This window comes from Companilactobacillus halodurans, from assembly GCF_009600995.1.
Lineage (GTDB): Bacteria > Bacillota > Bacilli > Lactobacillales > Lactobacillaceae > Companilactobacillus > Companilactobacillus halodurans.
Map to the genome: position 1 here is coordinate 1 of NZ_VDFO01000022.1, position 49,297 is coordinate 49,297.

General features: G+C 35.7%; 41 protein-coding genes, 1 CRISPR repeat array and 1 riboswitch. Of the genes, 21 read left to right on the forward strand and 20 right to left on the reverse strand.

Going from position 1 to position 49,297, the window contains the following annotated elements; genetic code table 11:
- Window positions 1-233: 233 nt before the first annotated feature.
- A complete protein-coding gene (locus FHL05_RS06830; RefSeq protein WP_153384657.1) occupies window positions 234-1,718 on the reverse strand; it encodes a MutS-related protein in 1,485 nt (494 codons plus the stop codon).
- Window positions 1,715-3,247, reverse strand: a complete 1,533-nt coding sequence (locus tag FHL05_RS06835) for a MutS-related protein (protein WP_153384658.1) — start codon at window positions 3,245-3,247, stop codon at window positions 1,715-1,717. Before FHL05_RS06835 ends, FHL05_RS06830 begins: the two co-directional genes overlap by 4 nt.
- Window positions 3,248-3,294: 47 nt before the next feature.
- Window positions 3,295-3,358, reverse strand: a riboswitch (Fluoride riboswitch).
- 136 nt (window positions 3,359-3,494) lie between these two features.
- Here FHL05_RS06835 and FHL05_RS06840 point away from each other — a divergent pair.
- The gene (locus tag FHL05_RS06840) at window positions 3,495-4,151 is read left to right on the forward strand and encodes a histidine phosphatase family protein (protein WP_153384659.1); all 657 of its coding nucleotides are present in this window, start codon (window positions 3,495-3,497) and stop codon (window positions 4,149-4,151) included.
- Window positions 4,152-4,206: 55 nt separating this feature from the next.
- Here FHL05_RS06840 and FHL05_RS06845 read toward each other — a convergent pair whose 3' ends face one another.
- From FHL05_RS06845 to FHL05_RS06855, 3 genes are read right to left on the reverse strand one after another with little or no spacing between them, the layout of a single operon-like run.
- Window positions 4,207-5,157, reverse strand: a complete 951-nt coding sequence (locus tag FHL05_RS06845) for a DHH family phosphoesterase (protein ID WP_153384660.1) — start codon at window positions 5,155-5,157, stop codon at window positions 4,207-4,209.
- A gap of 44 nt (window positions 5,158-5,201) precedes the next feature.
- Window positions 5,202-6,053, reverse strand: coding sequence for a metallophosphoesterase family protein (locus FHL05_RS06850; RefSeq protein WP_153384661.1), 852 nt, complete (start codon window positions 6,051-6,053; stop codon window positions 5,202-5,204).
- A 42-nt stretch (window positions 6,054-6,095) separates the two neighbouring features.
- Window positions 6,096-7,541: an APC family permease gene (locus FHL05_RS06855; protein WP_162000242.1), complete on the reverse strand. Its 1,446-nt coding sequence runs from the start codon at window positions 7,539-7,541 to the stop codon at window positions 6,096-6,098.
- Between the two features lie 190 nt (window positions 7,542-7,731).
- Between FHL05_RS06855 and FHL05_RS06860 the strand changes: the two genes are divergently transcribed.
- From FHL05_RS06860 to FHL05_RS06885, 6 genes are all read left to right on the forward strand, one after another.
- Window positions 7,732-8,484, forward strand: a complete 753-nt coding sequence (locus tag FHL05_RS06860) for an ABC transporter ATP-binding protein (RefSeq protein ID WP_153522330.1) — start codon at window positions 7,732-7,734, stop codon at window positions 8,482-8,484.
- A 21-nt stretch (window positions 8,485-8,505) separates the two neighbouring features.
- Window positions 8,506-10,296, forward strand: a complete 1,791-nt coding sequence (locus FHL05_RS06865) for an FtsX-like permease family protein (protein WP_153522331.1) — start codon at window positions 8,506-8,508, stop codon at window positions 10,294-10,296.
- A gap of 452 nt (window positions 10,297-10,748) precedes the next feature.
- On the forward strand, window positions 10,749-11,486 hold the full coding sequence (locus FHL05_RS06870; protein WP_153522332.1) for an amino acid ABC transporter ATP-binding protein: 738 nt from the start codon (window positions 10,749-10,751) through the stop codon (window positions 11,484-11,486).
- 16 nt (window positions 11,487-11,502) lie between these two features.
- On the forward strand, window positions 11,503-12,330 hold the full coding sequence (locus tag FHL05_RS06875; RefSeq protein WP_153384666.1) for a glutamate ABC transporter substrate-binding protein: 828 nt from the start codon (window positions 11,503-11,505) through the stop codon (window positions 12,328-12,330).
- Complete coding sequence (locus FHL05_RS06880) at window positions 12,327-12,965, forward strand: amino acid ABC transporter permease (RefSeq protein WP_153384667.1); 639 nt, start codon at window positions 12,327-12,329, stop codon at window positions 12,963-12,965. Before FHL05_RS06875 ends, FHL05_RS06880 begins: the two co-directional genes overlap by 4 nt.
- 12 nt (window positions 12,966-12,977) lie before the next feature.
- Window positions 12,978-13,631 (forward strand): amino acid ABC transporter permease, encoded by a 654-nt coding sequence (locus FHL05_RS06885; protein WP_153384668.1) that lies wholly within the window; start codon window positions 12,978-12,980, stop codon window positions 13,629-13,631.
- 163 nt (window positions 13,632-13,794) lie between these two features.
- On the opposite strand, the gene FHL05_RS06890 is transcribed toward FHL05_RS06885, so the two are convergent.
- The gene (locus FHL05_RS06890; protein ID WP_153384669.1) at window positions 13,795-16,386 is read right to left on the reverse strand and encodes a hypothetical protein; all 2,592 of its coding nucleotides are present in this window, start codon (window positions 16,384-16,386) and stop codon (window positions 13,795-13,797) included.
- A 502-nt stretch (window positions 16,387-16,888) separates the two neighbouring features.
- Here FHL05_RS06890 and nhaC point away from each other — a divergent pair.
- On the forward strand, window positions 16,889-18,295 hold the full coding sequence (gene nhaC, locus FHL05_RS06895) for a Na+/H+ antiporter NhaC (RefSeq protein ID WP_153522334.1): 1,407 nt from the start codon (window positions 16,889-16,891) through the stop codon (window positions 18,293-18,295).
- Between the two features lie 72 nt (window positions 18,296-18,367).
- Here the strand turns inward: nhaC and FHL05_RS06900 are convergent, their stop codons facing one another.
- Both FHL05_RS06900 and FHL05_RS06905 read right to left on the reverse strand, forming a co-directional pair.
- Window positions 18,368-19,834: a glycoside hydrolase family 1 protein gene (locus FHL05_RS06900; protein ID WP_153522336.1), complete on the reverse strand. Its 1,467-nt coding sequence runs from the start codon at window positions 19,832-19,834 to the stop codon at window positions 18,368-18,370.
- A gap of 18 nt (window positions 19,835-19,852) precedes the next feature.
- On the reverse strand, window positions 19,853-21,703 hold the full coding sequence (locus tag FHL05_RS06905) for a glucose PTS transporter subunit IIA (RefSeq protein ID WP_153384672.1): 1,851 nt from the start codon (window positions 21,701-21,703) through the stop codon (window positions 19,853-19,855).
- A gap of 183 nt (window positions 21,704-21,886) precedes the next feature.
- Between FHL05_RS06905 and FHL05_RS06910 the strand changes: the two genes are divergently transcribed.
- The 4 genes from FHL05_RS06910 (at window position 21,887) to FHL05_RS06925 (ending at window position 25,752) form a co-directional block, all read left to right on the forward strand.
- A complete protein-coding gene (locus tag FHL05_RS06910; protein WP_153384673.1) occupies window positions 21,887-22,639 on the forward strand; it encodes a MurR/RpiR family transcriptional regulator in 753 nt (250 codons plus the stop codon).
- 24 nt (window positions 22,640-22,663) lie between these two features.
- Window positions 22,664-23,149: a prolyl-tRNA synthetase associated domain-containing protein gene (locus FHL05_RS06915; RefSeq protein WP_153522338.1), complete on the forward strand. Its 486-nt coding sequence runs from the start codon at window positions 22,664-22,666 to the stop codon at window positions 23,147-23,149.
- 60 nt (window positions 23,150-23,209) lie between these two features.
- The gene (locus tag FHL05_RS06920) at window positions 23,210-24,901 is read left to right on the forward strand and encodes an FAD-dependent oxidoreductase (RefSeq protein ID WP_153522340.1); all 1,692 of its coding nucleotides are present in this window, start codon (window positions 23,210-23,212) and stop codon (window positions 24,899-24,901) included.
- Window positions 24,902-24,981: 80 nt separating this feature from the next.
- Window positions 24,982-25,752 carry a hypothetical protein gene (locus FHL05_RS06925; RefSeq protein WP_153384676.1) on the forward strand — a complete coding sequence of 257 codons (771 nt, stop codon included), beginning with the start codon at window positions 24,982-24,984 and terminating at the stop codon, window positions 25,750-25,752.
- A 103-nt stretch (window positions 25,753-25,855) separates the two neighbouring features.
- On the opposite strand, the gene FHL05_RS06930 is transcribed toward FHL05_RS06925, so the two are convergent.
- Window positions 25,856-27,550, reverse strand: coding sequence for a phosphoenolpyruvate carboxykinase (locus tag FHL05_RS06930; protein WP_153384677.1), 1,695 nt, complete (start codon window positions 27,548-27,550; stop codon window positions 25,856-25,858).
- 472 nt (window positions 27,551-28,022) lie between these two features.
- On the opposite strand from FHL05_RS06930, the gene FHL05_RS06935 reads away from it, so the two are divergent.
- From FHL05_RS06935 to FHL05_RS06950, 4 genes are all read left to right on the forward strand, one after another.
- Window positions 28,023-28,877 carry a PRD domain-containing protein gene (locus FHL05_RS06935; RefSeq protein ID WP_153384678.1) on the forward strand — a complete coding sequence of 285 codons (855 nt, stop codon included), beginning with the start codon at window positions 28,023-28,025 and terminating at the stop codon, window positions 28,875-28,877.
- Between the two features lie 26 nt (window positions 28,878-28,903).
- Window positions 28,904-29,248: a PTS lactose/cellobiose transporter subunit IIA gene (locus FHL05_RS06940; protein WP_153384679.1), complete on the forward strand. Its 345-nt coding sequence runs from the start codon at window positions 28,904-28,906 to the stop codon at window positions 29,246-29,248.
- 14 nt (window positions 29,249-29,262) lie between these two features.
- The gene (lacG, locus tag FHL05_RS06945) at window positions 29,263-30,693 is read left to right on the forward strand and encodes a 6-phospho-beta-galactosidase (protein WP_153522342.1); all 1,431 of its coding nucleotides are present in this window, start codon (window positions 29,263-29,265) and stop codon (window positions 30,691-30,693) included.
- 140 nt (window positions 30,694-30,833) lie between these two features.
- Window positions 30,834-32,609: a PTS lactose transporter subunit IIBC gene (locus FHL05_RS06950; RefSeq protein WP_153384681.1), complete on the forward strand. Its 1,776-nt coding sequence runs from the start codon at window positions 30,834-30,836 to the stop codon at window positions 32,607-32,609.
- Window positions 32,610-32,670: 61 nt separating this feature from the next.
- Here FHL05_RS06950 and FHL05_RS06955 read toward each other — a convergent pair whose 3' ends face one another.
- The 3 genes from FHL05_RS06955 to FHL05_RS06965 all read right to left on the reverse strand — a co-directional run bounded on the left by FHL05_RS06955 (window position 32,671) and on the right by FHL05_RS06965 (window position 35,408).
- A complete protein-coding gene (locus tag FHL05_RS06955) occupies window positions 32,671-33,810 on the reverse strand; it encodes a trans-sulfuration enzyme family protein (RefSeq protein WP_153384682.1) in 1,140 nt (379 codons plus the stop codon).
- Window positions 33,811-34,051: 241 nt separating this feature from the next.
- Window positions 34,052-34,711, reverse strand: coding sequence for a histidine phosphatase family protein (locus tag FHL05_RS06960; protein ID WP_153522344.1), 660 nt, complete (start codon window positions 34,709-34,711; stop codon window positions 34,052-34,054).
- 46 nt (window positions 34,712-34,757) lie between these two features.
- On the reverse strand, window positions 34,758-35,408 hold the full coding sequence (locus tag FHL05_RS06965; RefSeq protein ID WP_153384684.1) for a histidine phosphatase family protein: 651 nt from the start codon (window positions 35,406-35,408) through the stop codon (window positions 34,758-34,760).
- 113 nt (window positions 35,409-35,521) lie between these two features.
- Between FHL05_RS06965 and FHL05_RS06970 the strand changes: the two genes are divergently transcribed.
- From FHL05_RS06970 to FHL05_RS06985, 4 genes are all read left to right on the forward strand, one after another.
- Complete coding sequence (locus FHL05_RS06970) at window positions 35,522-36,142, forward strand: NAD(P)-dependent oxidoreductase (protein WP_153384685.1); 621 nt, start codon at window positions 35,522-35,524, stop codon at window positions 36,140-36,142.
- 8 nt (window positions 36,143-36,150) lie between these two features.
- Window positions 36,151-36,591, forward strand: coding sequence for a flavodoxin domain-containing protein (locus tag FHL05_RS06975; protein ID WP_153384686.1), 441 nt, complete (start codon window positions 36,151-36,153; stop codon window positions 36,589-36,591).
- Window positions 36,592-36,747: 156 nt separating this feature from the next.
- Window positions 36,748-37,428, forward strand: coding sequence for a sunset domain-containing protein (locus FHL05_RS12435; protein ID WP_153384687.1), 681 nt, complete (start codon window positions 36,748-36,750; stop codon window positions 37,426-37,428).
- Entirely contained in the window at window positions 37,428-38,264 is an 837-nt protein-coding gene (locus FHL05_RS06985; protein WP_153522345.1) for a DNA/RNA non-specific endonuclease, read from the forward strand. The genes FHL05_RS12435 and FHL05_RS06985 overlap by 1 nt, the downstream gene beginning before the upstream one ends.
- A 230-nt stretch (window positions 38,265-38,494) precedes the next feature.
- A CRISPR array of direct repeats spans window positions 38,495-39,124; the repeat unit is 36 nt; unit sequence GGTTCATAAGTAAATAAAATGACATAGTTCTAAAAC.
- A gap of 537 nt (window positions 39,125-39,661) precedes the next feature.
- Here the strand turns inward: FHL05_RS06985 and cas9 (FHL05_RS12720) are convergent.
- From cas9 (FHL05_RS12720) to FHL05_RS07025, 8 genes are all read right to left on the reverse strand, one after another.
- The gene (gene cas9 / locus FHL05_RS12720; protein ID WP_274596049.1) at window positions 39,662-42,583 is read right to left on the reverse strand and encodes a type II CRISPR RNA-guided endonuclease Cas9; all 2,922 of its coding nucleotides are present in this window, start codon (window positions 42,581-42,583) and stop codon (window positions 39,662-39,664) included.
- Window positions 42,564-43,736, reverse strand: coding sequence for a type II CRISPR RNA-guided endonuclease Cas9 (gene cas9, locus FHL05_RS12725; protein ID WP_162000241.1), 1,173 nt, complete (start codon window positions 43,734-43,736; stop codon window positions 42,564-42,566). The genes cas9 (FHL05_RS12720) and cas9 (FHL05_RS12725) overlap by 20 nt, the downstream gene beginning before the upstream one ends.
- A gap of 236 nt (window positions 43,737-43,972) precedes the next feature.
- Window positions 43,973-44,374, reverse strand: a complete 402-nt coding sequence (locus tag FHL05_RS07000) for a MerR family transcriptional regulator (RefSeq protein WP_153384690.1) — start codon at window positions 44,372-44,374, stop codon at window positions 43,973-43,975.
- A gap of 133 nt (window positions 44,375-44,507) precedes the next feature.
- On the reverse strand, window positions 44,508-45,503 hold the full coding sequence (gene lacD / locus FHL05_RS07005; RefSeq protein ID WP_153522351.1) for a tagatose-bisphosphate aldolase: 996 nt from the start codon (window positions 45,501-45,503) through the stop codon (window positions 44,508-44,510).
- 27 nt (window positions 45,504-45,530) lie between these two features.
- Window positions 45,531-46,475, reverse strand: a complete 945-nt coding sequence (locus FHL05_RS07010) for a hexose kinase (RefSeq protein WP_153522352.1) — start codon at window positions 46,473-46,475, stop codon at window positions 45,531-45,533.
- A 532-nt stretch (window positions 46,476-47,007) separates the two neighbouring features.
- Window positions 47,008-47,523 carry a galactose-6-phosphate isomerase subunit LacB gene (gene lacB, locus FHL05_RS07015; protein WP_153384693.1) on the reverse strand — a complete coding sequence of 172 codons (516 nt, stop codon included), beginning with the start codon at window positions 47,521-47,523 and terminating at the stop codon, window positions 47,008-47,010.
- A gap of 17 nt (window positions 47,524-47,540) precedes the next feature.
- Window positions 47,541-47,975 carry a galactose-6-phosphate isomerase subunit LacA gene (gene lacA, locus FHL05_RS07020; protein ID WP_153384694.1) on the reverse strand — a complete coding sequence of 145 codons (435 nt, stop codon included), beginning with the start codon at window positions 47,973-47,975 and terminating at the stop codon, window positions 47,541-47,543.
- Window positions 47,976-47,993: 18 nt separating this feature from the next.
- The gene (locus tag FHL05_RS07025; protein ID WP_153384695.1) at window positions 47,994-48,755 is read right to left on the reverse strand and encodes a DeoR/GlpR family DNA-binding transcription regulator; all 762 of its coding nucleotides are present in this window, start codon (window positions 48,753-48,755) and stop codon (window positions 47,994-47,996) included.
- Window positions 48,756-49,026: 271 nt separating this feature from the next.
- Here FHL05_RS07025 and FHL05_RS07030 point away from each other — a divergent pair, with 271 nt between their 5' ends.
- Window positions 49,027-49,188 carry a hypothetical protein gene (locus tag FHL05_RS07030; RefSeq protein ID WP_193563030.1) on the forward strand — a complete coding sequence of 54 codons (162 nt, stop codon included), beginning with the start codon at window positions 49,027-49,029 and terminating at the stop codon, window positions 49,186-49,188.
- Window positions 49,189-49,297: the final 109 nt, after the last annotated feature.

Genomic DNA, 49,297 nt, shown 5'->3' on the forward strand with positions numbered 1-49,297 from the left:
TCTTGCATCAAGACGAAAAACCTCTTTCATTGTTTGTGGAGAACTCCAATGATACCTGATTTTTTCGTCTTGGTGTTTTTATTTTGGAATTTTATTGAAAGTGGCTAACTTGATTATAAAATTCGCCCAAATTAATGATTTCTAAAATTATTCATCGAAATTATACCGTTATTTAGAAATCTTAGTTGTTTTTGAAAGCAAAAAAAGCTACTAATACAGTAGCTCTTTTAGATTTACTTAGTACCAAAGACACGGTCGTAAATGTCAACGCCAAAGCTGGTTTTCAATGGTGACCCTTTTAATAATTTGAAATTTCGATGACCATTTTCGTCACGTTCTGGCCGTAAGAATATCGGTTCGATGTCAGAATTCAATTGCAGCATCTTGGAAAATTCAAATTGATGAGTGACTGAAATAACTGTCACGCCACTGTTTACCAAACCGGAAACTACTTGAGCGTTGATTTGTGATCCTTCATGTTCATTAGTTGAAGAAAATGATTCATTCATCAGAATCAAAGTTTTGTCGTGAATAGCTTGGACAATGTTAGACATTCGCAAGAGTTCATTGTCTAACTTGCCACTAGTTAAGCCAGTATCTTCTTCACGTTTGAAGTGGGTAAAGATTTCATCGAATAAAGGAGCTTGAAAACTATCGGCAAAGACATACATTCCCGAATCCATCATCAATTGAGCTTGTCCCAAGCTTCTTAAAGTAGTTGTTTTGCCACCTTGATTAGTTCCCGAAATAATAACAAGTTTTAAATCGTTGCCCGACAAATCATTACCGACCACTTTAGTATCATCATCGGCACTGACGAGTAAAACGACATTCTTCAAGCCAGTTACTCGTGTATTTGCGGCAACCTTTGGGTAGGTGAGGTTGATTTTTGAAAGGGATCTTTGCAAACGTACGGTTCCAATTAAAAAGCCAACTTGAAATTTTAATTCGTTAAAAAACTTTTCTAATTCGTATTTTGTATTAACGACTTTAGTAGCTAAATTGAAATCTGCGATATTGTCGTAATGGCCAAGGGCGTTGCTGCTGTCATCGTCACGCTCAGCAATAACGAATTTGGCCTCTCTTTTTTCAAAATGTGTTTTGACAGAATCCATCATGCCACTGAATTTGCCGGTCTTCTTAGTAAAATCTAAATCAGAGACATCGCTGCCAAAGTTTTTATTCAATTTGACTGGGAAGCTATAAGTATTATTAGTGACGATGATATCAATCAATTCGTGCATTTGAGCCAATGATTGTTTAGAAAAGACTTTATCCAAACGTTTGAAAAAATTAATGAAATTGTCTGATTCCCAATCGGTATCATTGAAGGCTTTGACCTCATCGAGATAATTCAAGTAAATGTCGATTTGGCGGGCGAAGCTGTGCAATTTATAAGAAGCAGAACCGGAATCTAAAGTCCAAAATTCACTCCGGACGGTTTTGATAGTCTCAAGGATTAATTGGTACAAGTCGTGAATTTCTTGAGGATGATTTACAGCATCTTGGACAGCAGCCTGGCGATAAACGATATCTGATTCCGTTTTTAAGGGCGTGAACCAAATTTTTAAGATTGTTTGTTTCAGAAATTTATCATGGTCAGACATAGTTTCTAAAATTGGCTGCAATTCTAAGTCTTCAACGACATTCTCTTGTAGATCAGTTAATTTGAATTCCGACAAATCTAAGTCGTCAGGTGAAATCAATGTAGTTTTCATTGTGATAGCTTCCCTTCGATATTATCTTGGCTCAGGTGATATTTATTCAACAAAATATCGGTGTAAGCTTTGCCATTCAGTTCCTCAGGAATGACTTTAAAAGTTCTTTTGGCGTCAGCTGTTACTTGGCTCATCAGGGGTTGAACTTGTGGCAAGGTTCCTAAAGATTCCAAAAAAGTAACATAAATCCCGCTAGCATGTCGTTTATCAAGTTCTTTAACAACTCTGGTACCAAGTTTTGTTGCATCTTCTTCAGAAGTAGAGGAGAACAATTCATTGAGGATAACGAAACTATTCTGGTCGACTTTTTGAATGATCTGGTGGATTCGCTCAACGTCAGTTTCCAAAAGACCGCTGAGTTTGTTGCTGGATTCTTGGCGATCGAAATGGGTGAAGATTGACTGGCGAGTTCTGATTTTGGCCGAGGTTCCAGCAATCGCAATGCCTAATCTAGCTAGGTAAAAAATTTGTCCGACCATGCGGGCGTAAGTAGTTTTACCCCCTTGATTGGGACCAGAAATGACTAAGAAAGGTTTTTTCGGATTGATTTCTACTTGATTAGTAACAATTGTTTGCGTGGAAGTGAATTGCTTGAGCGCTAAACCAAAGTCAAAACTGTTATCGATACGTTTGCTGCCAGATTTAACTAGTATAGGAAGCGTGAAAGCGAGATGGCCAATTTTTTCAACCGTTAGTTCAGCTTTTTGCCAAGCTAAAAAGAAGGTCAGCTCTTTAACGATTTTTTCAATCAATTCATCATGATAAGTAGCATATTTTTGATAGAATTGGTTCATTTCTGCAAATTGGTCAGGATACAACTTGACTAACTCGGTGATGATTGAGACTTGCAGGTTGTTCATATTGTAAGAGCCATAAATGTCGTCCATCTTCACTGGTTTGGTGAGGTCCTTTTGATGATTGAAGATTGGAGTAAAAATCTCTTCAAAACGACTATCCATGCTTTCTTTGGGTTCGGGAGAAGCTTCAACAGTTACATTGCGGCCATTGAGATACAACCGATAATAAATATCGTTGAAATCATGATTGATGTTTTTGATATCTTTTTTGATTGCCAAGATTTTTTCGGAATTTTCATATTCTTCTAGGTAGTCGATAAATTTAACCAGGCCTTTGGAATCAAGCGATAGGTCTTGTAAGTTAAGAATTAAAGAATGAATCGCATTTAATTCGTCATCTAAAATGTTGACTAATTTATGCTCGCGATAAGCTTGAGGATATAGTTTGTGAATTTCTTCGTGTTCTTTCATGGAATAAAGCATTTGTTTCGTGAAGTCTTCAAAATCGTGATAGATATCTTCATTTTGAAAGTCTTTAAAAGTTTCCTGACGGTAACGGATTTCTTCGTCATCGATTAATGGTTGATGATTAAATTCAGAAATATCGAAGCCAGTCAGTTGGTTAACTTGTAAAAAGAGGTCATCGAGGTTCAAATCTTGAAAAATGGGATCATCATTGGGTAATAATTCCGCTGGTTTATTGGTATTCGTAAATAATAAGCTGTTAAACATAAAGCCATACCTCCAAATTTTGGGATAAAAAAAGACGCCTGCCTCAAATAAAGGTAGACGTCGTCAAATTCAAATTGAATTTTTGCGGTGAACGTCATCACCGACTCTCTCTGGAATTATAATATTACTTATTTTGTTTTCCAGCAATAATTTAGGTCTTGTTTTCTAAAAACCTAACAATTGTCTTTTAAGTTGGACAAGCCTACAATTTTACTTATATAGACAGATTCAATGGGAGTTGATAGCTATGAATATTTACTTCATCCGTCATGGAGAAACATATTTTAATCATCTCAGGAAAATGCAGGGATGGTCGGATACTCCATTAACCAAAGCGGGTCATGAAGAGGCCTATCGCATGGGAAGAACCTTGAAAAATTTAGGAGAACTCTCAGATACGATTTATTGCAGCGATATGAACCGGTCCGTCCAGACTGTTACGGAATTGAATAATGGCGCCAAAGCAGCCGGCGGGAAAACTTTTAAAATGGTCACGATGCCTGAATTGCGTGAACAATTCTATGGCAGTTTTGAAGGCCAGTCCAAAAAAGAAACTTATCAAAAAATTATCGGTAAGTCAGTTGAAGAAACTTTTAAGGAATTGTCTGCTAATGAAATTCAAGATAAAATTGCTAAATTAGATCCAGCCAATTTGGCTGAAACTAGCAGCGAGTTTTGGGCACGTTTTGCTAAAGGAATTGAAAAAATCGATCAAGCAGAAAAAAAGCCCGTCATAGTCGTCACGCACAGCGCAATCCTGACCGCTTTAGTCGATACTTATGCTCATGATATGTTGAGTCAAATTGAACCTAATAATTTGTCTTTAACTAAGATTCATCTCGAGGGCGATAAGTTTGAGCCACATGTCGTTTACTACAACCAAAAGGTTGAACAAAACATTTAAATAATACAAAAAATAGGTGATTTCTAAGAAAACATTTCTTGAAATCACCTATTTTTTAATGTGAATTTTCTTTTTCTTTGTTTAAAGCATCCATATCTTTAATCAAAGCTTTGACTTGTTCCATGCTACCAACATAAGCACCGGAGGCTAAAGGATGGCCGCCACCGCCAAATTTTTCAGCAACTCCGTTGATTGAAACGGTCTTGGAACGCAAATTAACTCGAAAACGATTGGTGTCTTCTTCACTTACAACAATCCAGTTGTGGACTTTAGTAATGCGTCCAATCAAAGGCACGACGTGATCTAATTCGCCAGCATCTAAGTGGAAATCTTCCAAGGTATCTTTTCGAATCACGATATATCCAAAACCAGAAGGAGTAATCTTGAGGTTATTTAGGATATAGGCTTCTAGTCGAGCCACTTGAAGAGACATTTCGTCTTCATGCAAGCTGATGTCGGAAATATCGATGCCAGTTTTTGCTAATTGGGCGGCAATCATCAAGGTTCGATAAGTCGTTTCAGCGTATAAGAAACGATTCGTATCGCCGATGACACCAGAATAGAGACTATAAGCACTTTGTTTCGAGATTTTTAGCGGTGCTAATTTATCAGCTAGAGTGTAAATCATTTCAGCACAACTAGAATAGTCTTCATCGACCCAATTCAAATCACCAAAAGGATCAACATTGGGATGATGGTCAATTTTAATCAATTTAGCAGCTTTTTTATAATCGCCATTGTTGTCGATTCGGGGCACGTTGGCAGTGTCTACGGTGATAACGAGTGCATCTTGATAAGCTTGGCTGGGAATCGTCTGCATTTTACCGATCCAATCGAGGACGGGTAAATCAATTCCAGTTATATAGATATTTTTTTGAGGATATGCATCTCTTAAAATCGTGGCCAAACCAGTTTGTGAACCGACAGCATCAGGGTCGGGATTTTGATGTCTGAGAATGATGATGGTCTTATATTTTTCGATATCTTTTAAAATTTCATCAATCATAGGCTTTTCTCCTCAACTTTTTGATATTTTTTTAACATTAACGTTTATTTCTTAGCTAAGTCAATCAAGAAGTCCTTAGCTTTTTGACGATAATTGTTCTCTGAATTGATTTTTTCCAATATGTCTTTGTCGTGAGTTGAAGCATGACCAGTTGTTAGTAGCTTTTGATAAAGCGATGGGTAAGGAAAACCTAATTCATTGGCGTGATTTAATTCGGCTTGAATGTCAAAAGGAATTCTACGAAAGTCGACATCGTCAACTTTGCCATTTTCTAAGGTCAATAACATGTAACTAGCATCACGGTCTTTCATCAAACTAGGCCGACTGTACCAAGGTTGACCAACTGAACCGGGATTCAAAATCATCTGTCCCGAAGTCGTGTAACGCCACAATGGCGTGTGCGTGTGAGCATAAATAGCAACATCCATTTCATTGCCGACATCTAATTGATCAAAGTTAGCTTGTTTTTTATAAGCGAATAATTCATGTCCTTTATTAGACGTTGGTAAATTGTGCGTCAATGAGAAGTTGACATTTTGGATAGTCTTTTGACCGGTCAAAGGAAGATTCTTAATTTGATCAATTCGACCTGGTGTTAAATGTTCCAAATCGTATTGTACTAAGTTAGCAAAGTAGACTTGACTAGGATTATCCAGGTCAACGCTTTGCGTAGCAATAACTGAGAGAAAGGCTGTTTCCCAGTTTCCCATAAGATATTGGGTCGTGTTGACTTCACTTAATAATTGGAAGCATTCTTCAGTCGAAGAACCACCAATTGTAGTATCACCTAGCGACCAAATTTCTTGGGCGTTATTTTTTTGCGCATCTGCTAAAACCGCCTTTAGGGCAGTGACATTGCCGTGGATATCAGAAAGGACTGCAATTTTTTCTTTCAATTTAAATCACTCCTTGGGTACTTTCTGCTAGTTTACATCAAATTAGCTTTGATTGGCGGATTTTGACCTCTGGTATTTAGCAATCAATGGCAAAATAATTCCGATGGCAATCATAATTAATGGTTCAATGATATTTAGGCTTAACACGTGGGTCCAGGCTTTAGTTCCAGGTGTTTCATCAGTTGGGAAGATTCCTAAAGTTGCGGCCCCAAAAGTAATTGCAAAGCACCAGATACCAACAAGGATGGCTAGATACTTGTTCTTGATGTAAACAAAGTCTGATTGGAATCTGTCTTCATGCAATCTAACTAAAATAAAGGAACTAAATAGGAAACAAGTCGTATATGGCGAGACGATTCCGTTAAGGTTCAAGAGTTGATTGAAAATAGAATTCATATTCGGCAAAGTAGTACTTAAAACCATGATAATCGTACAGATAGCTGTCGTTAGCCAGTAACCATTGATTGGTAGTCCACGTTTATCAGTCTTAGTTAGACCCTTAGGCAAATATTCTCTAGCCGTATCAGAGAGGAACATTCTGGTTCCGGCATCCAGTAAGACTGCAAGTTGAGCCATCATATAAAGTGCTTGCGTTAGGGCAAATAAGTAAAGGAAGAATTGACCCATGCCAAATTCTTGACCCATGTATTGGAAAGCATAGTAAGAACCGTTCATCTTCAAATCATTTGGCAAATGGTGAGCATTGAAAAAGACTCCCAAGGCAAATGATCCTAGAACAGTTAAGAATCCAGTCATGATAGCGAGCATCCACATAGCTTTTGGAAAGTCACGTTTACCATTTTTCATTTCAGTAACGTATGGAGCAGCAAATTCTGAACCATTCATCGCAAAAATTACTAGTCCAAAGGTTGATAGATAGTGCATATCAAATTTAGGAATGAAGGATTTGAAAGTAAATGGTTGCGTATGTGGCATGTTTCCTTGTCCCAAGTAAGCAATCGTCATGATGACATACAAAATGGAAACAATGAACATAGCACCACCACCGATGATACTTAAAATCTGTAGTGAATTTTTCAAGTAATGTTGAATAAAAATGAATAGCGTAAAGATTACAGCTGTCAGTAAAGCAAACATCGAATTGCTCATTTTGTCTGACATGGAACTGTCGCCATTAATCAGCCAACCAAATGAAATCAAAGTTGAATTAGCGACATCGACGATATAAGGCAAACTTGAGACCCAAACAGTCCAAGCACAAATGTAACCCCAAAGGTTTCCCCCAGTAGCACGAACCCAAGAAGTTACGCCACCGCCTTCTTCGTCAAACGTTGAACCAAGATGTCCGACCATCATTTCGTAAGGTACAACGAATAAAAACAACATTAGTACCCAAGTGAAAACGATTCCTAAACCTTGGTTATGAAAATTATAGACAATGTCATCGAAACCAATTACGGTAACAAAGTCCATTAAAGCCACGACGGGCCAGCTGATATATGACTTTTTCGAGTCAAGTTCTGGCATTTTTTTCCCCATCGAAAATACACCCCTTTATAAATAATTGTTCGGAAACTTTTGTGTAAAAAAGCCTCTAAAATACTATATCACTATAAATGACAATGACTTACAAAATTGTAAGGAAATGTAAGGTAAATCCAACGACTTCAAGGAGTCTCACCCGTTATGATTGATATATCAAATGGAGGAAGAATAAATGCAAAAAATCGTTGAAGTAGAAAATATTGAAAAAATTTATGGTAAGGCCGGGGAGAAACAATTTAAAGCCTTATCTGACGTTAACTTTGAAGTTAAGTCCGGCGAATTCGTAGGAATTATGGGCGCTTCAGGTTCTGGTAAGACAACCCTTTTGAACATTCTCTCAACTCTTGATACACCGACAAGCGGAAAAGTTGAAATTGCCGGTCAAGATATCACTAAATTGAATAACAATAAAATGGCAGATTTTCGTGCAAATGAAATTGGATTTATTTTCCAGGATTTCAATTTGTTGGAGAATTTAACAGCTTACGAAAATATCGCTTTGCCATTGGCTTTGCAAAATAAGCCAACTAAAGATATTAAACCAAACGTGGAGAGTATCGCTGAAAAACTAGGCTTAACGGAGATTTTGAACCACTATCCAACGGAACTTTCTGGTGGTCAAAAACAACGTGTGGCAGCTGCTCGTGCTTTAGTACATCAACCAGCCATCGTTTTTGGAGATGAACCAACGGGTGCGCTTGATTCCAAGAGTGCTAGAGCTTTGATGGATACGATGACTAAAATCAATCGTGAAGACAACGTTTCGATTCTATTAGTAACCCATGATCCTTTCTCGGCAAGTTTTTGTGACCGCATCCTTTTCATTAAAGATGGTGAAATCGGTCAAGAATTGAAAAAAGAAGATAATTCACGAGCTGAATACTATCAAGAAATCCTTGATTCATTAGGAACATTTACGGAATAAGAGGGGGAAAGGGAAGATAATATGTTAAATAAGTTAGCCTTAAGTGGCATTAGGCATCGCATCCGTGATTACAGCGTCTTATTTTCAGGGTTGATGATTGCCTCAGCAATTTTTTATATGTTCATGTCGTTAGCAACTAATCAGTCATTTTTAAGTTCTAATTCGCCGGCAGCAGCAACTAGTTTTATTTTTGCTTTCGGAATCGTTTTGTTAGCAATTATTACGATTGTTTATATCAATTACGCTAATACATTCCTGTTGAGCATGCGTCAAAAAGAATATGGGATGTTCATGATGCTTGGTGCTAAAAGCAGCAAGATTTCCAAAATGATTTTCGTTGAAACTTTTGCTATCGGAGCAATGTCGACCATCATTGGAAGTATTATCGGAATAATTGCAACTAGTTTCGTTAGTCGATGGATTATCAAAGCTTTAGATATGCAAGTCAAACACTTTAATAGTTTTTATTTACCAGCATTACTTTGGACTTTTGTATTCTTTATCGTTATTTTCTTGCTTTCAGCGATTAAAAATTCGGTATCATTACGTCGCAGCAAGGTTTTAACGTTGTTAAATCGTGACAGTCAACCAGTTAAGATTAAACGTAACGGCGTTTTAAAAGCTATTCAAGCTTTGTTTGGATTAGTTATGTTAATTATTGGCTATTTCACAATGTATTATACCGGTAATAATCCCAGTGCTATTTTTATGGGCATTCCGGTAGCACTAGTAACGATTGTTGGTGGAACTTATTTCACGATCAATTCAGTCGTTACGACTATCATTGCTTTACTAAAGAAAAATACGAAATTTTCTCAAAAAGGTTTGAATAATTTCACGCTTTCTCAATTGAGTTTTAGAATCACTGATTACACTAAGATTCTCTCGATGGTATCGATGATGTTTGCTTTAGCTTTAGGTGCTATTACGGTAGGTTTAGGTTTTAATAGCCAAATCGATAATCTCGTCAATGGACAAAATTATTATGACGTTCAAGTAACCAATCCTAATGCTGCTCAACAAAAGCGTTTGAAAAAATTAACTGTCGATAAAAAAGTCACTTATAATTACAAAACTGATGGTAAAAAAGTTTACTATCAAGCAAGCGAATTTAAAAATCAACCCGTCGGTTACGCCAAAATGAATACCAAAACAATGCAATTTAAATTGAATAGTACCAAGGATCCAGCTAAGAATAGTACTGCCCAATATGAATTGATGGGAACACGTTTGCCCAAAGAACGAATGATGGAAGCTGAATTTGTTAACGATAAAACTTATCAAGCTATTAATTCAAAAGAAATCACGAGTGTCTTAGTTAAAACTGATTCCTTTAAGAAAAATTTACCTGAAATCAAGGCTATTTCAAAAGCTGAAAATAATCGCTATCCAAGTTTAAAAACCACTTCAAGCGACAAATATACTTCTTATACGATAATCAATGGCTTCTTATCAGGCCTGGAATTCATGGGATTCTTCCTTGGAATTGCCTTTCTAGCCATGTTAGCCAGCTGCTTGATGTTTAAAATTCTTTCAGGAGCTAACGGTGACGTTAAGCGTTATAAGATGCTTTCAAAAATTGGTGCTAGACAAAAAGTCTTACGTAAAACCATCAATAAAGAAATTGCCGTCTTATTCTCAGTTCCAGCTGTTCTAGGTATTGTTCATGTATTGTTTGGTCTACAGTTATTCGTCGGAATATTGTACAAACCATATGCCAATATTGAAATACCATTTGCTATCTTTCTTGTCTTGTATCTAGGCTATTATTTCTTAACAAGATACCTTTATAAGAAGATTGTTCTCAAATAAAAGCTAGTTCCCTTTTGGGGGAACTGCGGTCAACGGGTAACTAACTACCTTTTGAGCGCAGCTCCTCAAAAAGAGGAGCCTTCCCCCCATTAATAATTAATTTTCGAGATCCTCAACAAATCTCACTAGATATTCAAAATTTGAATATCAAAAGAATGTTAATTAAAAATAGTATTTATTCATTTGCTTATTGATTAAGTGATTGTTAATAAATACTATTTTTTTGTCCAAAATTTTAAGTTTCGGGATAAAAATTAAAATATTTTTTATTTTTTATTTATAAGCAATATAAGCCTGGAATTATAGCGTTCTTGAGCCATATACGTTAGACGATTTGACAATTTCTTCACTTGCAAAAATATTTTTTTGTTGCTAAATTCTTACAAAGACATTAGAATTTCTTTAATAAAACTTTTTAGGAAAATTATTATGGATTGGAAGGAGAAATAACTATGTCAATGATTGAATTTCGCGACGTACAAAAATATTACGGAAATTTTCATGCTCTAAAAGATATTAATCTGGAGATTGACAAAGGAGAAACTGTCGTTTTAATCGGACCTTCTGGTTCTGGTAAGAGTACTCTGGCTAGAACAGTCAATGGCTTGGAAACCATTCAAGAGGGCCAGTTGATTGTCAACGGACGTGATATCGCTGAAAAATCGACTGATATCAATCGAATTAGACGAGATGTCGGGATGGTGTTCCAGCACTTTAACCTTTACGCAAATAAAGATGTTTTAGAAAATGTTATGTTAGCTCCCAGAATCGTTTTGAAGCTAAGTGAAGAAGAGAATAAAAAAAGGGCAATGGCACTGCTTGATCAAGTTGGATTAGCTGACAAAGCTCACAATATGCCATCGCAGATTTCCGGTGGGCAAGAACAGCGTGTGGCAATTGCTAGATCGTTAGCGATGAAACCACGTTGCATGCTATTTGACGAACCTACCAGTGCTTTGGACCCAGAAATGATTGACGATGTTTTGGGCGTTATCAAATACGTTACTAGTCAAAGCGATATGACTTCTTTGATCGTTACTCACGAAATGGGCTTTGCCGAAGAAGTAGCAAATCGAGTTATTTTCATGGATGACGGACAGATTCTTGAAGATGATGCTACAAGCGTCTTCTTTAAAAATCCTACAAATGATCGTGCTAGAAAGTTCTTGAGCAAGATTATCAAACATTAAAAAGGGGGTAAACGATATGAAACGATTAAAATATTTAGCATTGATTATCACTTCTTTACTCCTAGCTCTTACATTGACTGCCTGTGGTTCCAAGCCGCTCTCTAAGCAAAATGTCTTAACTAACGACCAAAAATCAAAGACTATCACTTGGGGTGTTAAGGCTGATACGAAATTGATTGGTCTGATCGATGTAAAAGATGGTAAGGAAAAAGGATTCGAAGTTGATCTTGCCAAAGCTATCACTAAGAAAATGCTCGGCAAGGATGCTACTGCCAAATTCGTAACCGTTACATCACAATCTCGTATCCCGTTGCTGAAGAATGGTAATATCGATGCCATTATCGCTACAATGACCATAACGCCGGAACGAAAAAAGACGATTGATTTTTCCAAGTCATACTTTGACGCTGGACAATCAATTTTGGTCAAGGATAATTCATCAATTAAAAAAGTTCAGGATTTAAATAATAAGACAATCATCGGTGTTGTCGGCTCCAACTCAGTTGAAAATGTTAAAAAATTTGCTCCAAAAGCTAGCGTTTTGCAATTACCCGATTATGCTCAGGCGTTGACTGCTTTGAAATCAGGTCAAGGAGATGCTTTGACGACAGATAATGTTATTTTAGCTGGTATGGCCGTCAATAATCCCGGTTACAAACTTCAGGGAAAAGCCTTTACGGTCGAACCTTACGGTATTGGAGTCAATAAAGGACAAGATGACTTCAGAAAGGCTATCAATAAGGCACTCAATGAACTAGAAGCAGACGGAACTTACAACAAGTTAGTTGTGAGGTGGTTCGGAAATGTTTCTGGATTTAACTACAAGGAGGTGCTACGCAAATGATCAATCTACTAACAAGCAATTGGAGTGAATTTATTAGTGGCTTTGGTTGGACGCTTCTATCCAGTATTTTGGCGTTGTTCTTCAGTTTGATTATTGGATCGTTGTTCGCCATCCTTGAAGTAGTGCCAAATAAATTCTTACGTGTTATTGGAAATATTTATGTGGAAGTCTTTCGTAATATTCCACTTTTGGTTATTACGATGTTCTTCTATTTGGTAATTCCACTTTATGTGGTTAAAATCAATGGTTTCACCGCTGGAACGATTGGTTTAACAATTTATACTTCAGCCTTTATCGCTGAAACGGTTCGGGCGGGTATCAACTCCGTCAGTGTTGGTCAAATGGAAGCTGCCCGTTCTCAGGGAATGACTTTTTGGCAAGGTATGCGTTACATCGTTTTGCCTCAAGCCTTCAAATTGGTAATTCCACCTCTTGGCAATCAGTTCGTTAACTTGGTTAAGAATTCCTCAGTTCTAGCTTTCGTGGCTGGATTTGACTTGATGTACCAAGGTAATGCGATTGCCTCACAGACTTTTGATACGATCAATACATATATCATTGTTGGTTTGTTCTACTTAGTTATCACAATGCCAATCAGTTACTATATGCAATATCTCGAAAGAAAATTAGCTTAGGAGGAGTAAATTATGCAAAATTGGATAGACGCTTATTCATGGATAAATATCAGATTTCTTCTCCAAGGCTTATGGGTTACGATAATGATTTCAGTTATTTCAGTAATCTTGAGTTTCATTTTCGGATCTATCCTAGGATTAATCCGTTATACGAAGATTCCATATTTTTCCAAAATAGTTGGTTTCATAATCGATGTTATTCGTAACTTGCCACTACTATTGATCATCTTCTTTACTTATTTTGGATTGCCAGCCTTTGGGTTCAAGCCGGATACGATTCCGGCGGCAATTTTAGCAATGACAGTCTTTGAATCGACGATGATTGCGGAGATTATCCGTTCAGGGATTCAAGCAGTCGATATTGGACAAATGGAAGCCTCACGGTCAATGGGGATGAAATATGGTCAAGCTATGTGGCACATCGTTTTACCACAAGCTTATAAAAAAATGATTCCTGCTTTAGTTAGTCAGTTTATTTCATTAATTAAGGATACATCTTTGGCAACGATTATCGTGGTGCCAGAATTGATGCAACACGGTCAAGTTGTTTATGGACAAGATCCAAACTATATCGTGCCAGTCTTTGTAGCAATGGCAATCATGTACTTCATCGTTTGCTACGCCTTGTCGTTATTATCTAAATATATTGACCACAGAATGGCATAAAAAAAGAAGAGCAGGCATAAATGGTCAGCTTTTGAAAATAGCTCCTGGTAATTGTATTTTGATTACCAGGAGCTATTTATTTTAAGCACACAAGCTATGTTCTCGCGTTTATGTTGCAAGTTTAGGAGAAAATAGTTATGTCTCAAATTCTTTATTTATGGTTTTAAATCGTATCAGTTAAGGTCCAAGTTAAATCACCGTGGTAACTGCCGACAGAGTTTAAACCGTCTTGTTCAAGCAAAATACCGGTATCTTTTTGCCAGTCGTCAGAAATTTCATCGACATCTTTTGTTAGACTAGCGGAATCTTGATGAGCAATTAATGCTTTTTCTTGAGAAACATTCTGCGTTTTAGTATCGTTACGGTAAATCACATTACCATCAAATTTTTCATTGCTATCATTGATTAAATCGCCAGCTTGACCAAAGAGCTTCCAAACAGAATTGTAACTAATGACGTTTAAATCGAAGTCATTTTTTCTCATTAAAACTTTTTGATTGTTGAATAAGTTAATATCTTGAAAGTTCAATGATTCAGAAGCTTTTAACTCAAGTGTCTTATCAGGCTTAACTGTGACTAAGAAGGTCAGAGGGTTAGATTTGATGTGGTCTTGATCAGTTGCTTGGACAGTAACATTGATTGGCTGATCTTTATCTTTATCAAAGATGCTCCAAAAATCATCGCCAAGGATATCCTTTAAGTCGAGCATATATGAAGCAGAACTGTCCTGTGAATCGACTGTAATATCCTTAGTATATTTAGCTGCGTCGATAGTTATTGTGTATTTGATAGGATCAGATTTTTCAAACTTGTGGTCCTTGTCGTAGGTTAAAGTCGTATCAAAATTCAAATCTTGGTTATCTTTTTTATAGATTAAATCATAGTCAGTTTTTGGAGTGGATAGAGTTAAGTTCCAATCCTTTTTATATTTGATAGTGAATTCAGGTGTACTCGTCGTTGAAATATTGGCTTCAGAACTGAATTTAGCAGGTTTTGCATCAACGTCGATATTTTCTTCAGTATCGTTGACAGCTTGACCATTGATGATTACTTCGGCTGTTTGATTACTATCATTCAAAGCTTGGGTAAATTTATGGGTGACAATATTTTCAGTGACAGTTTTTCCAGAAACATCTTTGACTGAGGTCGATTTTAATTCAGAGACAGGAATATTTTCCGTTACGCCATTAGCATAAGTTATTGTCCCGATGTTATTATTAGCATCAGGCGTGTATTTCATATTATCTGGTAAAGTAATGGAACCGGTGACGCCGTCCCAATCTTGGTGTCCATTAATGTAGTTAAGATTGTAGTGGAGAGCTAAATCGTCACCAGCTTCCACCGTTTTATCATCGTTATATACAGGGTCTGATTTGTCATCAGTGATTTTTTTATCAATCGTAGTGTCGTAAATATAACTATTTGCTTCAGCATTTACTAAAGCAGGAATTGATTCAAGACTGACTAATTTACTTTCAACATCACTAGCAGAACTGTTAGCACCAGTGAAGCCCCAAAGCAATTTGTTATCTTGAATATCGCCAAAGGTGCTTAAGTCTACTTGAGTTGAGCCATCGATTCTAACAAAAAAGTTTTGATTTATAACGCCGTTATAATTAGTGTTAACGACATTGTCGATGTTTTTATCATTGAAAGAGTAGTCAATTGTAGCTGTTTTACCGCCATCGGTCGAAGGATGCCAAGTCATCGTGATGTGATGCCAGTAAAGTGTGTTGCCATCTAAATCTTCGTCATTTATCAAAGTTGTTGAAGCCGGATTGACATGCATTTGCGTGTATCCAGCTGTAAATGGTTCCCAAGTTTCTGTCATGGCTGTTGTACCCAAAGCTTCAGATTGAGCATAAGTTCCTGGCATTCCAGGATAAGTCACGGCAATGTGGCCAAATCCACCATTACCACCAGATTGGGCACCTAATGGATATCCTGAAGGTGGCGTAACTCTAGTATCAACTGTATCAAAACCGCTGAGGGTAGTATGAGGATTATCGCTCTTAGGTGTATATAATTCAGTTGGTTGATGCAAACTTAATTTATTTTGTTGAGTATCAAATTCAATAGCTACACTATTCTGGACTGCTGTTTTAGCAACATCAGCAGGTTCTAATAATTTAGGACTTTTCTTGAACAAAATGGTCTCATATGTTGAATCATCATAACCATAGACACCTAGGCCTTCTTGACCAGCACCAATTGCTTTAGTTTTTAGAGGATCATTTTGTAAGACTAGAGCGGTTCCTTGTCCGTTGGTCTCTTCGTCATTAGAACTTTTACCGAAGTACAGCCAAGCAGTAATTTGCTGTTCTTTAGAGATGTCAATATAATTACTAGCTGTTTCATCCGACCATATAGCACCATAAGAACTCGTATTTTGAATGGTGCCTAAGGTTTTTTGGAATCCTAATATAACATCCTCTTTTACATCTTCAGTATCAGTTTGTCTAGAGCCACTTGCTAAAATTAATACTTTTCCAGATTCGTCAGTTGTGGCAAAATTATGTCGATAAGGGTAGGTTTTATCGTTTATGTCGGTATCTGTCTTATCTTGTTTAGTAAAATATTTACTGATCAAAAGTCCTTCTGGAGCATTTTTAATAGCCTCTTTATCAGTATCAGTCAAGGTCGTAGCAGCTGAATAGTCAGCTAAAATAGTTCTTGGATGTAAGAATGGCATCAGCAGACAAATAAAAATCCAGAAAAAGGCCAGTTTAAATAAAAGATGATGCCTCTGAACCATGTAATCTCCCCCCTAATATAAAATTATTTATGTTATATATAAGATATCACGTAAACGGTTACAAAAATAATCAATTCATGAAAAATTTTTATTAAAATGTGAATATCTCTAATAAATAATGTTGACATGGGAGAATAAAGTTGTTAATGTTGATGTCAATCAAATAAATTCATATCAATATCTGAAACAATTAGTGATGTATCTGGGCGTAAGAAAGCCGGTGGATGATGCGAACCGGTCAGGGTATATTCATGAAATACCAGATGTTACTTGGACTATCCAAGCGGAAGAGAGATTCGTTATTTCTCAAGAGTGGAGCAATGGTTTATTTAGACTAAACTATTCTCAAGCTGGGTGGTACCACGGTAAATCGTCCCTGTTGCATAATAGCAGCAGGGACTTTTTTTATACCAAGGGGTAAGAGATATGTTGAATACGAGTGGCGGTAATCCTCGATATTAATTTTTTACTAGCAATAGATAAAAAAATCGGAGGAATTAAAATGAATAAGAGCAAAAAAACAGTAAGTTTTAGAGAAGCAATCTCTATTTTAGTCATAATGTTAATCGTCCTAGGATTGGGCGTAATTAAATTCGGTCTATCACCACAGACACCGGTACTAGTAGTTATCGGTTTATTGATGCTTTGGGGCAAAGTTCGTGGCAATAGCTGGGATAAAATCTTCGACGGCATCTCAGACGGCGTTAAAAATGGTATCATTCCCATCTTTATCTTTATTCTGATTGGTGCCTTAATTGGAACTTGGATTGCATCCGGGATCATTCCTTCCATGATGGTTGCTGGATTCCACTTAATTTCTGCTAAGTGGTTCGTACCCTCAGTCTTTCTAGTCTGTGCTTTGATTGGAACTTCCATTGGAAGTGCCTTTACCATCGTTTCAACCATCGGGATCGCACTCTTTGGAATGGGACAAACTTTAGGTATGAATCCAGCTTTAGTTGCTGGAGCAATTATTTCTGGAGCAATCTTTGGAGATAAGACGTCACCCTTGTCAGATTCGACTAATTTGGCATCAGCCATCGCTGAAGATGATTTATTTGCCCATATCAAGAATTTGATGTGGACCACGATTCCCGCATTCTTTATCTCTTTGATCTTGTACACATTATTAGGCAATGCTGGTTCAGGAGCTAGCTTAAGTAAAATCGATACGACTTTGAATGTTTTAAATAACAACTTTGTTGTTTCATGGTGGGCCATTTTACCAATCGCCATCTTGTTTATCTGTTCAATTATGAAAGTGCCAGCTATCGCCACGTTAATTTTAAATATTACAATTACAGTCGGAATGATTTTTGTTGAAAAACCAAGTACTTCAGTTAAGAGTATCGCTGGATTCATCGAAAATGGCTTTGTTTCAAAAACGGGAAATGCTAGTGTTGATGCATTATTGACTCGTGGAGGCATTAGTTCAATGATGGGCACTGTTTCCTTAATTTTCTTAACCTTGTCATTAGGTGGACTTTTAATGAAGTTCAACGTTATTCAAACAGCTATGGAACCATTATCTGAAAAACTCAAAACACCAGGTTCTGTTATTACAGCTACGATTCTTTCAGGAATTGGCGTTAACATCTTCGTTGGTGAGCAATACTTATCAGTGATTCTACCTGGAAAAGCCTTCAAACAAACCTTTAATAAACGTGGTTTAGATAATCTAGCCTTAAGTCGAGTCTTGGAAGATGGAGGAACAGTTATCAACTACTTGATTCCTTGGGGAGTTGCTGGAGCCTTTGTTGCTAATACCTTAGGCGTTCCCACACTATCCTTCTTGCCATTTTGTTTCTTCAGTTTATTATCGCCATTGCTTTCCATTCTCAGTGGATTCACAGGCATTGGGTTAAAACGTGCTGAAACATCTGACAATAAAAAAGTTGCTACAGCGTAAAAGTTCAAAAAAATATCACCTATTAGAGTTTACGATTCTAATAGGTGATATTTTTTTGAACTATAAATTTTTTTAATCTAAGGCAGCTCCATTTGTTTCAATAATATGTTTCATCCAATTGAAAGATTTCTTAGGAGTCCGCTTCAATGATCCGTTAACTTTATCGTCCATATCTACGTAGACAAATCCATAACGTTTCTTCATTTCACCAGTCGATAATGAAACCAAATCAATTGGGGCCCACATTGTATAGCCAAGGCAAGGGATGTGATCGATGTTGATGGCATCAGCCATTGCACTGAGATGTTCTTGAAGGTATTCAATTCTATAATCATCTTCAACATAACCATTTTCGTCAGCTTTATCGATTGCACCCATACCATTTTCAACAATAAAGATAGGTTTTTGGATACGGTCATAAATTTCGTTCATGCAATATCTTAATCCAAGTGGATCAACTGGCCAACCCCAAGGGGTTTCCTTAAGGTAGGGGTTAGGATTTCCACCAACATTGAACCAGTCGTCGCCTTTTTTAGTAGTATTTGAACGATAATAACTAAAAGCAATGAAGTCTAGTTGACCTTCTTTTAAAGTTTGTTTGTCTTCTGGTTCCATATGTAAATCTTTAACTCCATGACGTTTCAGCAATTCATCAGCGTAGCTTGGATAATATCCACGTCCCATAATATCAATGAAGTACCAATTTTCTCGGTGTTCTTGGAGATGATGGAACATATCTTCTGGTTTGCATGTAGCAGGGTAGATTTCACTCATGGCATACATAGTTCCAAATTGACTACCAGGTACCAGTTTATGTCCTAATTTAACTGCTTTAGCGGAAGCGACGAACATGTTGTGGTCAGCTTGATACCTATCTTGACCGTTAGCGTTTCTAACTCCGGTAGGACCAAATCCACGAACAGCATTTATTTCATTGAAAGTTAACCAATATTTACAACGATTGCCAAAGCGTTCAAAGAGGGTCTTAGCATACTTAACATAAGCATCGATAACTTTTCTAGAAGTCCAGCCATTATATTTCAATGCTAAATGTACAGGCATTTCGTCGTGACTGATTGTAATCAGTGGTTGCATGTTATATTTGGCCATTTCGTTGATTACGTTGTCATAAAATTTTAAACCAGCTTCATTTGGTTTTTCTTCTTCACCAGTTGGGAAAATTCTACTCCAAGAAATTGAAAAACGATAAACGTTGAAACCCATTTCCGCCATTAATTTAATATCTTCTTTGTAATGGTGATAAAAATCAACTGCTTTATGGCTTGGATAATATTGGTCATCTAAGAAAACTGGTTGAGCTTCTTTAGGAACAGAGTCGGCCAAAATGAATGAACTGTTTGGTTCAATTAACGTTCCATCAGGCATCTTCATCGTATGGTGGCGGGGATGTTCTTTAGATCCATCGGTTTCATAATCATGTGATGATATACCACGACCGCCTTCGTTAAATCCACCTTCATATTGAAAATCTGAGGTTGCGCCACCCCAAAGAAATCCTTTTGGTAATTCTTTTGACATAATTTTATTCCTCCAATATTAAACTAGTGCAGTTCCAACTTTAACGTCACCTGACTGTTTCAAATCTATTTCTTGATTATTATCATTAGTAATTACTAACATTGTTGTTAAATCATAGCCTTGTTTCTTCAATTTTGCTCGATCAACACGAACAATTGGTTGTCCAGCACGGACCTTTTCACCTTGTTTAACTAGGACATCGAAACCATCGCCTTTAGCTTTAACGGTATCTAATCCTATGTGAACCAACATTTCAACGCCTTCATTAGTCAATACTCCAAAAGCATGTCCAGTTGGGAACATAGTTTCCAAAGTACCATTGGCTGGTGAACAAACGAAATCATTATTCAATTTGATAGCAATGCCGTCTCCTAAAGCCTTGCTTGAGAAAGCTTCATCGTTAACATTTTCAATATTCATTAAAGTACCATCACTGACTGAAACAATGGCATCGTCAGGGTAAGTTTCCTGAACGGGTTTAGTAACATTTTTAGAGGGTTCTTCTTTGATTCCTAGAATAAATGTCACAACAGCTGAAGTTGCAATTGCGGCAATGATACCAAAGACCATAGCCATAATTGTTTTTTGGAAAATTGGCAAAGCTAAAACATTAGAATATCCCATCACGTAAGCTTTGGCACCAAGTAGACTGGCAATAAAGCCACCAACGAAACCTCCAGCCATGACGCCGTACATTGGTCGACGATATTTCAAATTGACACCATAAATAGCTGGTTCAGTAACACCGGCAACGATACAACCGATAGCAAGAGAAATACATTCACTTCTGAACTTTGCATTTTTAGTTCTGGCAGCAACACCTAAATTAGCTCCACCTTCAGCCATATTGTGAAGTAGGAAAGCTGGACGCAAGATTGCATCGTAACCAGGATTACTTAGTAATTGAGGCATAAAAGGAGTTAGAGCAGTATGCATACCTGCCATAACCATCCAAGGTAAACATGCAGCTAATAAACCAACAGCTAAAGGACCAACGGTACTATTCAAGAACATGAATCCTGAAGCAATACCTTGACCTAACATATTACCTAGAGGTCCTAAAATTAAGAATCCCAAAGAACCAGAAACAAAAATCGTTCCCATTCCGACAAAGACTGAACGGAAAATTCCTGGAACAATCTTATTAAAGAATTTTTCTGCATAATAAGCTGTAATGGCAATCAAAAGTGCTGGCAACAAAGTACTTCCATAGTTGAGCATTTTGACGCTCATGCCAAATAATGTGGCATGTTTGGCAGCAGTTACTAATGTTGTGAAATTACCGTGTAATAGTGAAGCTGTTGCAACCATTGCATACACTGGTGTAGCTCCCATTTTGGTGGCAGCGCCATATGCAACGATAATGGGCATAAAGTAAAATGGTGAATCAGCAATAGCTGATAATAATAGGTAAGATGATGTATTTGCATAATGTGGAGATATAAAAGTTACTACTAATAATAGAGCAACTTTCATCATACCTCCGGCAATCAACCCAGGAAGTAAAGGAGTAACTGATGCTGAAACAAAACCGATTACCTTACCACCAACATTTTTCCAAGTAAGGGGTTCTTTTTTAGTATCTAAATTATCAAGATTTTCATCAGTGTTCTTTCCAGTCTGAATATCAAAATCCTTAATAATAGCCTGATAAGTAGGAAGTAAATCTTTTCCTAAAATGACCATATACTGTCCGCCAGCATATGTGACGCCTAAAACTCCGTCGAGATCTTCGAGGGCTTCTTTATTAGCCTTTGAAACGTCTTTTAGGTTAAATCTCAAACGTGTCATACAATGAACTAAAATATCAATATTATCTACGCCACCAACATTTTTAACGATGTCAGCGCCAAGCTTTTTATAATCCATAATATTGCCTCCTAAATAAATGGCAATATTGTCAAAATTATTTAACAATTTTACCAACTGTCATCATAGTAATAGCTATTGTAAGCGTTGTCAATGATAAATGACAAAATTATAGTATTAAATTGACAAAATTGTCACTGATAACTAAAGTTGGGATATGAAAAGAATCAAGGAGGTTCTGCCATGAATATCATTGAGAGTATTGAGGCACGTCATTTAAAACTTTCAAAATCAGAACAAAAAGTTAGTTCGTACATTATGCAGTATCCAGAAAATATTGAAAGATTTACTATCACGAAATTAGCAACGGAAGCTCATACTTCTACTTCAGCTGTATTAAGATTTTGTCAGACGTTGGGATTTCAAGGATACAAAGATTTTCGTTTTGAAATGGTTAACTTCTTGCGTAGTGGCCGACAGAATCGGGATGCGAATACAGTAGTTGGCGATTATGTGAATGATTACGTCAATGTAATGGGCCAAATATCGCAAATTGATGAAAAAAAAATAAACAATCTAATCGATTGTTTATTGAATGATCAAACAAATTATTTTATAGGAAACTATCAATCCTCGTTGCCAGCTAAAGAACTTTATTATGGTTTAAGTGACTTTGGCAAGGCTTCGATTTACTCAAATGGATATATAACCTCCGCCCATATTACTAGATCCATGAAAGAGGAGGACACGTTAGTATTATTTTCTATTAGTGGTAATAAACAAAATTTTTCAAACTTTTTACCTGATATTGTTATGAATATGCCGAAGAATTCTTTTTTAATTACTCTTAATCAAAAAGCTGAATTGGCAGATATTTTCAACAATACCATTTTTTTACCGGGTTCATCATTTTCTAATCGTTCAGTAGTTGATTCACAATCAATTCCAATGTTTTTTGTGGAACTTTTGCTTAATTTAATGCATGAAGAAAATTAAAATCAAGTTGAAGGAGCCAAAACAATGAATCCAGCTGAACGAGTGCAAGAAAAACTGACAGAATTAAAAATACCTTTTGAGATGATTGAACATCCGCCAGTCTATACAGCAAAGGAGGCCGATTTATACATTGATCGACCTTGCGTCAAGACTAAGTCGCTTTTTTTGACTGATAATAAGAAGCGTGATTTCTATTTAGTCTTTATGGCTGATGAAAAAAAGCTTGATATGAAAAATTTTGCTCAAATTGTTAATCAAAGGCATCTTAAGTTTGCTTCAGAAGATGCTTTATGGGAAAAATTAAAATTGAAACCAGGATTCGTTTCGGTTTTTGGCTTGTTGAACAATCAATCAAAAGATGTACAGGTTTATTTTGAAAAGGATATTGTGGGCAACTTGCCATTAACTTTTCACCCCAACGATAATACCAAGACGATTTTTATTGGTTGTGAAGGCTTGTTTAAATTTTTAACAAGTTTGGGTTTTGAATATCAGTTGTTCCAAATATAGATTAAAAAATCTTTTGCGTTATAGTTTAGGCAGATTAGATGAAAGGGGCTAGATTTGATAATGAATAGTAAAAGAATCGTAATTGTTGGTGGTGTCGGTGGCGGTGCTTCAGCTGCTGCAAGAGCACGACGTTTGGATGAAAAGGCAAAGATAACCATGTTTGAAAAGGGACCCAATGTTTCTTTTTCTAACTGTTCTCTACCTTATAATCTAAGCGGCGTGATTCCTGATGCTGACAGTATCGTTTTAAAAACGCCTGAGCAATTCAAGGCTCAATATAATATTGATGCTCAGGTCAATAAGGAAGTTATCGGTGCCAATACAGCTGAAAAGACCGTTCAAGTAAGAGATGTAAAAACTGATTTGTTAGAAGAAGTTCCTTATGATGAATTGATTCTTTCACCAGGTGCCAAGCCTATCATGCCAAAACAAATTTCAGGAATTGATAATAAGAATGTCTTTTCAATTCGCAATGTGGTCGATATTAAGCAATTGCAAAGTTATTTAACTGAAAATAAAGTCCAAGACGTGGCCGTTATTGGCGGTGGCTTTATCGGTTTAGAGGTCGGTGAAAATCTTACTTTAGCAGGTAAAAATGTTTCTGTGATTGAAGCAGCTGAGCATGTTTTAGGAACAGTCGATGATGATTTTGCTCAAATTGTTCAAAAACACCTTTATGATAATGGCGTGAACGTTATTGTCAATGATGGATTAGCCAAAATTTCTGACCAAGAAGTTGAATTGGCTTCTGGTAAAAAAATTCCTGCACAAGTTGTTGTGATGGCAATCGGGGTCAAACCGGATACGACCTTGGCTACTAAGATTGGCTGTAAATTAGGGGAAACGGGTTCAATTTTAGTCGATCAACATTATGAAACGACTGTTCCTGATGTCTATGCCGTTGGGGATGCAATTGAATTGACGCAACGTCAAACTTGTCAAAAATCACGTCTGGCTTTAGCCTTTCCAGCTCAAATGGAAGCCCGTGATGCAGTGGACCATATTTATGGCAGAAAAGTTGATAATCAGGGCTTCATCGGCACGCAAGTCATTCATTTGTTTGACATTAATGTGGCTTCAACTGGTTTGACTGAAAAAGCTTGTCGAGAAAACAACATCGAGTACCGTTTTGCTACCGTTATACCAAAAAATCGTGTCAGCATTATGCCTGATACAACGCCGATTTTCTTGAAATTAGTCTTTGGTTATCCTAGTGGCGAGATTTTGGGTGCTCAAGTGATAGGTCATTCGCAAATCGATAAGCAAATTGACGTTTTGGCAACTATGATAACGATGCATGGTCGAGTATCGGATTTGACGCATCTAGAATTAGCTTATTCTCCTTGGTTCAGTACAGCTAAGAATGCTGTCAATATGGTCGGTTTAGTGGCTGAAAACATCTTGAATGATGAATATCGCCAAGTACCGGTCACTAAAGTTAGAGAATTAGTTGAGAAAAACGCTTTTATCATTGATGCGCGTGAACCTAATGAATATCAAGCTGGTCATATTACGACTTCGGTTAATATTCCCTTGAGTCAATTTAGAGATCGACTAGATGAGATTCCCACAACAGAACCAGTCTATATTCACTGTCAATCTAGTCAACGTAGTTACAATATGGTTCGAGCTTTGGATAATTTAGGCTATAAAAACATTACCAATATATCCGGTTCGTATGGCGAACTTTGCGAGTATGAATACTTTAAAGACCAAACTACCGGTCGTGAGCCCATTTTAACTAGTTATTAATTTTTCAGTAAATTATATAAAATAATCGCGGTACAAGATGGCTGCAACACGTGCGATAATGGGGCCTGAGGAGTATTGCGATGAAAAAAACACTAATTGCTTTAATACTGTTAGTATTTGTTTTACCGTTATCTGTCTTCGGAATAAAGACGTTACAAGGATCCATAAAACCACAAGCTAAAGAAATCGGACGTCCTAATTTAGTTATTAAGAAAAATCAAAATATCTGGAAAAAAAGAATCGTAAATGCGGATGTCATTAAAAGCGATGGCTTTAACAATGGCAAGAGTTATGTCGGTACAACAATGGATCAGTTGGATAATCACAGTAAAGCTGTAATTAAGGGCACGGTTTATAATTTACAACGAATGAATAGTCCTAAAAATATGGCTTACACCAAAGCAACGATTCATATCGATAAAGTTTTAAGCGGCGACACGCAGCTTAAAGGCAAAAATATTTATATTGCGTTTGAGGGTGGATTAGTTTCATTTGATCACTGGTATGCCAATATGAGTAAGCCGAAAGATTTCGATCATGAAATGTTGGTCAAAAATGAAGAATTTCCACTGCCAGACATTGGTTCAAAAATTATTGCTGGTTTAGTACCAAACCACTTAGATGAAGCGACTGATTATAATATGGCTCTGAAACAAAGTGGCTTTACGATTCATAATTCCTATATGATCGATGTGCCACAATATAATTTTTGGATTAAAAGACCGGACGCTGATAAATATGTTTTGAATAATCCTAAAGCCTTAAAAAAATCGAATGATCGTCCTAATTTAGCAGCTGCTCTAGAAAAACTAACAACAGAAATCAATCAAAAATACAATAATAATAAATAAAGGAATATCTTTTTATTCGATACATAATAAGTATCATTGAAGATGTTCCTTTTTTTAATCACTAAAAAAGCCATCCGTCGAAGTTGACAGATGGTTTTTGTAATTAGTTATTCATTAATTCATTCAGTAATTCTTTAGCTGATTCATGCAAACTAGATTTTGACTTATCGTAGCCAAGGTGAGTATAGATTTCTCCAACGTAGACCTTGTCATGATAAAGTTTGTTAAAGACTTTGTCGATGATGGGACGAGTCTTTTCTTCTTCTTGAACTGGTCCAAATGGATTAGCAAAGAAGGTCGTTGTCATTCCGACTTCATCAGTTGTTCCTAGAGCCTTACGCTTACCAGCAATGAAGGTTGCTTTAGCATGTTCTTCATCAGGGAATTGATGCAAGCCGATTTCCTTATCATAGTTATTAGCGTAGACCCACATGTCGATTTCGTGGTGTTCGATAACGTGCTTGTAAGTATTAGCTGGCAAGATGACACGAGCGTTCTTCAATTCAGGGTTCAAGTAGATACCACGATCCATGTTATTGAAGGCAACTGAACTGCTCAAATCGTCAAGTCGAACAAAGGCACCAGTTTCAGTTCCTTGCGCGTAGATATTGCCTTGTTCATCAAAGGCAAAACTACCCATATCATCAAAGATAGTTTCGATACTGATGATTTTATCGTCAGCAATTTCTTGTAGAGCTTCAATTGATTCGGACTTTCCGGCACCAGAATCACCGAAGAAGACAACTGACTTAGTTTTGCCATTGGAGAAGCTGATACGAACCATTGAGCCGTGGATTGGCAAACGATTTTCATAAATCATGTGTAAGTTATGTACTGTTAAGCACATTTTCTTCATATAGCCAAAGTAAGTTGTCTTGTCGTTATATGGCACTTCGCCGACCCAAATATCATTATCGGTATCGTGATAATAGTGACTGACATCTCCTTCAGTTTTCTTAAGACCAAACAAGATGATTTCATCTGGCTTTTTACCGGCAACGCTTGCTTCATCAGCAACTTCAAAGAGGTTAGCTAGAGCAATTCCACTGACAAAATAGTCGCGGTGGAAGTAGATGAAGGCTAAACTTTCACCAATTTTTGCTGGGAAGCAGTACCAATCCTTTTGGTCGCCATCAAATTTTTCGATAGGGTTGTCAGGAACTTCGCTGAAGACACCTTCACGCTTGTTACTCTTAGTGTGCATCATCATTGGGGGACGAAGCATGATAGTATCCAAAAAGCGAATACTTTCGAGTGATTGATATTTAGCGGGTGTATCCCACTTGATTGATTGCGTCAAAACACAGGCGTTAGTACCAGCGTTGATTTGACGATATGTGCGGTTAGAAAATCCTTGGAGTTTTTCTTCAATAGAACGATAGAGGTGGATAACGACTTCATTAAACCGATTATCGATATTCATGAAGTTTCCTTTAACGATCGCACTACTGTGTTTATTGATTAGAGAGACTCTAAAGTATGAACGGTAGTATGAATAAAAGTCTTCAATACTTTTCAAAATTTGTTCGTTACCATATTTTTCGTAATTTGGTTTATCGTCGATTAGGACAGCTTTCAAAATATTGACATACGAATCGGCGGATAGTCCCTCAACTTTATTAGTAACAGCTTGTTGACTTGCTTGGAGGTATAAGTCAACTAAATTATAGAATCCTTTACTATTGATTAACTGGAAAACATCTTGGATGTATTCCTCGTTATAGTTAATAACAGCAACTGATCGATTAGGATTAGCATAAAATGCTTTGGATTCAATAGCTTGTGATGAGTTCGACATACGTTAAAGATCTCCTTTCAAATGTGAGCTTAAATATCATTTTAAAGCATTTTTCAGCAAACTGGTAGTTAAAATTAGAATTAATTTAATTTTGTCTACATTGAATAAAAGCTTAAACCGCTTAATGTTGTGATATGACAGCTTTAAATTAGAAAAATTAAAATTAAAAAATATTTTATCAAATTATTTATTATTCTAATTTCAATTACAGAAAAAAATAATAGATTTTTCAGCTTATTTTGGAATCAACAATTTATCATTCATTTGAAATATAGATAAAAAAATTATATTAATATGATAAAGGATAATAATTTTTATAATTAAAGCGTTTACAAAAATCGGTTTGGTGGTTATACTGAACTCGTAAGTTGAATAAATCGTTGGATTGTTACTATTAAATTAGGCATGACCATGAATTCCGCTAAAAGGGCGAAGTTTATGGTCATTTTTTTTCGAGAAAGGGGGGAAAGCTTTGTTGGTAGTAAATCGAGTCTACAATAACAATACTGTGCTTGTGGACGTTGGTCGAAAAGATCAAGCAATTATCCAAGGTAAAGGTGTTGGGTTTCAAAAGCGGCATGGGGACAATGTTTCGCCAACACGTGTGGAACGGATTTTCTACTTGAACACCGATGAAGCGAAGCAAAGATTTGGCACGTTGTTAAAGGATGTACCGATTGACATTACCATGACAGGATTTGCCATCATTGAAATGGCGAAAAAGGAGTTTCATTATCCAGTTCTCGATTATATTTATGTAACATTGACTGACCATATTTCACAGACTTACAAACATTTAATAGCTGGAAAATACGAAAAGAGTACCGTTCCTGATATTCGTGATCGTTATCCAACTGAATATGCGATTGCTGATAAAGCTGTGAGTATGATCAATCATGATTTAAATGTTCATTTCCCAAAAGATTCAGCTAAGGCAATTGCATTGCATTTTATTAATGCTCGTGGCAGTGAAAATCCTGAGCAAGAAAAAACAGAAGATCAGGAGGATTTTGGCAAGGGCGTTAACCAAATAGTACAGAGTGTTTTTAAGGAATACGGTATTACGAGAAATATCACTAATCAGAACTATTTTGACCGACTGATGATTCACTTACAATATTTAGTTCAAAGAATCAGCACCAATGAACAAGATAATCGTGCGTTGAACCAAAGTATTGAATCTGATTTTCAAAAGATTTATCCAAAGTCTTATCGAATAGCAAATGAAATATGTGACAAGATTCAAGCTCGCTTGCAAATCAATTTGAATAACAATGAGCTAGTTTATTTCGTAATTCACATTCAGAGATTAATTCAAGAAAGATAATCGTAGATAATTCAGGGAGGATTATTATGGCAACTAAAGAAGAAATTTCAATGACGGGTTTTTCAATCGTCGCATATGCTGGAGACGCTAAAACTAGTTTGATTGAAGCACTGCAATATGCACAAAAAGGTGAGTTTGATAAAGCTAATGCAAGCGTTGGAGAAGCTAATCAATCAATCGTTGATGCACATAATGAACAAACGAAGCTTTTGAGTAAAGAAGCCGGCGGCGAAGATATGGATGTTACCTTCATCATGGTTCACGGCCAAGATACATTGATGACTACAATGATGTTGATGGATGAAGTCAAATTCTTTATTGATGAATACAAACGAATCGACAAAATTGAACGTAATTTAAACATGAAATAAGAGGAGGTCTTGATTTGAGTATTGAATTAAAACGGGTCAAAAAATTACCTAAGAACTTCGTTTGGGGTGGCGCTACAGCTGCCTTTCAAGTTGAGGGCGCTACTAAAGTTGATGGTAAAGGCAAGACGATGTGGGATGACTATTTAAAAGCTCAAGGTCGTTTTGCACCAGATCCTGCTAGTGACTTCTATCATTTATACCCAGAAGACATTCGCTTGTCGAAAAAATATGGTTTGAATGCAATTAGAGTTTCCATTTCTTGGACGAGGATTTTTCCTGATGGCTATGGCAAACCTGTTCAAGCAGGCATCGATTACTACCATAGATTATTCAAAGAATGTCTTGATAATGGGATTGAACCTTATGTATCCTTGCATCATTTCGATTCGCCGAAGACTTTATTTGATGATGGCGACTGGTTGAATCGTAAGAATATTGATTATTTTGTCGATTATGCGAAGTTTTGTTTCGACGAATTCAAAGAAGTTAAGCATTGGTTTACAATCAATGAATTGATTTCTTTAGCATATTCACAATATATCCAAGGTAATTTCCCACCAAATCATAAATTCGATGTCACAAGTGCCATTCAGGCAGAACACAATGAATTATTAGCACACGCTAAAGTCGTCAATTTGTTTAAAGATGGCGGCTATGATGGAAAAATTGGCTTGATTCACGTCTTGCAACCAGTTTATCCATATCCAGATACAGCAGAAAATCAACATGCTGCCGACTTGAGCGATGCTTTCATGAATGCCTTTTTGCTTGATGGAACTTTCAAAGGCGAATATACCGATAAGACGATGAAATTGATCAATGAAATCTTAAAGGCAAACGATGCGCATTTGGACATTGAACCGGGCGACATGGATATTTTAAAGAAGGCATCTACGCGAAATGATTACTTTGGCTTAAATTATTATCAACCATCATTCTTTGCTGCATATAACGGCGAGAGTACTAATCATTTCAATGGTACCGGTACTAAAGGAACTTCATCATTCAAATTCAAAGGAGTTGGTCAAGCAGTTAAAAATCCTGATATTCCAACCACCGATTGGGATTGGAATATTTACCCAGATGGCTTATATGATATTTTGAAGCGTGTCAGTTCAGAATATCCAAATAGTAAAGAAATCTTTATTACTGAAAATGGATTAGGTCTTAAAGAAGAATTACCAGAGAATGCTACTCAAGATACTATTATCAATGATGATAAACGAATCGATTTCGTTGACCAGCATCTGGAAGCTATCTTGAAAGCACGTAACGAAGGTGTAAATGTAAACGGTTACTTCATCTGGTCGCTTCAGGACCAATTCTCATGGGCCAATGGATATAATAAGCGTTATGGTTTATTCTTTATTGATTTTGCAACACAGAAACGTTACATCAAGAAGAGTGCTTTATGGTATAAGGCACTTGCTGATACGATGAAATAGCTTCTAGTTGTGGATTGTTACTATTAAATTAGGCATGACCGCAGTTGAAGCATAGTAATAGATTTAATTCTAATACTATGCTTTGCTGCGGTCATTTTTTTCGAAATCATATCCAGCATAATTAAAAAAGGGGTGTCATTATGCAATTTATTATTGATAAATTGGAGAAACATCAAAAGTTCTTTGATAAGATTTCAAAGAATATTTATTTGATGGCAATCAAGGATGGATTCTTGGCAGCAATGCCTATCATCTTGTTCTCAAGTATTTTCATTCTTTTAACATCTGTTCCTCCATTGTTTGGAGTCAATTTGCCTACTGGCTTAAACGATTGGTTCAACAAGATTTATAACTACACAATGGGATTTGTTGGCTTTTATGTTGCGGGGACAACAGCTAAAGCCTTCACAGGTTCTATTAACCAGCGTATCAAAGGTAGTAGATTTATTAACGGAACATCTACTATGATGGCTTCAATGTGTGGTTTCATGCTATTAGCCATTGGTACAACAAAGAGTGGCGCTTATATCGGCGACTACTTTGGTACAAAAGGTATTCTATCAGCCTTTGTTTCAGCTTTTGCAACCGTTCTTATTTACAAGTTCTGTGTTGAAAAAGATATTACTATCAAGATGCCTAAAGAAGTTCCTGGTGCTATTTCACAAAACTTCCGTGATGTCTTCCCATTCTCATTTTCAATCATTGCAATGGGTATTATTGATGTCTTAATCCGTGCATGGCTACACGTTCCATTCAGTGCCATGATTGCTACTTTGATTGCACCATTGTTCAAAGGTGCTGAAAGTTACTTCGGTATGGCTATCATTTGGTTCCTTATTCCTTTTTTCTGGTTCATGGGTATTCACGGACCATCAGTTGTAAAACCTGCTATCACCGCAGCACTTTATGGCAATACAACTGCTAACTTAGCTTTGTTCAAGAATGGTCAGTTCCCATTCCACTCACTAACAGAAAACTTTGGTAACTTCGTTGGTGAACTTGGTGGTACTGGTGCTACATTCGTTGTTCCATTTATTTTCATGTTCTTAATGAAATCAAAGCAATTGAAGGCTATCGGTAAAGCATCATTCATTCCTGTAATGTTTGCCGTTAACGAACCTCTATTGTTCGGTGCTCCAATTATCTTGAATCCTTACTTCTTTATTCCATTCGTTCTCTCACCAGTTGTGAACGTTGTTATTGGTAAATTATTTATTGATTTATTCAATATGAGAGGGTTCATGTACGTTCTATCGTGGGCATTGCCAGGGCCAATCGGTGCGTTCTTGGATACTAACTTCCAACCAATATCATTAGTTTTGATGGTTCTATTGCTTGCTCTTGATACATTGATTTACCTACCATTCTGTAAGGCTTACGATGCTTCATTAGTTAAAAAAGAAGCTGCTGTTGATGCTGCAGACGAAGCAGACGGCGTTGCTACTGCCGGAGTCGATGCAGGATCTGCAGAAGTTGCTACAGAATCAAACGATGCAACTGCTACAGCAACAACTGAAGAAACAGAAACAAAAGCTTCACCAGAAGATAAAAAATTAGATAAACAAGTTAAAGTCTTAGTACTCTGTGCCGGTGGCGGTACAAGTGAACAATTAGCCAACGCCTTGACAGAAGGTGCTGAGAAGTACGATGAACCAATCATTGCTAGTGCTGGTGCTTATGGTTCTCACCATGATATTTTGCCAAATTATGATTTAGTTGTCTTAGCTCCACAAGTTAGAACATATTACGATGATCTAAAAGCTGATACCGATCGTTTAGGTATTCAATTAGTTGCTACAAAAGGTCAACAATACATTGCCTTAACACGTGATTCAAAGAAAGCCTTGGACTTCGTTATGGAAAATTTGAATAAGAAAGATGACGATGATAAAGACGACAAGACGGATACTAAGTAATTAGTAATCTGGTTTAAATTAAAGAACGGTCAATTTGTATTCTGAATTGAACGTTCTTTTTTTAAATTTTAGCAAAAGCTTGTTTCAAATCATTTAATAAATCAGATTCATCTTCCAAACCGACCGACAAACGAATCAATTCATCTTTGATACCATTTTTCAAACGGATTTCTCGAGGGATGGATGAGTGCGTCATAACGGCAGGAACTTCAATCAAACTTTCAATACCACCCAGACTTTCAGCAAGGTCGATCAAGTTGAGACTTTCGACAAAGCGCTTCGCATCTAAGCCAGCTTGTAATTCAAAAGAAATCATAGCGCCGAAACCTGACATTTGTTTCTTAGCAATTTCATAACCAGTCGAATCAGGATTTCCTGGATAGTAAATCTTAGCAACCTTATCGTTATTAGCTAAATAATCGTAAACAGCTTGAGCATTCTCTTGGTGGACCCGCATTCTAACACCCAAGGTTTTAATACCACGCATCAAAAGCCAACTATCATCTGGTCCTAAGACGCTGCCGATAGAATTTTGTAAAAAGGCTAGTTCGTCAGCAATTTCATCGTCATTAGTAACTGCAAGACCAGCCACGACGTCGCTATGACCACCTAAATATTTAGTGGCACTGTGAACTACGATATCAACGCCTAAAGTTAAAGGATTTTGATTATAAGGAGTGGCAAAGGTATTGTCGACGATAGTCTTTAAATTATTATCTTTTGCAATGTCAGCGATAGCCTTGATATCAGTAATCTTTAAGAGTGGGTTAGTGGGAGTTTCAAAATAAATAGCTTTGGTATTTTCTTGAATGGCATTTTTAACAGCCGTTAAATCTCTAGTATCAACGACCGTGAATTCTAGTCCAAAACGTTTGAGAACTTTATTGACGAGTCGAAAAGTTCCGCCATAAACGTCATTGCCGATGATAATGTGATCGCCATTTGAAAATAGTGAGAAAACAGCATGAATTGCTGCTGAACCGGAAGCAAAAGCAAAGCCTCTTTTACCATCTTCGATATCAGCAATCAAACTCTCCAAAGCATTCCGTGTTGGGTTGCCAGTTCGAGCGTATTCCCATTTAGGTTCAGCTCCTAATTTATGCTGATGAAAAGTCGATGAACGATAGATGGGTATTGAAACTGCACCAGTTTCTTGGTCTTCACTAATGCCACCATGAATTAATTTTGTATTGAATTTCATAATAATCTCTCCTTTAATTTTTGCGTAAAAAAAGGGTGCAAATCAAATTTGATTTGCACCCTACGCGTGATATACCAGTAGTCTAGCTTGATTTTAGATACTCAAACTGACGGCACGCATAGAATGCGAACCGCAACAACATGAAGCTGTTTGAGTATTGAATAAAATCATGGCTGTTACCTCGTAGTAATTTATGTGTTGAGAATAGATTAAAAAAATTGTTTTGTCAAATGTAATTTTATTAATTAAGCATTTGGTTATAACTAGTAACCTTATTTACACCGTTATCGCGAGTCATCATTGTTAAACTGGAGTTTCTTGGACTAACCGTTACGTCAAAATCACCATCGTTATAACGGTCAGTGATTGAACGAATCGTAGTTCCATGTGAAACTAATAGGATTTTGTCGCCATCTTTAGCAACTTCATCCATCTTTTCGAAGCCACGATTGACACGAGTCCAATATTCCTCAGCATTTTCAGCATCATGGAATGGATCAGCCTCTTTCATGAAGTCTTTGGTTGCATCTAAGCCATATTTATCAATAATTTCACTGAAGGTATCGGCGCCGTGTGGTTGTCCAACCATAAACCAGGCTTCAGGAGAATTCATGCCTTCATAGTAGCCATAAAATTCTTCACGGAATTCCATCATCTTTTGAGGCGTGATTTTATCATGATTAATATTTTGATCGACAATCAATTTGCAAGTATCGATGGCACGTCTAGCATCAGATGAAAAAGCGGCCGCAAAGTCAACGTCTTTTAAAGCATTAGCAGCTTGTTTAGCTACTTCTATGCCATCTGGAGCTAGTGGAGTATCCGACCATCCTTGCATTTTATTGTAACGATTGAACCAAGTACGTCCATGACGAACTAAGTAGATTTGGTATTTTGCCATTTGAAACTAGTTCCTCCCTCAATATGTCTAATCTGATTTTACTACATTAGATTAATGATTGATTGTATTTTGTAATCTTATTATTGTCACCATCACGTTCAAGTAAAGTCAGACTAGCATTAGCAGGAATATCATCTAATTTAATATCGTCAGTTTTATATCTAACTGCTAGTCCTAAAATGGTAATACTGTGAGTTACTAATAAAATTTTATCGCCATCGTGGGCAATTTGATCGATTTTTTTGAAACCACGTTCGATTCGACCCCAATATTCTTCAGCATTTTCAGCATCGTGAAGTGGGTCAGCTTCTTTAACGAAGTCCATAGTGGCATCGAAACCATATTTTTGGACGATTTCGGCAAAGTTTTTAGCGTGATGTGGTTTACCGATTGAAAACCATGATTCAGCAATACTTTTACCCTCGTAAAATCCATAAAATTGTTCTCTAAATTCAGCTAATTCGTAAGGAGTTAGCTGATTTCTATTTCTTCTAGTAATAATTCGACATGTGTCAACTGCACGTTTCATATCTGAAGTCATAGCAGCTGCAAAATTAACGTTCTTCAAAGATTCGGCAGCTTTTTGAGCTACAGCTACGCCGTCATCTGTTAGAGGAGTATCGGACCAACCTTGCATTTTTTCATATTCGTTGTACCAAGTTCTACCGTGTCTCACTAAATAAATTTGATATGACATAAAATTCGCCTCCTAGTATGACAATACTACTATAGTTAAGTCTTATTTTTAGTTATTTTGCTTATAATTGTGTAAAGTTAAGGTAGTCAAAGGATTGGGAGGTATTAATTTTTATGAAAATAGCAGTTATTGGTGCTAATGGTAAAGAAGGTTCTCTAATCGTCAAAGAGGCTGTTGCAAGAGGCTTAGATGTAACATCAATCGTTCGGGCAGCTAAGAAATCACCGACAGATAAATATTTAGTCAGAGATGTTTATGATTTGAAAGCTGAAGATGTAAAAGACTTCGATGTTTTGGTCGATGCCTTAGGTTTCTTTGGACCAAACGTCAAAGAATACGTGCCCGCAACCAAGCATTTGATTGAAATTTTAAATGGCTCTGAAACTAGACTATTAGTTGTTGGTGGAGCCGGTTCATTGTACGTCGACAAGGATCATAAACAAAAAGTCTACGAACAAGCAGGTTTCCCAGACGCAGTTAAACCATTGAGCGAAGAAATGGGTAAGTCATTGGACGAATTGCGTGACAGCAATATCAATTGGACCTTCATCAGTCCGGCAGCAACCTTTGAAGCTAAGGGTGAAAAAACTGGTGAGTACGTTTTAGCAGGCGAGGAATTGACTTATGACAAAGATGGCAAGAGCGTCATCAGTTATGCCGACTTTGCTCTAGCAATGGTTGATGAAATCGTCAATGCAAAACATCAAAAAGAGCGCATCAGCGTTAGATGGTAGGTAATTAGATGAAGATTTTACTAACATATACAAGCATGACTGGGCGAAATGAAAAAATTGCTAAGTATTTAGACCAGTATTTACGCGACCATGGTGCAGAAGTGACTTTGCAGCAAATCGTCGATACGGATGCTTTTGAATTAGAGGATTACGATGCCGTTATTGTGGAGACATATACATATAACGATGGCGAAGTTCCAGATGAGGCGAAGGACTTTTATGATGATTTAGCAGACGTCGATTTAGAGAAGACTAAATTTGCTGTTTTAGGTTCTAGTTCTAAAGAGCATCTTCACTTTGGTCGAGCAGTCGATTACTTTACGATGCAATTGAATTCCAGCAACGGAGAACAAGTTGCTGACTCAGTTAAAATCAACCAAGATCCAGATGAGGCTGACTTCAAGAGAGTTGATATGTTAGCTGATAATGTTTTGAAAAGTTTAAAATAGTTTGTAATAAATAATAGTTGCAATAATCGTCAATGATTTTTGCAGCTATTTTTTTATATTTCTGAACATGTGTCTTAAATTAATCAAATTTACCTTGATTATGGCAATTATCCCCGATAAGATTTAATTGTATATATAAATAAGGGGGTCGTGGGGATGACTGTTTTAATCGGATTAATAGCCTTTTTTGCAATGATTTATTTTGCCATTAAGCTGATTAATCAACATAAAGTACGTAATAAAACTCGTACCGGTAAAGCAATTAAGAAAAAATATCGAATTGGTTTATTTAGTAGTTTGATAATTTTGATAGTTGCCTTTGCCAGCGGTGGGGGAACAACTGAAGAAAAGGTATCGCATCAGGATCAAAAAAATGAGCCTAGAACTTCAGTTGTTGCAACGAAAACAAAATACGTCGGTAAGAGTAAGTATAAAATCGTTAAAAAAGAACACGTTGCTTTAGTAGCTCAAAAAAATAAACTAAAAGAACAAGAAGATAGTTTACAAGAGCAAAGAGACCAAATAGAAGATAAAGAAAAACAAGAACAAGAAGAACAGCAACAACAACAAGAACAGGCCCAAAAACAGCAAGAGGAGCAACAAAAACAAGCCCAACAACAGGCTCAACAGCAACAAGAAAAGCAAAACCAACAACAAGAAACTCAGCAACGTGGTGATATGACTACCAGTCAATCTGGAAAAATCGTTGGTAATTCTAATTCGCACATCTATCACGTACCTGGTCAAAGAGGCTACAAGATGAATTCATCCAATGCCGTTTATTTCGATAATGAGCAGGATGCTATCAATGCTGGTTACAGAAAGGCGAAGGTCTGATGAAAAAATTAATTAAATTGTTGATGGTTTTTGCATTGCTGCCTTCACTGACAGCTTGTGCCAACCAAAGCCAAGCCGCTAGTACTACTGATAGTAAGGTAGAAGTTGTAAAAAACTATTCTTATCAAAAGAAAACTAAAAAATTAGTTACTAAAAATAAGAAATTAAAAAAATCTATTACCAAATTGCAGCAAGAAATAGCTGACGATCAGAAGTTTATTGACGAGCACAACAATAAACCAGTCCAGAATTCTGCTAACACTAAATTAGCCGATATGAACTATAACGGAACGCAAGAAATTATCGTTAATAACAATCAGCCTAATTTTTCTCAAACTGATTTGAACACTAATAATGGTGCTTGGCAAAAATATGGCGATTTGGATAATCTTAATCGTGTCACGTCCGCAAATGCTTTGTTAAACGTTTCTTTGATGCCATCAGCCAAACGTGAGGCGTTGCATTGGAATCCAACCGGTTGGCATAATAAACGAATCAGCGGGGGATGGCTCTATAACAGAAGCCATTTGATTGGCTATCAATTGACGGGTCAAAATAATAATCCTAAAAACTTGATGACAGGAACTCGTTCATTGAATAGTCCGGAAATGTTAGCTCATGAAATGGATATTGCTTATTATTTGAAGAAAAGTAGTTCCCATTACATCAGATATCGTGTCACGCCAGTCTTTAGAGGAAATGAATTGTTGCCTCGCGGCGTGCAAATGGAAGCTCAATCAATCGGTGATAATTCGGTTCGCTTTAACGTCTATATTTTCAATGTTCAATCAGGCGTTACTTTAAATTACGCAGATGGAACTAGTCAAATTGGATAAAAATTAAAAAATGGACTCAGTAATCTTTTTTTGATTACTGAATCCATTTTGATATATTTCAATGCAGGCTCTCTCTTATTGTTACTTATTAAATGCTATAAAATATTTATGTTAAGTATTTTTACTAAAAAATACTCTATTAAAATTAAAGGAAAAATAGAATAAGCAAGATTCTAATAGGTGGGATAAGAGGGCTGTAACTTAAATTTGATAAAATTGTTATCATAAAGTAGTCATAAGTAAATAGAATGACATAGTTCTAAAACAGCGCTATCAAGCAGGTAAATTGTACTCAAGGTTCATAAGTAAATAAAATGACATAGTTCTAAAACAGTTAATCCGCTTATCTCTTCAAATCTAAGGGTTCATAAGTAAATAAAATGACATAGTTCTAAAACATGTTTTAACGTTCCAGAATTTTCTTGTTAGGTTCATAAGTAAATAAAATGACATAGTTCTAAAACTAACTTAACTTGTTTTCTGCATTTTGTTCAGGTTCATAAGTAAATAAAATGACATAGTTCTAAAACTTAATTTTGAGTTTGTCTTTTGGAGTTAAAGGTTCATAAGTAAATAAAATGACATAGTTCTAAAACTCACGATAATTATGTATCATCATTCGAGTTGGTTCATAAGTAAATAAAATGACATAGTTCTAAAACGCGTGGTCTTAGTATTCTGCCAATGCTAAAGGTTCATAAGTAAATAAAATGACATAGTTCTAAAACCAAAAGAAAGCAAAAAAAAAGCAAAAAGTAGGTTCATAAGTAAATAAAATGACATAGTTCTAAAACGTCTTCCTCTTCTTGCTTGCAAGAGTTCTAGGTTCATAAGTAAATAAAATGACATAGTTCTAAAACCGTTGTTTTCTAACCAAATTCTAATAATTGGCTTGTCACTATCATAATTAGAAATAATTTTTAAAGATATAAGTCTTAAATCAAAAGCCTCCACGTGATTTTATGTTCTATTTAGATTTATCATTTATCAGTAAACATCTGTAATGTTGAAAAGAAAAGATTATTATCTATGAAATCGAAATAAAGCACAATTCCACCGTTAATTTATCATATCCATCTTATCTTTTGATAATATCTATATTTTTTATTATTTACTATATCTAATATATCGTCAAGGTTTAATAGCAAATAGTATGGTTGCATAATAAGATCCATTTAAAAATTTAAATAATCAAGGTATTAGCTTTATAAGACGATTGGATTAAATAGTTCACTAGTTCATAGAATTTCTTCTAAAATATTGATATAAATATGGAAATGAGATACACTGTATTCGTTCACAAGTAAATAAAATGACATAGTTAAATTAAAATAACCATTAATGTTAAATAGCCATTGTGCCGCTCCTGCGTAGGAGCTTTTTTTTTGCCCTTTTTATCAGTCAATATGAAATCTTGTTTCATATAATCCAGTTACTGATTGATAAATTAAATCAGTATTGCCTAACTCCAAACCGTTATTTCTTCTTTTTCTGCCAAATTCCTTTTTTTTGATTCCATTAAAAGAGAGATATATTTTTGTAGAATTGACACTTAAAAATTTTAGTAGTTGCTGTAAAGTATCAACTTTTTCTGATGTAGAAGATTGTACAAAATTGTCAATGTTATCATTTAAGAATTCATACTCTTTTGTGTAATAGGGATATAATTTCTTCATTTTTATAGTGAGTTCCTTAAATATGTCAGTTAGAATATTTTTATTGTAAAAAGCTAAAATCAAATCAAAATCTGTATCCTCTGTTTCAAGTAACTTCAAAAGAGCTGAATGTTCAGGGGAAATAAATAATTGACGACCATTAATTATTTCTTCACCCGACTTTAGTTCCAAGTAACCATTTTTATTACTATACGTTAATTGTCCTATAGGTACTTTATCTCTAATGATTTTTATGGATTCCTTATGTTTAATATTTTTTTCTAACCAATTTTGTAAGTTTTCTTTTTTACTAAGAGATTTCATTAATCTAATAGGTATTGAAATTGATTTTGTCTTTTTATTGTCAATATTTACAATTGCAATATAAGAAGTTTTTTCTTCAGTAAATCCTCCATAAATTTTAGGATTTAAATTCTTTTTTTGAGGAATAAGGTTTTTATATTTGGATTTTGGGGAATATATTGTTTCTTTGTAAAATTGACCGGTTTTAATTTCTGTCTTTCTAGTAATATTGTATTGATGGTAATTAAATATTTTTAAGATTTTATCAAGGAATGTCTTATTCCAAATGGTTTTTCCAGTATTTTTGTCATATTGTGTAGTTCCATTGACTAATGGAGAGATTATAAAACCATTTTTTTTGTTGTCAGGTATTTTTTTCTCTTTAGAGTATAAATGTTGTACTTGGCCGTAAAATTTATTATATTCTCCATTAAGTAGTAGCATTTCATCTGTAGGAAATTTCTTTAATTGATATGTGCCTAAAAAACTCGCTAAATAAGCATCTTGAGCATGATGAAAGTCATTGACATTACGATTTTTTACTAATTCTGGGTGTTGAAAATGATAAGAGTTATTTTGGTTACTTAGTGCTTTTCTGAAAGAAGTAGAAAGATTAGCTCTAATTTGAATACAAGTAGTCCCTTCATCTTTGTACATGCTATCTAATATGTTCGCAACTCTTTTTACCATTTGAGAGGTTTGTACTAATTGACGATTTATAAATCCTAATTTATCCCTGTCTGTAATCACTCGTCTAGTCAGATTCTTAAATTTTTTCAATCCCATCATGCCATTGTTTAACATGTAAGTCCACCGATCTAGGTTCTTATCTATTATTGATGGATTCAACAATAAATAATCACCCTTACGTTGATTTTCTTTAGCTAATATTAAAGCCTTATTTTCTAAAGAATCATCAGGAATATAAGTTCTTGGTAATATATGGTCTACTTGATACTGAGACAAATTTTCTATATTTAAAGGTTCATCGGAGTACAATGATTTTCCGTTTTGTAAAAAATAGAGCATTAGACGTTCACTTGACAAATTATTTTTATATTTTTTAAAGTCATCTTTAATTTCTTTATCTGGAACTAAATATTGACTTAACTGTGGTTTGAAGTCATCAACCTTATTAGCCATTTTGTTCTGTAATTTTTGAATACGCTTTTTACGAGATGTGGATAATTCAGATTTATCACTTTCCCTTGTAACTTCAATGAAAATATGTTTAGGAGCATGTCCCATAAAAGTTACTATTTCTTGGACTATTTTAATTGCTTGTGTAATACCTCTTTTTAGAGCAGGGGAAGCATGAACATCATCGATCATATCAGAGATACTGGTATTTTCATTTTTGTTTAAATTATAATTCTCAATATAATTTTTGAAATCGTATTTATTATTTTTAATAATGCTATTGAAATTATTGTTTGTTGACCACATTAAATCCAAGATAGAATAATTTGATAGCTGTCGTGATTGAGGCGTATTAGTTTCGGTTTTAATATCAATAAGAGTTTTCCTAGATAAACGCCCCCAACCTTTATAACGCATGTTGGATAGTTGTTTGATTTGATTGTCAGTGTAATCGTAATTGGAATTATGTAGTTTCTCTTTTAATATTTGTTTATCTTCAAAAATTGTTAACCATTCAATAAGCTCTTCAATTTGCTTACTATTTTCTCTGTTTTCTATAAAAGATGATCCGAAAACTTTTTTCATATCTAAATAAGAAGTCAAACTAGAATTAAATTTATCCTTTTGCGATAAACCAATTAATATAGGATTTCTATAATATCCTTGAGCAATTAACCATTTTTTTACTTTATCGACGGTAACTTTTTTATATTTTTTAAATATTTCGTTATAAATACGCTGCTTAATTTTTACAGTTAATCTAGATCCATTTGGATTTGATTTTAGATTTTCTGTTATATGAATATTATTTAATTCATTAAGGGCTTCATATCGTTGATAAATGAAGCTATTCTTTGGTAGAACAGGTTCCCCAATTAAAAATGAATCTGTAACAGTCATACGACGAATAAACTGGTTTGATGATGCTTCTCGATCTACAATTTCGTCGAAATTCCATGGACGTATGTGTCCGTTTGATTTTCGTTCCATCCATGCAAAAGGGCTCTTTTCAGATGATTGGAGGGGTCCTACATAGTAAGGTATGTGAAATTTTAATATTGATAATAATTTATCTTTATTTTCTTTTAGAAAGGGATAATATTGACCTTGATTATCAATAATTTTCTCCATTTCTAATTTATTTAACTGATAAGGTATAACTCCATTTTCTTTATTACGTGGTTTAACTAGATATGTTCCTTCATCTATTTTTTTTTTCAGCTTCTTTTGCTAGATTCAAGGGTTCAGCTATTTTGAGAAAATCTTTTATACTAGAATAAAATTTCTTGATATCATAATTTGGTTCTCTGATGTAACTATAATAAGCTTTTCTAGAATCCATTACAGCATCTTTATCTTTAGTAGTATGCCACATATCACGTAATTTACATAAATCAATGTGATGTTTCTCATACTGTTTAACTTTTGCCATACTTAGATAAGATTCGCCACTAAGAATTTCATTTAAAGTGATGCTACTATATATTCTATTAGCGGAATCTAGTAGTGTTAATTGCTCATCATCTAGCAATGATTCTAAACTATCTAATTGTGATTCTACATCTTTACCTTTAAAGCTAAATTTTTCGTCATCTTTAGTTAGGGATGTTTTAAAAATAGAATTTAAATGAGCTGTATTGCCTAAGACTAAAGTAAGAACTTCATTTAGTCTTTTTTTTGAATTTTTATCAAGATTTAAATTATTTAAAATATTATTTGATTTGTCAGATACTTTTCCATGGCTAATTAGAATATTAGTAATATGAGTCCAATCACAATTGTCAGGAAAGGAAATATCATAATTTATTAACTGTTGATTGAATTCAAACAATTCTTTTGTCAAATCATTATTTAGATTTGAAATACTAAACTTTTGATGCTCATAAGTAAAGTTACCTCGGTATTTAAGAATGTTGTGAAGTGCCAAATAAACTAAGCGAATATCAAATTTCTTTTTGTTTAGAATTAATTCTTTTCTCAAGTGGAAAATTGTAGGGTATTCCTTGTAGTAATCTTTGTCTGTATAAGATTTATCAATAAATAAATTATATTTATCTCTCTTTCTATCAGAATCTTTTTTAGAAACCCAAGAATTTTGCAAACGTAACAAAAAAGAGGGATCAATTGTAGCTAATTGTTCACTAAAAACCTCATTAAGCCAATTGATATGGTTCTTTTTTCTTTTATAACGTCGTCTTGTAGAACGATATATTCTAGTCTTTTTTGCTGTGGATGCATTTTTAAATAATCTTGCACCCCAGAGATTTTTCTTTTTTTGATTGATTAAATCGTAGACTTCGCTTGTGGCGGCCCATCCAACTGAATTTGTACCAATATCTATACCAATATTATAAGGTTCTTCTCTTTTTGTCATGATATCCTCCATTTACATTTGTATTTGATACATAAAGAATACAATATATGAGCTAATTAAAGTGATTTAAATCCTAATTTGAGGTCTTTTTTATAAGATACATTTTTTATGTTGAAATAATAACTTTTTTGTATTATGAAAAGCAATTAACAAGTATATATGATGGTTCAAATTCGTAATATGAAGGAATTGCTAGTAAGTTGTTTAGATCTAATTATATTAAGTTATGAGGTTGTTTAGTTGAATCTTCTAGCAGCACTTAAACTGTCACGCTTTTTGCCACTGATGATGTCATTTTCCAATTGTATCTTTTTATTAAGTTTATCGAGTCGAATTTGAGAAGCACTTTTTTGTTCTTGAGCTCTAATATATTGCTTCAACAATAAATCGTGGCGTTTTTGTAAGGCGATAGGGCCAGTTTTTTGACTCAATTCGATATACTCTTTGATTTCTGGAATTGGCGTTCCTAATTCTCTTTGAAATTGGATTCCTTGCAACCAGACAATTGCCTCATCGTCGAAAATCCTTTGTCCTTCGTCATCACGGATAACAGAAGGGACCAGTCCTAAATCTGTGTAATATCTAATCGTAGCGATTGGCAAATCAATTTTTTTACTTACTTCAGAAATTTTTAACATTGTAATCACATTCTTAGTTTGTAAAGGAAAGCTTCATAGGTGATGTTAGCACCTTTTACTTTGCAAACTTAGACGATTTGTCACAGAAAAAAAGCATACCCGCAATGGATATGCTTTTTGAAATTCTAATAAATTAGTCTTTTGAAACTCTTTCTTTCCATGAAGTTGCTGTTTCAGCAAGAACTTTATTAAGGTCTTCGATGTTCTTCTTACCTTGATCGTTCATCCACTTCTTACCAGCTTCTTCACCATCTTTAGCGAATGGTTCAACGGCACCTCTCCATGTAGCACGGCCACAAAGAACACCATTGAATTTAGCATCTGCATCTTTAGCAAGGTGCAATTCGTCTCTAAATGCTTCAGCAGTAACACCGGCACTCAAGAAGATGTATGGCAAGTTTGTTGCATCACTTTGTTCCTTGAAGTACTTAACAGCTTCATCCTTTGTGTAAACAACAGGGTTGTCGCCATTGAATCCTTCAACGTAGTCAAGGTTAATAGGAACTTCAACCTTCAAGACGTCAATGTGATACTTCTCTTTTGAAAATTCTTTCATAGCTTCGATAACTTTGTGAGGCTTTACTTTAGCGTATTCTGCGCTCTTAACATCACCGATTGAGTCATCGTATGTAACTAATTCTACGAACAAAGGAATATCTTCAGCGACACATTCGTCACCGATTCTTTCAACGAAAGCTTCCTTTTGGTCAACGATTGATTTATCTTCGTCAGGGTCAGTGTATAGCAAGAACTTGATTGAGTCTGCTCCAGCTTCCTTGAGACGACGTACAGACCAGATTGGGATCAAATCAGGAATTCTACCTGGTTCAGTAGCATCGTAACCAGTCTTTTCGTATGAAACTAATAGACCTGAGCCATCAGCTCTAACTTTTGAAGCTGGAAGGCCATATTCTGGATCCAATAGAATAGCAGAAGCATAAGGTGTTAGTTCTTTAGAAATCGCTTTCTTGAACTCCACAATATCTTCCTCGTTAGCTGGCTTGTTTGCGGCTGCGGCTAACATTTTCTTCAATGAACCACGTTGGTCAATAGCAAGAGCTGCAATAACTCCGTTCTTGTCAGACATTTTTTCTAGTGCTGCGTACTTTTTTGGTGTTGTCATATACATTCATTCCTCCGAATAATAAATTAAACATTAGTACTTAACTATGTCTACCTTTTCAAAATAATCTTTATACTGTCTAATGTCAATATTTCCAGTCTTTTCTTGTAAAGTATTCAAGAGACCGACTGTCATAGCTCTTTTCATAATATCTTCTGGGCTTTCATCCTTAACTAAACCTGCAGCCAAACCGGCTACGGTAGAGTCACCAGATCCAACAGGGTTAACGGCGTTAATTTTTGGAATATTTATTTTGAAGAAGTCATTTTGGTATTTAACAAAAGCACCCTGTGCCCCTAGTGACACTACGACCCAAGGAATTCCTTGGAAAATTTCTTCGGTTGTCAATTTGTCTTTCAAATCACTCAAGTCAGTAATATCTTTGCCGATTAATTGAGCAATTTCGTCTTGATTAGGTTTAATCATAAATGGTTTAGTTTCATTTTCTAATGCTAGACGTAAAGGTTCATTTGAACTGTCTAAAATGACAGGAACATTATGTTTAGCAGCGAGTTGAACCATTTTAGAATAAACGCCAGTTGAGAGGCCTTGTGGCAGGCTTCCCGAGATAGTTACTAATTTAAAGCTGCTTACTTGATCCTCAAAATGTTCAAGAAAAGCATTTTCATCATCTTTTGAAAGGATAGGACCGGCTTCAAGAATTTCCGTTTGGTCGCCATCGTCATGTAAAATAGCGATACAATTTCTTGATTCTTGACTTATTTTCATAAAGGCATGGTCAATATCATTTTCATCGAGTTGATCAGTGATATATTGACCGATCGTGCCACCGATAATACCTGATGCTGTTACTGAAACGTTTAGTTGCTTAAGAACTCTTGTAACGTTTAATCCCTTGCCACCAGCTGTCTTGGAAACATCTTTAACGCGATTCACGGTATCGACGTTTAGGTGTTCTAATGGATAAGAGATATCAACGGAAGGGTTCATGGTGATTGTTAAAACTGAATTACTCATTGTGCGGACCCCCTTGTAAAATTTCAAATGGTCATTAAAGACCACCAAAAATGGGTTAGATGAAACAAAACCTCTCTAAGTTAGTCCGGCTTCAAGCACTGTACTGTTTATTAGTTCAGTGCTTGAAGCTGGGCTAACTTTTTTATTTCATATAGCCCAGATGAGTTACGCAACGATGGTAGCTCATGTTTATTTTTGGTTATTCTATTGTTTTTTTTGGAAATAAACAATACTTGTATGGAAATCAACAATATTTAAATAACCAAAGGTTTTATTTTAATAGTGGAAACGAGTTACACAAGCCAGATTCCTGTGCTTTGCGAAACTTCCCAAACTGCCTGCTACGCAGTCAATTCGTGAAGTTGTGCAAATGCTCGGAATCTAAGCGGGCTTGTTTCACTCTCTAACTAAAACGAGTTACACAAGGGCAACTCTCTACACCTAAGGCTATTTCCCAAATCCCTCGCAAAGTGCGCGAGCAATTCGTGAAATTGTCTTAGGCTCCGAGAGCTGACCGCCCTTGTTTCACTCTCTAATCGTGATAGAATCCTTCGTTCCATAATTTCATTTCGTGGTCATAGAAGTGAGGGTTATCGTGTTGTTCTGGATTGTCTTTGCTTTCAACGGCATCGATTTTTTTAACTAGGTCGTCGTCTTCGCCTAAATATTTAGCGGCTAGGAATGTTTTTACGATTTCTTCTGCTAGGTGTTCACCGACTACGGCACCACCGAAACTGATAACGTTAGCGTTTAGGTGTTCTCTTGCATACTTAGCTGTTGTTGTATCAGCAACTAATGCTGCACGTACTCCTTGGTTCTTGTCGGCAGCTGTTGAAACACCAACACCTGTACCACATAGTACAACTCCGAGATCAGCTTTGCCGTCACGGATTAAGTTAGCTACTCTCAAACCATAAATAGGGTAGTGAGTTCTTGTTGTGTCATATGTACCAACATCAATTACCTTGTGGCCCATGGCCTTTAACATATTTGAAATTTGAATTTTAACGTCTGTAACAATATGGTCGTTTCCTAATGCAATAATCATAAATTAATTCCCTCCTATTAGTATAATTTTTCAAGCATATCCAAACGAATTTGGTGACGTCCACCGGCGTAGTCAACACCTAAGTACTTGTCAACGATTGATTCGGCACGTTTCTTGCCAACGATTCCTGAACCAATGGCAATGGCTTTAGCACCGTTATGTTGTGTTGTCATGTGAGCTGAATTTTCTTCAGTAACATTGGCAGTTACCATTCCATGAATCTTGTTACTTGCCATAGCTGAACCTGTACCGTATTCATCGAACATAATTCCACGATCTGCTTTGCCATCTAGAACAGCGTGTGAAACTTCGACTGATGAATCAACGAAGTCAGCAGCTGGTTGTTCTGAAAGGTCAACGACTTCATAGCCTTTGCCTTCGTTTTCAAGGTAATCCTTGATGTAATTCTTTAATTCCATTCCTGCTTTATCTGAAGCTAATGCAATCTTCATAAAATAATCCCTCCATTATTAATTGGTAATAAGTCTTACATACTGTTGATAGTAATCGATAGTTTCTTTGGAAGCACTCTTGTTAGTAACCAGATAATCTACATCGTCTAGGCTGTAGAAAGTATAGAAGTCATTTCGATTCAACTTGTATTTATCGGCAACGATGTATTTAACCTGAGAATTATTTAAAGCAACGCTTTGAATTCGACCTTCTTCGGTATTGGCTGTCATAATTTGTGAATTTTGAATACCATTTACACCTACGAATGCTTTATCGAATTTTAATCCACCCACAGCATTGCTTGCTAGGGCACCGATTAATGTTCCCGAACGTCCACGGTAGATACCGCCTGCCAAAATTAATTCACAGTTAAGATCTGAATTTTTAAAGCTTTCAAAGACAGGAATACTAATGGTGACAACTCTTAAAGAATTAATATTTTTAATATTTTGAGCAATCAGTTCCAATGTTGTTCCTGGACCAATAAAGATAGTATCGAAATTTTCGATTTCATTTGCTGCTAATTTAGCTAGTTCTTGTTTTTCCTTTATGTGCACTTCACGTTTTTCAACATGGGAGGCTTCCTCAAGTGGGGAAACGCTGATTTTTTGTGCACCACCATGAATCCTGATTAATTTGCCAGATTCTGACAATTCCTCAAGATCACGTCTGATGGTCATATCGGAACAATCTAATAAGCTAGTTAGATCATTTACAGTAACGATGTCGTTTTTATCTAATTCGGATAGTATCTTTAGAAAGCGTTCTTTCTTTAACAAAAGATCACCTCTTTTTTGTTTACTATTGTTCGTTACAAACATAATCTAGCATCTAACTTACAAATTGTCAATCGCTTTAACAACGAAATGTTTATTTTGTTTGATGCTTTTAACTTGCCTGTTTAACAGTCAACATGTTAGTAACGCTACTATATATAGGAAAGGCTATTTAAAACCTTATATTTTTATATTTAGTATTGACTTATTTTATGAGAGCGTTTACCATTGTTCTTGTAAACAAAAACAAACAAACAGGTAGGTGATGGTGTTAATGGGAAATTTGGCTACTGATCAACTATTTAGCGAAAATGAAGTTTATATTTCAAAAGCTTCGACAAGAGAGGATGTCTTTCGCGAAATAGCAGCTTCACTTTTGAAAAAGGATCTTGTAACTAAAGACTTCATTAACAATTTAGGCTGTTCGTCAAATTAAGTTGATGGCAGTTTACATAAGCAGTTAGATCATAATTGGTCTAGCTGTTTTTTATTTGGCTGACGAGCTTGCTCGGAGCCAAAAAATTTGAAGATTGATACGCTTAATA

Coding starts and splice junctions, on each gene's coding strand:
- FHL05_RS06830 (WP_153384657.1), bottom strand. CDS start 1,718: ATGAAAACTACATTGATTTCACCTGACGACTTAGATTTGTCGGAATTC.
- FHL05_RS06835 (WP_153384658.1), bottom strand. CDS start 3,247: ATGTTTAACAGCTTATTATTTACGAATACCAATAAACCAGCGGAATTA.
- FHL05_RS06840 (WP_153384659.1), top strand. CDS start 3,495: ATGAATATTTACTTCATCCGTCATGGAGAAACATATTTTAATCATCTC.
- FHL05_RS06845 (WP_153384660.1), bottom strand. CDS start 5,157: ATGATTGATGAAATTTTAAAAGATATCGAAAAATATAAGACCATCATC.
- FHL05_RS06855 (WP_162000242.1), bottom strand. CDS start 7,541: ATGCCAGAACTTGACTCGAAAAAGTCATATATCAGCTGGCCCGTCGTG.
- FHL05_RS06860 (WP_153522330.1), top strand. CDS start 7,732: ATGCAAAAAATCGTTGAAGTAGAAAATATTGAAAAAATTTATGGTAAG.
- FHL05_RS06865 (WP_153522331.1), top strand. CDS start 8,506: ATGTTAAATAAGTTAGCCTTAAGTGGCATTAGGCATCGCATCCGTGAT.
- FHL05_RS06870 (WP_153522332.1), top strand. CDS start 10,749: ATGTCAATGATTGAATTTCGCGACGTACAAAAATATTACGGAAATTTT.
- FHL05_RS06875 (WP_153384666.1), top strand. CDS start 11,503: ATGAAACGATTAAAATATTTAGCATTGATTATCACTTCTTTACTCCTA.
- FHL05_RS06880 (WP_153384667.1), top strand. CDS start 12,327: ATGATCAATCTACTAACAAGCAATTGGAGTGAATTTATTAGTGGCTTT.
- FHL05_RS06885 (WP_153384668.1), top strand. CDS start 12,978: ATGCAAAATTGGATAGACGCTTATTCATGGATAAATATCAGATTTCTT.
- FHL05_RS06890 (WP_153384669.1), bottom strand. CDS start 16,386: ATGGTTCAGAGGCATCATCTTTTATTTAAACTGGCCTTTTTCTGGATT.
- nhaC (WP_153522334.1), top strand. CDS start 16,889: ATGAATAAGAGCAAAAAAACAGTAAGTTTTAGAGAAGCAATCTCTATT.
- FHL05_RS06900 (WP_153522336.1), bottom strand. CDS start 19,834: ATGTCAAAAGAATTACCAAAAGGATTTCTTTGGGGTGGCGCAACCTCA.
- FHL05_RS06905 (WP_153384672.1), bottom strand. CDS start 21,703: ATGGATTATAAAAAGCTTGGCGCTGACATCGTTAAAAATGTTGGTGGC.
- FHL05_RS06910 (WP_153384673.1), top strand. CDS start 21,887: ATGAATATCATTGAGAGTATTGAGGCACGTCATTTAAAACTTTCAAAA.
- FHL05_RS06915 (WP_153522338.1), top strand. CDS start 22,664: ATGAATCCAGCTGAACGAGTGCAAGAAAAACTGACAGAATTAAAAATA.
- FHL05_RS06920 (WP_153522340.1), top strand. CDS start 23,210: ATGAATAGTAAAAGAATCGTAATTGTTGGTGGTGTCGGTGGCGGTGCT.
- FHL05_RS06925 (WP_153384676.1), top strand. CDS start 24,982: ATGAAAAAAACACTAATTGCTTTAATACTGTTAGTATTTGTTTTACCG.
- FHL05_RS06930 (WP_153384677.1), bottom strand. CDS start 27,550: ATGTCGAACTCATCACAAGCTATTGAATCCAAAGCATTTTATGCTAAT.
- FHL05_RS06940 (WP_153384679.1), top strand. CDS start 28,904: ATGGCAACTAAAGAAGAAATTTCAATGACGGGTTTTTCAATCGTCGCA.
- FHL05_RS06950 (WP_153384681.1), top strand. CDS start 30,834: ATGCAATTTATTATTGATAAATTGGAGAAACATCAAAAGTTCTTTGAT.
- FHL05_RS06955 (WP_153384682.1), bottom strand. CDS start 33,810: ATGAAATTCAATACAAAATTAATTCATGGTGGCATTAGTGAAGACCAA.
- FHL05_RS06960 (WP_153522344.1), bottom strand. CDS start 34,711: ATGGCAAAATACCAAATCTACTTAGTTCGTCATGGACGTACTTGGTTC.
- FHL05_RS06965 (WP_153384684.1), bottom strand. CDS start 35,408: ATGTCATATCAAATTTATTTAGTGAGACACGGTAGAACTTGGTACAAC.
- FHL05_RS06970 (WP_153384685.1), top strand. CDS start 35,522: ATGAAAATAGCAGTTATTGGTGCTAATGGTAAAGAAGGTTCTCTAATC.
- FHL05_RS06975 (WP_153384686.1), top strand. CDS start 36,151: ATGAAGATTTTACTAACATATACAAGCATGACTGGGCGAAATGAAAAA.
- FHL05_RS12435 (WP_153384687.1), top strand. CDS start 36,748: ATGACTGTTTTAATCGGATTAATAGCCTTTTTTGCAATGATTTATTTT.
- FHL05_RS06985 (WP_153522345.1), top strand. CDS start 37,428: ATGAAAAAATTAATTAAATTGTTGATGGTTTTTGCATTGCTGCCTTCA.
- cas9 (WP_162000241.1), bottom strand. CDS start 43,736: ATGACAAAAAGAGAAGAACCTTATAATATTGGTATAGATATTGGTACA.
- FHL05_RS07000 (WP_153384690.1), bottom strand. CDS start 44,374: ATGTTAAAAATTTCTGAAGTAAGTAAAAAAATTGATTTGCCAATCGCT.
- lacD (WP_153522351.1), bottom strand. CDS start 45,503: ATGTATATGACAACACCAAAAAAGTACGCAGCACTAGAAAAAATGTCT.
- FHL05_RS07010 (WP_153522352.1), bottom strand. CDS start 46,475: ATGAGTAATTCAGTTTTAACAATCACCATGAACCCTTCCGTTGATATC.
- lacB (WP_153384693.1), bottom strand. CDS start 47,523: ATGATTATTGCATTAGGAAACGACCATATTGTTACAGACGTTAAAATT.
- lacA (WP_153384694.1), bottom strand. CDS start 47,975: ATGAAGATTGCATTAGCTTCAGATAAAGCAGGAATGGAATTAAAGAAT.
- FHL05_RS07030 (WP_193563030.1), top strand. CDS start 49,027: ATGGGAAATTTGGCTACTGATCAACTATTTAGCGAAAATGAAGTTTAT.